General features: G+C 62.6%; 52 protein-coding genes (2 of these 52 running past the window's edge). 26 read left to right on the forward strand and 26 right to left on the reverse strand.

All coding sequences use genetic code 11. The annotated features are described in order from the left end of the window. Together ACTAQI_RS04080 and ACTAQI_RS04085 are read right to left on the reverse strand one after the other, a co-directional pair. On the reverse strand, window positions 1-411 hold the 5' end (the start) of the coding sequence (locus ACTAQI_RS04080) for an MFS transporter (RefSeq protein ID WP_457949742.1). It extends 981 nt beyond the left edge of the window; 411 of the gene's 1,392 nt are visible here — the first part of the coding sequence; the start codon lies at window positions 409-411; the stop codon falls past the left edge of the window. Window positions 412-584: 173 nt separating this feature from the next. After that, entirely contained in the window at window positions 585-1,376 is a 792-nt protein-coding gene (locus ACTAQI_RS04085; protein WP_457949743.1) for an IclR family transcriptional regulator, read from the reverse strand. Between the two features lie 55 nt (window positions 1,377-1,431). On the opposite strand from ACTAQI_RS04085, the gene ACTAQI_RS04090 reads away from it, so the two are divergent. The 5 genes from ACTAQI_RS04090 (at window position 1,432) to ACTAQI_RS04110 (ending at window position 7,427) form a co-directional block, all read left to right on the forward strand. After that, on the forward strand, window positions 1,432-2,481 hold the full coding sequence (locus ACTAQI_RS04090) for an Ldh family oxidoreductase (RefSeq protein ID WP_457949745.1): 1,050 nt from the start codon (window positions 1,432-1,434) through the stop codon (window positions 2,479-2,481). Then, complete coding sequence (locus tag ACTAQI_RS04095) at window positions 2,474-3,742, forward strand: iron-containing alcohol dehydrogenase (protein ID WP_457949746.1); 1,269 nt, start codon at window positions 2,474-2,476, stop codon at window positions 3,740-3,742. Before ACTAQI_RS04090 ends, ACTAQI_RS04095 begins: the two co-directional genes overlap by 8 nt. Continuing rightward, the gene (locus ACTAQI_RS04100) at window positions 3,739-5,166 is read left to right on the forward strand and encodes an NAD-dependent succinate-semialdehyde dehydrogenase (RefSeq protein WP_457949747.1); all 1,428 of its coding nucleotides are present in this window, start codon (window positions 3,739-3,741) and stop codon (window positions 5,164-5,166) included. Before ACTAQI_RS04095 ends, ACTAQI_RS04100 begins: the two co-directional genes overlap by 4 nt. 70 nt (window positions 5,167-5,236) lie before the next feature. After that, on the forward strand, window positions 5,237-6,433 hold the full coding sequence (locus ACTAQI_RS04105; protein ID WP_457949748.1) for an enolase C-terminal domain-like protein: 1,197 nt from the start codon (window positions 5,237-5,239) through the stop codon (window positions 6,431-6,433). 34 nt (window positions 6,434-6,467) lie between these two features. Next, window positions 6,468-7,427, forward strand: coding sequence for a DUF4862 family protein (locus tag ACTAQI_RS04110; RefSeq protein ID WP_457949749.1), 960 nt, complete (start codon window positions 6,468-6,470; stop codon window positions 7,425-7,427). Window positions 7,428-7,678: 251 nt separating this feature from the next. Here the strand turns inward: ACTAQI_RS04110 and ACTAQI_RS04115 are convergent, their stop codons facing one another. The 4 genes from ACTAQI_RS04115 to ACTAQI_RS04130 all read right to left on the reverse strand — a co-directional run bounded on the left by ACTAQI_RS04115 (window position 7,679) and on the right by ACTAQI_RS04130 (window position 11,138). After that, window positions 7,679-8,356, reverse strand: a complete 678-nt coding sequence (locus tag ACTAQI_RS04115; protein WP_457949750.1) for a 3-oxoacid CoA-transferase subunit B — start codon at window positions 8,354-8,356, stop codon at window positions 7,679-7,681. 1 nt (window position 8,357) lies between these two features. Beyond that, window positions 8,358-9,047 carry a 3-oxoacid CoA-transferase subunit A gene (locus ACTAQI_RS04120; protein ID WP_457949751.1) on the reverse strand — a complete coding sequence of 230 codons (690 nt, stop codon included), beginning with the start codon at window positions 9,045-9,047 and terminating at the stop codon, window positions 8,358-8,360. Beyond that, window positions 9,047-10,261: a thiolase family protein gene (locus tag ACTAQI_RS04125; protein ID WP_457949752.1), complete on the reverse strand. Its 1,215-nt coding sequence runs from the start codon at window positions 10,259-10,261 to the stop codon at window positions 9,047-9,049. Before ACTAQI_RS04125 ends, ACTAQI_RS04120 begins: the two co-directional genes overlap by 1 nt. Before the next feature lie 166 nt (window positions 10,262-10,427). Continuing rightward, window positions 10,428-11,138, reverse strand: a complete 711-nt coding sequence (locus ACTAQI_RS04130; protein WP_255175264.1) for an SDR family oxidoreductase — start codon at window positions 11,136-11,138, stop codon at window positions 10,428-10,430. Here ACTAQI_RS04130 and ACTAQI_RS04135 point away from each other — a divergent pair. The 8 genes from ACTAQI_RS04135 to ACTAQI_RS04170 all read left to right on the forward strand — a co-directional run bounded on the left by ACTAQI_RS04135 (window position 11,137) and on the right by ACTAQI_RS04170 (window position 19,649). Then, a complete protein-coding gene (locus tag ACTAQI_RS04135) occupies window positions 11,137-12,231 on the forward strand; it encodes a LysR substrate-binding domain-containing protein (protein WP_457949753.1) in 1,095 nt (364 codons plus the stop codon). The genes ACTAQI_RS04130 and ACTAQI_RS04135 overlap by 2 nt on opposite strands. A 204-nt stretch (window positions 12,232-12,435) precedes the next feature. Further along, window positions 12,436-13,542, forward strand: coding sequence for a zinc-dependent alcohol dehydrogenase (locus tag ACTAQI_RS04140; protein WP_457949754.1), 1,107 nt, complete (start codon window positions 12,436-12,438; stop codon window positions 13,540-13,542). Between the two features lie 293 nt (window positions 13,543-13,835). After that, window positions 13,836-15,197, forward strand: a complete 1,362-nt coding sequence (locus ACTAQI_RS04145) for an MFS transporter (protein WP_457949755.1) — start codon at window positions 13,836-13,838, stop codon at window positions 15,195-15,197. A gap of 24 nt (window positions 15,198-15,221) precedes the next feature. Beyond that, window positions 15,222-16,391 (forward strand): mandelate racemase/muconate lactonizing enzyme family protein, encoded by a 1,170-nt coding sequence (locus ACTAQI_RS04150; RefSeq protein WP_457949756.1) that lies wholly within the window; start codon window positions 15,222-15,224, stop codon window positions 16,389-16,391. A 53-nt stretch (window positions 16,392-16,444) separates the two neighbouring features. Next, a complete protein-coding gene (locus ACTAQI_RS04155; protein WP_255175269.1) occupies window positions 16,445-16,903 on the forward strand; it encodes a VOC family protein in 459 nt (152 codons plus the stop codon). Between the two features lie 7 nt (window positions 16,904-16,910). Then, window positions 16,911-17,927 (forward strand): cyclase family protein, encoded by a 1,017-nt coding sequence (locus ACTAQI_RS04160; RefSeq protein WP_457949757.1) that lies wholly within the window; start codon window positions 16,911-16,913, stop codon window positions 17,925-17,927. A gap of 25 nt (window positions 17,928-17,952) precedes the next feature. Beyond that, window positions 17,953-18,708, forward strand: coding sequence for an SDR family NAD(P)-dependent oxidoreductase (locus ACTAQI_RS04165; RefSeq protein ID WP_457949758.1), 756 nt, complete (start codon window positions 17,953-17,955; stop codon window positions 18,706-18,708). A 131-nt stretch (window positions 18,709-18,839) separates the two neighbouring features. Next, entirely contained in the window at window positions 18,840-19,649 is an 810-nt protein-coding gene (locus ACTAQI_RS04170; RefSeq protein ID WP_457949759.1) for an alpha/beta fold hydrolase, read from the forward strand. A 43-nt stretch (window positions 19,650-19,692) separates the two neighbouring features. Here the strand turns inward: ACTAQI_RS04170 and ACTAQI_RS04175 are convergent, their stop codons facing one another. Further along, the gene (locus ACTAQI_RS04175) at window positions 19,693-20,331 is read right to left on the reverse strand and encodes a TetR/AcrR family transcriptional regulator (RefSeq protein ID WP_331322381.1); all 639 of its coding nucleotides are present in this window, start codon (window positions 20,329-20,331) and stop codon (window positions 19,693-19,695) included. Between the two features lie 201 nt (window positions 20,332-20,532). On the opposite strand from ACTAQI_RS04175, the gene ACTAQI_RS04180 reads away from it, so the two are divergent. From ACTAQI_RS04180 to ACTAQI_RS04210, 7 genes are all read left to right on the forward strand, one after another. Beyond that, window positions 20,533-22,032 carry an ABC transporter substrate-binding protein gene (locus ACTAQI_RS04180; protein WP_457949760.1) on the forward strand — a complete coding sequence of 500 codons (1,500 nt, stop codon included), beginning with the start codon at window positions 20,533-20,535 and terminating at the stop codon, window positions 22,030-22,032. Window positions 22,033-22,101: 69 nt separating this feature from the next. Next, window positions 22,102-23,043, forward strand: coding sequence for an ABC transporter permease (locus ACTAQI_RS04185; protein ID WP_331322383.1), 942 nt, complete (start codon window positions 22,102-22,104; stop codon window positions 23,041-23,043). Continuing rightward, window positions 23,040-24,887 carry a dipeptide/oligopeptide/nickel ABC transporter permease/ATP-binding protein gene (locus ACTAQI_RS04190; RefSeq protein WP_457949761.1) on the forward strand — a complete coding sequence of 616 codons (1,848 nt, stop codon included), beginning with the start codon at window positions 23,040-23,042 and terminating at the stop codon, window positions 24,885-24,887. The genes ACTAQI_RS04185 and ACTAQI_RS04190 overlap by 4 nt, the downstream gene beginning before the upstream one ends. After that, entirely contained in the window at window positions 24,884-25,744 is an 861-nt protein-coding gene (locus ACTAQI_RS04195; RefSeq protein ID WP_457949762.1) for an ATP-binding cassette domain-containing protein, read from the forward strand. Before ACTAQI_RS04190 ends, ACTAQI_RS04195 begins: the two co-directional genes overlap by 4 nt. A 44-nt stretch (window positions 25,745-25,788) precedes the next feature. Beyond that, complete coding sequence (locus ACTAQI_RS04200; protein WP_457949763.1) at window positions 25,789-28,269, forward strand: beta-glucosidase; 2,481 nt, start codon at window positions 25,789-25,791, stop codon at window positions 28,267-28,269. A 29-nt stretch (window positions 28,270-28,298) separates the two neighbouring features. Continuing rightward, on the forward strand, window positions 28,299-29,285 hold the full coding sequence (locus ACTAQI_RS04205) for an alpha/beta hydrolase (RefSeq protein WP_457949764.1): 987 nt from the start codon (window positions 28,299-28,301) through the stop codon (window positions 29,283-29,285). A gap of 24 nt (window positions 29,286-29,309) precedes the next feature. Then, complete coding sequence (locus ACTAQI_RS04210) at window positions 29,310-30,476, forward strand: serine hydrolase domain-containing protein (RefSeq protein WP_457949765.1); 1,167 nt, start codon at window positions 29,310-29,312, stop codon at window positions 30,474-30,476. 45 nt (window positions 30,477-30,521) lie between these two features. Here the strand turns inward: ACTAQI_RS04210 and ACTAQI_RS04215 are convergent, their stop codons facing one another. The 3 genes from ACTAQI_RS04215 to ACTAQI_RS04225 all read right to left on the reverse strand — a co-directional run bounded on the left by ACTAQI_RS04215 (window position 30,522) and on the right by ACTAQI_RS04225 (window position 32,894). Further along, the gene (locus ACTAQI_RS04215; RefSeq protein WP_457949766.1) at window positions 30,522-31,685 is read right to left on the reverse strand and encodes a luciferase domain-containing protein; all 1,164 of its coding nucleotides are present in this window, start codon (window positions 31,683-31,685) and stop codon (window positions 30,522-30,524) included. Then, complete coding sequence (locus tag ACTAQI_RS04220) at window positions 31,682-32,206, reverse strand: VOC family protein (RefSeq protein ID WP_457949767.1); 525 nt, start codon at window positions 32,204-32,206, stop codon at window positions 31,682-31,684. Before ACTAQI_RS04220 ends, ACTAQI_RS04215 begins: the two co-directional genes overlap by 4 nt. A 112-nt stretch (window positions 32,207-32,318) precedes the next feature. After that, on the reverse strand, window positions 32,319-32,894 hold the full coding sequence (locus tag ACTAQI_RS04225; RefSeq protein ID WP_331322391.1) for an NADPH-dependent F420 reductase: 576 nt from the start codon (window positions 32,892-32,894) through the stop codon (window positions 32,319-32,321). Between the two features lie 101 nt (window positions 32,895-32,995). On the opposite strand from ACTAQI_RS04225, the gene ACTAQI_RS04230 reads away from it, so the two are divergent. Both ACTAQI_RS04230 and ACTAQI_RS04235 read left to right on the forward strand, forming a co-directional pair. Beyond that, window positions 32,996-33,493 (forward strand): MarR family winged helix-turn-helix transcriptional regulator, encoded by a 498-nt coding sequence (locus ACTAQI_RS04230; protein WP_457949768.1) that lies wholly within the window; start codon window positions 32,996-32,998, stop codon window positions 33,491-33,493. Between the two features lie 152 nt (window positions 33,494-33,645). Then, window positions 33,646-34,098: a DoxX family protein gene (locus tag ACTAQI_RS04235; protein ID WP_324644932.1), complete on the forward strand. Its 453-nt coding sequence runs from the start codon at window positions 33,646-33,648 to the stop codon at window positions 34,096-34,098. A 76-nt stretch (window positions 34,099-34,174) separates the two neighbouring features. On the opposite strand, the gene ACTAQI_RS04240 is transcribed toward ACTAQI_RS04235, so the two are convergent. The 8 genes from ACTAQI_RS04240 to ACTAQI_RS04275 all read right to left on the reverse strand — a co-directional run bounded on the left by ACTAQI_RS04240 (window position 34,175) and on the right by ACTAQI_RS04275 (window position 43,688). After that, window positions 34,175-34,744 (reverse strand): adenylate kinase, encoded by a 570-nt coding sequence (locus ACTAQI_RS04240; protein ID WP_457950983.1) that lies wholly within the window; start codon window positions 34,742-34,744, stop codon window positions 34,175-34,177. Between the two features lie 26 nt (window positions 34,745-34,770). Then, the gene (locus ACTAQI_RS04245; RefSeq protein ID WP_457949769.1) at window positions 34,771-35,520 is read right to left on the reverse strand and encodes a maleylpyruvate isomerase family mycothiol-dependent enzyme; all 750 of its coding nucleotides are present in this window, start codon (window positions 35,518-35,520) and stop codon (window positions 34,771-34,773) included. After that, complete coding sequence (locus ACTAQI_RS04250) at window positions 35,520-36,344, reverse strand: fumarylacetoacetate hydrolase family protein (RefSeq protein ID WP_457949770.1); 825 nt, start codon at window positions 36,342-36,344, stop codon at window positions 35,520-35,522. The genes ACTAQI_RS04245 and ACTAQI_RS04250 overlap by 1 nt, the downstream gene beginning before the upstream one ends. After that, window positions 36,344-37,465, reverse strand: a complete 1,122-nt coding sequence (locus ACTAQI_RS04255; protein ID WP_457949771.1) for a cupin domain-containing protein — start codon at window positions 37,463-37,465, stop codon at window positions 36,344-36,346. Before ACTAQI_RS04255 ends, ACTAQI_RS04250 begins: the two co-directional genes overlap by 1 nt. Window positions 37,466-37,474: 9 nt before the next feature. Next, on the reverse strand, window positions 37,475-39,148 hold the full coding sequence (locus ACTAQI_RS04260) for a (2,3-dihydroxybenzoyl)adenylate synthase (RefSeq protein ID WP_457949772.1): 1,674 nt from the start codon (window positions 39,146-39,148) through the stop codon (window positions 37,475-37,477). Continuing rightward, complete coding sequence (locus ACTAQI_RS04265) at window positions 39,145-41,181, reverse strand: acetate--CoA ligase family protein (protein ID WP_457949773.1); 2,037 nt, start codon at window positions 41,179-41,181, stop codon at window positions 39,145-39,147. Before ACTAQI_RS04265 ends, ACTAQI_RS04260 begins: the two co-directional genes overlap by 4 nt. Beyond that, window positions 41,174-42,748 carry an FAD-dependent monooxygenase gene (locus tag ACTAQI_RS04270; protein WP_457949774.1) on the reverse strand — a complete coding sequence of 525 codons (1,575 nt, stop codon included), beginning with the start codon at window positions 42,746-42,748 and terminating at the stop codon, window positions 41,174-41,176. The genes ACTAQI_RS04265 and ACTAQI_RS04270 overlap by 8 nt, the downstream gene beginning before the upstream one ends. A gap of 88 nt (window positions 42,749-42,836) precedes the next feature. Further along, a complete protein-coding gene (locus ACTAQI_RS04275; protein WP_457949775.1) occupies window positions 42,837-43,688 on the reverse strand; it encodes a PaaX family transcriptional regulator in 852 nt (283 codons plus the stop codon). Between the two features lie 250 nt (window positions 43,689-43,938). Here ACTAQI_RS04275 and ACTAQI_RS04280 point away from each other — a divergent pair, with 250 nt between their 5' ends. The 3 genes from ACTAQI_RS04280 to ACTAQI_RS04290 are packed head-to-tail and all read left to right on the forward strand — an operon-like array spanning window position 43,939 to window position 47,955. Continuing rightward, window positions 43,939-45,285, forward strand: a complete 1,347-nt coding sequence (locus ACTAQI_RS04280) for an MFS transporter (protein ID WP_457949776.1) — start codon at window positions 43,939-43,941, stop codon at window positions 45,283-45,285. 59 nt (window positions 45,286-45,344) lie between these two features. Next, window positions 45,345-46,796, forward strand: a complete 1,452-nt coding sequence (locus tag ACTAQI_RS04285; RefSeq protein ID WP_457949777.1) for an aldehyde dehydrogenase — start codon at window positions 45,345-45,347, stop codon at window positions 46,794-46,796. 46 nt (window positions 46,797-46,842) lie between these two features. Beyond that, complete coding sequence (locus ACTAQI_RS04290; RefSeq protein ID WP_457949778.1) at window positions 46,843-47,955, forward strand: NAD(P)-dependent alcohol dehydrogenase; 1,113 nt, start codon at window positions 46,843-46,845, stop codon at window positions 47,953-47,955. Between the two features lie 119 nt (window positions 47,956-48,074). On the opposite strand, the gene ACTAQI_RS04295 is transcribed toward ACTAQI_RS04290, so the two are convergent. Then, entirely contained in the window at window positions 48,075-48,653 is a 579-nt protein-coding gene (locus tag ACTAQI_RS04295; RefSeq protein ID WP_457949779.1) for a TetR/AcrR family transcriptional regulator, read from the reverse strand. Between the two features lie 447 nt (window positions 48,654-49,100). Here ACTAQI_RS04295 and ACTAQI_RS04300 point away from each other — a divergent pair, with 447 nt between their 5' ends. Then, window positions 49,101-50,201, forward strand: coding sequence for an NAD(P)-dependent alcohol dehydrogenase (locus ACTAQI_RS04300; protein ID WP_457949780.1), 1,101 nt, complete (start codon window positions 49,101-49,103; stop codon window positions 50,199-50,201). A 69-nt stretch (window positions 50,202-50,270) separates the two neighbouring features. On the opposite strand, the gene ACTAQI_RS04305 is transcribed toward ACTAQI_RS04300, so the two are convergent. The 7 genes from ACTAQI_RS04305 to ACTAQI_RS04335 form a co-directional block, all read right to left on the reverse strand. After that, entirely contained in the window at window positions 50,271-50,930 is a 660-nt protein-coding gene (locus ACTAQI_RS04305) for a TetR/AcrR family transcriptional regulator (protein WP_457949781.1), read from the reverse strand. A gap of 182 nt (window positions 50,931-51,112) precedes the next feature. Further along, a complete protein-coding gene (locus ACTAQI_RS04310; RefSeq protein WP_457949782.1) occupies window positions 51,113-52,324 on the reverse strand; it encodes an MFS transporter in 1,212 nt (403 codons plus the stop codon). 372 nt (window positions 52,325-52,696) lie between these two features. Then, window positions 52,697-53,311, reverse strand: a complete 615-nt coding sequence (locus tag ACTAQI_RS04315) for a cysteine hydrolase family protein (RefSeq protein WP_457949783.1) — start codon at window positions 53,309-53,311, stop codon at window positions 52,697-52,699. 151 nt (window positions 53,312-53,462) lie between these two features. Further along, on the reverse strand, window positions 53,463-53,738 hold the full coding sequence (locus ACTAQI_RS04320; RefSeq protein ID WP_457949784.1) for a hypothetical protein: 276 nt from the start codon (window positions 53,736-53,738) through the stop codon (window positions 53,463-53,465). Further along, a complete protein-coding gene (locus ACTAQI_RS04325) occupies window positions 53,672-54,511 on the reverse strand; it encodes a 2,3-butanediol dehydrogenase (protein WP_457949785.1) in 840 nt (279 codons plus the stop codon). Before ACTAQI_RS04325 ends, ACTAQI_RS04320 begins: the two co-directional genes overlap by 67 nt. Before the next feature lie 27 nt (window positions 54,512-54,538). Further along, window positions 54,539-55,909: an NAD-dependent succinate-semialdehyde dehydrogenase gene (locus ACTAQI_RS04330; protein ID WP_457949786.1), complete on the reverse strand. Its 1,371-nt coding sequence runs from the start codon at window positions 55,907-55,909 to the stop codon at window positions 54,539-54,541. Window positions 55,910-55,986: 77 nt separating this feature from the next. After that, window positions 55,987-56,652: the 3' end of a flavin-containing monooxygenase gene (locus ACTAQI_RS04335; RefSeq protein ID WP_457949787.1), read on the reverse strand. The gene runs 966 nt beyond the window's last position; 666 of the gene's 1,632 nt are visible here — the last part of the coding sequence; its start codon lies off the right edge, out of view; its stop codon occupies window positions 55,987-55,989.

A 56,652-nucleotide genomic window follows, 5' to 3' on the forward strand; every position in this document is an offset into this window, starting at 1 on the left:
GGCTTCTGCGACGCCCAGGAGAATGCGGAGGATGTAGAGGCTTGCTTCGCTGTTGACGAAGCCGGTCGCTGCGGCCACCGCGCCCCAGGTGATCATGATGCGGGCCAGCCATTTGCGTGCGCCCACCTTGTACTGGATGAGGTTGCTGGGGACTTCGAAGACGGCATAGCCGACGAACAGCAGTCCGGACGCCAGGCCGAAGGCGGCGGTGGTCAGTCCGAGGGCTTGGTTCATTTGCAACGCGGCAAGGCCGATGTTGGTCTTTTCCAGTGAGTTGAAAAAGTAGGCTACGGCGAGGATTGGCACCAGGCGCAAGGTGACTTTGCGGATGGTGGCGCGTTTCTCGGCGGCCGAAAAGTCGGATGGCAGCGACGCTTGGGCGCCGGTCGCCGTACTGCGTATGTCAGTCACGGTCACTCCTTTGTGTCGTGGCCCACAAAAGGGCCGGTAAGTAACTGAATACGCTCTTCCCGCACGGGACGGGAGCTCGCATCCCGGATAGCGGGACGTTTCATGCGGGCGTCCCGGTATCCGGGCCGACAGTACCGTCCGATCGGCCGTCCTGCTGCGCGAGGAGCTGAATGTCAGGCAACGGTTGAGCGTCGGGGCCGTTTGGCGGTTCCGATGGCGCTGCTGAGGGCCATTGCCGTGGCCAGTACGGCTGGCGCGTAGCGTTTGGCGATGGCCAGTTCGGTGGCGCCGGTGACTGAAATGGCTCCTGCTATGGGGCCGCCCTGGCCGTTGAAGACGGGGGCGCTGACGCAGAAGAGTCCCAAGCGGGATTCTTCGACGTCGTAGGCCACTCGCTCTGTGCGTACGCGGGCCAGTTCCCTGCGTAACTCCGCGGGATCGGTGACCGTTTTCTCGGTCTGCTGCAGCAGCGGACCGCCCAGGACTGACTCAACGAATTCCGGATCGCTGAAGGCAAGGATTGCCTTCCCCAGGGCGGTGGCGTGCATCCTGGCGCGGCCGCCGACGCGGGAGTGTGGAACTTTCAGGGTTCTGGTGGTGATTTTTTCGATGTAGAGCACCTCGTTGCCCTCGCGGATGGCGATGTTGCTGGTGAGCTTTGTGACTTCGTTGAGGTTGTGCGCAAAGGGAAGCGCAAGGTCCCTCAGGGTGCTGGACGAGGGAACCAGGGAGCCGAGCTCGAAAAGCCGGACGCCGAGGCTGACACCGTTGGTGCCGCGCTCCAGGGCTCCCCAACTGATCAGGTCCAGGATCAACCGGTGCGTCGTGGACTTGGGAACGCCGGAGCGGCGGGCGATTTCACTGATGCTGAGCTCCTGGTCCGGTGCGGTGAACAAATCGAGCAGCGCGAGGCCGCGCGACAGGGACGACGCGGAACCGGCGTCCTGCTCTGCGGGACGGGGCATGGGTAGCCGCCTTTCGTGTGTGGATGATCTTAGGAGTTATACAGAGGAGGGATCAGTGAAAACAAGCGCCAAGGAAAGCGCCTCCGAAGCAATTGTCGTACCGAGCGACGATCTCCGGAAGGTCATCAGCGATGCTTTGACGGCCAACGGGGCATCGAGGCCCAACGCCGACGTGCAGGCCGAAAATCTGGTCGAAGGTGAATTGCGTGGACACGCCTCCCACGGCGTCCGCCGGTTGGCCGTGCTGGTCGAACGGATGCGTCGCGGCCTTATCGTCGCCAACGCGGAGCCCCGTTTGGAGTGGGTGGCTCCCAGCGTCCTTCGGGTTGACGGGAACCGGGGTTTTGGGCCGGTCGTGGCCTATAGGGCCATCGATGAAGTCGTTGCCAGGGCCGACGAAACCGGGATAGCGATGGCTGCTATTTCAAACTCGAGCCACATCGGGATGCTGGCACCCTACGTGGAGTCGATCGCCCGCCTGGGGCAGGTGGCGGTGCTCCTGACCACCAGCGAAGCACTTGTGCACGCATGGGGTGGCAGGGGAGCGAGCGTCGGCACCAACCCCATTGGCATCGGGGTCCCGACCTCACGGGAACCCCTAGTGCTCGACATGTCAACAGCGTCAGTGTCAATGGGAAAGATCATCGATTACGCCGCTACCGGCCGGCCACTCCAGCCCGGGTGGGCAGTGGATGCCCTTGGGCGGCCAACCACCGACGCCCCCGCAGCAGTCCAAGGGGCGCTCTCACCCTTTGGCGGACCCAAGGGATATGCCCTGGGGATCGCCCTCGAAGCACTGGTGGGCACCGTGACGGCCACGGCGTTCGGCACCAATGTAGTGGGAACGTTGGACACCCAGTTCCCGGCTACGAAGGGCGACCTCCTGATCAGCGTGAGCCTGGAACGGCTCGGGCTGTTGGGGATGCTGCCGGCATTGACCGACTATTTGGACCGCGTAAGGGACAGTGGAGTTTCCGGCCCGGCAGATGTTCCCGGGGACCGGGCGCGGCGCACCCGTGAAGGACGCGCCACAACCGGGGTGCCGATTGACGACGAAGTATGGGCACTCGCCCTCAAATACGCGGAAGGACTTTCCCATGACTGACATTGCCGCTTCATTCGGCCTGCTGAGGCTGCCCGATTCCATAGTTTTCGGCGACGGCAGCCGGGCAAGTATCGCCCGAACCGTCGCAGCGCTGGGCCACCGGGCCCTGGTGGTCTGCGACCCGTTCCTATCCAAGACCGGGGCGTTCACAACGTTGCTGGCCGAACTCGAAGCCCTGAACGTGTCAGTGACCGTTGACACGCAGGTCGTCCCCGAACTTCCGGTCACCGTGGTCGAAGACGCCATCGAACGGGCCAAGACCACCGACCCGCAAGTCATTGTTGGGTTCGGTGGCGGCAGCGCCCTCGACCTGGCCAAGCTCATCGCCCTGGGCCTGGCCCACGGAACCCCGCTCAACAGGTTCTACGGTGAAAACCAGGTCCCCGGACCGGTGACTCCGCTCGTTGCCGTGCCCACGACGTCGGGCACCGGCAGCGAGGTCACCCCGGTAGCGGTACTCGCCGATCCGGACCGTGAACTGAAGGTCGGTATCTCCAGCCCGCACCTGATTCCGCGGGCCGCCATCGTGGACCCCAGGCTCATGGTCGGCGCCCCCGCCGCTGTCACGGCCAGTGCCGGCGCGGACGCACTGGTCCACGCCATCGAGGCCTACACCGCCAACAACCACTCACCGGAGTGGGCCAGTCAATTGCCGGTCTTCGTGGGAGAGAACTTGCTCAGTTCAACCGTTGCCCTGGAAGCGATCAGGCTGATCGGGCTTTCCCTTCGCGACGCGGTCAGGGACGGCGAAGATTTTGAAGCCCGCTCACGCATGGCATATGCAAGCCTGCTGGCCGGCATGGCATTCGGCGCCGCAGGCACCCACCTGTCCCACGCTGTCCAGTACCCGGTGGGCGCCCTGACTCACACCCCGCACGGGCTGGGCACGGGCATGCTGCTGCCCTATGTCATGCAGGCGCTGCTGCCCACGGATACCCGCCGCCTTGCCGGCGTCGCCGGTGCCCTCGGCGTCGCCGGAACCGGCATCGAAGAATCGGCACAGAACGCGGTCGACGAAGTCGCCGCCATCATGGCGGACATCGGCCTCCCCGTGGACCTTGCCGCCATCGGCGTCACCGAACCAGACCTTCCCCGAGTTGTGGAGCTGTCCCTGACGGTGCGGCGGCTCGTCACCAACTCTGTCATTGACCCTACGGAGGAGAACCTCCACCGGATCGTCCGGGCCGCGTTCAGCGGCGACCGCACCGAACTCAAACCCCTTCCAGCCACCGCCTCGAATGAAAGCGAAACGAGCAAGTGAACCACAAATCAGACCTCTTTATTGATGGCCGTTGGACCCCCGGATCTACCGGTAACAGATTCCCCGTTCTGGACCCTGCCACCGGTGCCGAGCTTGCCTCCTTCGCCATTGCAGATGAAACCGACTGTGACGCCGCGGTCCACGCCGCGGCCGCGGCTCTGCCCGCCTGGTCCGCCACGGCGCCCAGAGTACGTGGCGAGATTCTCCGGCGCGCCTTCGAAATCCTGACCGAGGAAAAGGAACAGTTGGCCGAAACGATCGTGCTGGAAAACGGCAAGTCCTACGCCGATGCCCTGGGGGAGGCCTCGTACGCGATCGAGTTTTTTCGCTGGTTCGCCGAGGAAGCGGTCCGCGTCCGCGGCGACTTTCGGCTCTCACCCAGCGGCGACAAGCACATCGTCGTCACACACCAGCCCATCGGCGTCGCCCTCCTCATCACCCCATGGAACTTTCCGGCCGCCATGGCTACCCGCAAAATCGCACCGGCTCTTGCCGCTGGCTGCACCGTGATCCTCAAGCCAGCCCGGGAAACACCGCTCACCGCGGCGTTCGTCGTCGACGCCCTCCGCCGCGCTGGCGTCCCGGACGGAGTCGTCAACCTCGTCACGCCCGTCCCGACCGGTCCCGCCGTCGCCCGGATGCTCCACCACCCCGATGTCCGCAAGGTCAGCTTCACCGGATCCACCGAGGTCGGCCGAGTCTTATTGCATGAGGCGGCCGACAACGTGGTGAGCGCCTCCATGGAACTGGGCGGCAACGCGCCCTTCGTGATCCTCCCCGGCGCAGACCTGAAAGCTGCCGTGGAAGGGGCCCTGATCGCCAAGATGCGCAACGGCGGCTCGGCCTGTACCGCGGCCAACCGCTTCTACGTCCACTCTTCACTGGCCACGGAATTCGCAGAACGCATGGCCACCGAACTCGCCACCTGGCGGGTAGGCCCTGGATCGGATAAAGCAAACCAACTGGGAGCCCTGGTCTCCGTCAACGAACGCGACAAAGTCGCCGAACTGGTCGCTGGTGCCATCAAGGCCGGCGCGACGATATTGACCGGAGGCGAATCATCCGAACAGGGAGCGTTCTACGCCCCGACCGTGCTTACCGGTGTAACCCACGACAGTGAGATCACCCAGACAGAAATCTTCGGACCAGTCATGTCCGTTATCGAATACGACGACGTCGACGACGCCGTGCGGATGGCCAACGACACCATTTACGGACTGATCGCCTACGTGTACGGCGAACAGGCACCGGCATTAGCTGTGGCACAGCGCATCGACGCAGGCATGGTCGCCGTCAACCGTGCCGTCCTCAGTGATCCCGCCGCCCCCTTCGGCGGAATGAAGCAAAGCGGACTCGGCAGGGAAGGCAGCTCCGAAGGAATCCTGGAATTCCTCGAAGAAAAATACATCGGAATCGACCTGTAGCTGCAAGCAAACGCCGTGCAGAATCGAATTCAAGAAATTCTGCTTCTGACCAGATTTGAAAGGCCTTTTCATGATCCATGCAAAAATTTCCTCGGTCCGGATGATCGAGCTGTCGGCCCTGCTCCCAGCAGAGACGAAGGACCGCGGATTCCCGCCGCAGTCACGACCCATCAGCGTCTACACCCAGTACCATCCTGCTGAGGGATGGCCGGCCCCCACGGATCCCCGCCGCAAGGCCTCGCTCTACCTCGAGATTGACACCACCTCAGGTGTCACTGGCCGCTACGGTCCCATTGACCAGGAAGCCGTCGCACCCCTGCAGGAGGGCATGGCGGCGTCCATCCTTGGCCTCGATGCCCTCGCTAACAATTTCGTCTGGGACATGCTCCAACGAGCAAACCGGCATTCCCGGCATGGCAACCGTAAGATCGCCATCAGCGCCATCGACAACGCCTTGTGGGACCTTCGGGGCCGCCTTCTTGGAGTACCTGTGTGGCAGCTGCTCGGCGGATCCGGCCGCACTCGCATCCCCGCTTACGCCAGCACCCTCGGAACGTTCCACGGGGAAGGCGAAGTCGAAGAAACGGCCGCCCGGCTCCTCGATGAGGGCTACACTGCCCAGAAGTGGTTCTTCGCCGACGGCCCCGCCCAAGGGGCAGAAGGACTTGAACGCAACGTGGCCCTCGTGGAACGTACACGTGCAACCGTCGGGTACCGGGCCGAGCTGATGTTCGACGCCTTCATGAGTTGGGACCCCACCTACGCCCGCCGATGGGCCTCCCGCGTCGAGCACCTCCACCCCGACTGGCTCGAGGAACCTTTCCCCACCGGCGCCATCGAGTCATTCGCCCAACTGCGCGCCGCCACCTCAATCCCACTTGCCACTGGCGAACACCTCTACGACCGCCACGACATCCTTCCCTTCCTTCAACGCGGACTCCTCAGCGTCCTGCAAGTCGACCCGGAATGGTGCGGAGGCGTGACAGACCTGGTCAAAATGTGCTCTCTGGCAGAAACATTCGGCGTCCACGTCATCCCGCACGGCCACGGAATCCACGCAGCCCTCCACGTCGTAGCAAGCCAATCACCGGAAACCTGCCCCCGCGTCGAATACCTCTTCCACCACATGCCCGAAAGGCACTACTTCGAAGAAGACACCCCGATACCGGTTGACGGATCCTTCGCCCTGCCGACGCGTCCCGGCTTCGGCATCGAATTCGCCCAGGACCGCGTCAAAGAATCCCGCGACGTCTTCGCGGCGGGATGAGCAGCGCAACCATTGACCTTTGCGAAAGGCCACGATGACAAGCATCATCTATTCCGCCTACAACGCAGCGCCCATCGGGCTCACAGAGGACACCGCGGCCGAAGACCTTTGGTACAAAGCCCTCCGGGCAGAGGAGCGCATCGACGGTCTGGAACTACCTCTCCTCCAGGGAGGCCTACACCCACAGGGGCTGGACCGGCTTGGGGTCCTACTTGACCCCGACTGGTCCAACACCATCAGTGCAATGCCCCTGACCCTCATATCCGCCATATCCGACCCGCACTACGGACTGGCGTCGGCCGATCATGCTGGCCGCCAACGTGCCCTCGAAGATGTCGCTTCCGCCCGGGAAGAAACGCGGCGGCTGCAGGGACAATTAGGGCCGCTGTCGGTGCGCGCATTTGCCCTCCAGTCTGCTCCACGAGCAGAGCGCTCCAGCCCCGAAGCCTTCACCGATTCCCTCCAGCAAATCGCAGGTTGGGATTGGGGCAACATCGAACTGCTCGTGGAACATTCGGACGCGCTCATTCCAGGCCAGGCACCGCAGAAAGGCTATCTCGCCCTGAACGACGAAATGGCCGCGGTGCAGTCAGCCGTGGACCTGAAGGCCCGGCGAATCCGTCACCTGCTCAACTGGGGCAGATCAGCCATCGAAGGACGCAGCTCAACCACCCCCGGCGCGCACATCGACACACTCGGGCCAGCGCTTGGCGCCTTCACCTTCTCCGGGGCGGCACCCACAGCTACCAGCCGCAGCACCGCATGGGAGGACGTGCACCTAGGCCTGGCCAAAGACGACCCGGCATCACTGCTCACGGCTGACGCATTACGGGCCGTACTCGCGAAGCTCCCCGAGCGCCTGTCATTCCTGGGGATCAAAGCGGGGTCGCCCGTCGGGTCCCGCGGCCTTGACCGCCTCCAACTGGGCCTTTCCATGGTCGATAACCTAGCGCGCGTCCGACCCGGGGGGCCAAAAACCTCTAGGCACGGGTAATGCGTTGACCTGCTGGCTCCCAAGATTCCGCCCACGCCGGGTTGCAAGGATCATGGAAGCACTTGCTGTCGTGGAAGCAAAATGGTCGCCAGTGTCGTTCTGGTGATGGGCCTCCCGCGGGGCTACGCGGCTGGAGGGCAACTCGGGCACAGGTCCCGTTGCACTGGGGCCCGGAGCGGACGCCCTGTGATCATGAGACATACAAGAACCACAAGCAGCTGTCCCCTGACAAGCCTGCCTTCGACTTTGTGTTAGGCGGCCGGTGCGGCTTTCAGCGGGACGGGGACCAGTTCCTGGAGTTCTTTGAGGGTGCAGCCGAAGGTTTCGCGGACGGTGACGCCGTCGGGGCCGGTGAGGAAGACGCCTTTGTCGGTGTAGACGCGGGTGACGCAGCCGACGCCGGTGACCGGGTAGGTGCAGGCCTCGACGATCTTGGAGGCCCCTTCGCGGGTGAGGAGGGTCATCATGACGAAGACGTCCTTGGCGCCGGTGGCAAGGTCCATGGCACCGCCGACGGCGGGAATGGCACCGGGTGCGCCGGTGTGCCAGTTGGCCAGGTCACCGGTGGCGGAGACCTGGAAGGCCCCCAGGACGCAGATGTCCAGGTGCCCGCCACGCATGATCGCGAACGAGTCCGCGTGGTGGAAGTAGGACGCACCCGGGAGTTCGGTGACGGGGATCTTGCCCGCGTTGATGAGGTCCTCGTCAATGTCGTCGCCCGTGGCTTCGGGGCCCATGCCCAGCATCCCGTTCTCCGTGTGGAGGGTGATGTTTTGTTCTTCGGTGAGGTAGTTCGATACCAGGGTGGGCTGGCCGATCCCCAGGTTCACGAACGAGCCCGGGGCGATGTCCTTTGCCACGAGGCGGGCGAGGTCGTCCCGGCCCAGGGGTGTCTCAGACGTTTTGGTGCTGGTTTCGGTGAGGCTCATCTCAGGCCGCCTTTTCTGCCGTGTTGCCGCTGCCGGCAACCTTGACGATGCTGTTGACGTAGATCCCCGGGGTGACAACATTCTCCGGGTCCAACGCTCCCGTAGGCACGATCTCGGCGACCTGGACGATGGTGTGCTTGGCGGCGGCAGCCATGATGGGGCCGAAGTTCCGGGCGGTTTTGCGGTAGACCAGGTTGCCCTTGCCGTCGGCTTTGAGGGCCTTGATCAGGGCGACGTCGGCGTGGATGGGGGTCTCGAACACCTGCCACTTTCCGTCCAGGAAGCGGGTTTCCTTGCCCTCGGCGAGCATGGTGCCGTAGCCGGTGGGGGTGAAGAACCCGCCGATCCCCGCGCCCGCGGCGCGGATCCGCTCGGCGAGGTTGCCCTGGGGCACCAGTTCCAGTTCGATCTGCCCGGCCTTGTACTTGGCGTCGAAGTGCCAGGAATCGGACTGCCGCGGGAAGGAGCAGATCATTTTCTTCACCCGGCCTTCCTTGATGAGCAGAGCCAGGCCCTGATCGCCTTGGCCGGCGTTGTTGTTCACCACGGTCAGGTCCGTGGCGCCGCATTCGAGCAGCGCATCGATCAGTTCGAACGGCTGGCCGGCGTTGCCGAACCCGCCGATCATCACGGTGGAGCCGTCCTTGATGCCGGCCACGGCCTCCTGGACGGAGTCAACAAAGTTCAGCATTACTGGTCCTTTCCAGCGGTGTTTACCGAGGCGGTGACGTTTTCGAGGACCACGGCGAGGCCTTGGCCGACGCCGATGCAGATCGCCGCGACGCCCCAGCGTTCGCCGGAGGCCTGCAGGGACCGGGCCAGGGTGCCCAGGATCCGGGTGCCCGAGGCGCCCAGTGGGTGGCCCATCGCGATCGCCCCGCCGTGGGCGTTCACAATTCCGGGGTCGATGCCCCAGGCGTTGATGCAGGCCAGGGACTGCGCGGCGAACGCTTCGTTGAGTTCGACGGCGCCCACCTGGTCCCAGCCGATGCCCGCCTTCGCGAGGGCCTTGTGCGCCGCCTCCACCGGGGCGTAGCCGAAGTACTGCGGGTCGTTGCCGTGCGCGCCGCGGCCGGCGATCCGGGCCAGCGGGTCCAGCCCGAGCAGCCCGGCACCGGCCTCGGACCCGATCCAGGCCGCGGAGGCGCCGTCGGACAGCGGCGACGCGTTACCGGCGGTGACCGTGCCGTCCTCGGTCCGGAACACGGTCTTCAGGCCGGCCAGTTTCTCCGCCGACGACCCGGCGCGGATGCCCTCGTCCCGGACCAGGTCCGTGCCGGGCACCGGGGCGACGAGGTTGTCGTAGAACCCCTCGTCCCAGGCCGCGGCAGAGAGGTTGTGCGAGGCGGCGGCGAACTCGTCCTGCTGCTCACGGGTCACCCCGTACTTCTCGCGCAGCCGCTCGGTGGCCTCGCCCAGGGAGATGGTCCATTCCTTCGGCATGGCCTTGTTCACGAGGCGCCAGCCCAGCGTGGTGGACGCCAGGGTCATGTCCCCCGCCGGGTAGGGCTTCTCGGTCTTGGGCAGCACCCACGGTGCACGCGACATCGACTCGGCCCCGCCCACCAGCATGAGGTCGGCGTCGCCGGCGTTGATCTGGCGTGAAGCGATGATCGCCGCGTCCAGCGACGAACCGCAGAGCCGGTTGACCGTGGTCCCCGGAATAGACACCGGCAGTCCCGCGAGCAGGGTGCCCATCCGGGCGATGTTCCGGTTTTCCTCACCGGCGCCGTTGGCGTTGCCGAACGCCACCTCATCGATCCGCTCGACATCGAGGCCGGGAGCGCGTTTCACCGATTCCTTGATCACGTGCGCGGCAAGGTCATCAGGCCGGACAGCCGCGAGGCCGGAACCGAACTTGCCAAACGGGGTGCGCACGGCGTCGTACACAAAAGCCTGGTTCATGGGGTTTTATCCATTTCAATCTGTTTCTGTCATTCGGCGCTGCGCGGTTTAAGGCAAGAGTCGGCACCGCGGTGCCTGCTACAAACTGGCCGTGTCCAATGCAGTCAACGCATGCACCATTTAGCGGGACTGCCCCGGCATGTGGCTGGGTTGCGCGAGGCGCGTGTTAGACAGGATTTGTTCCGACCGTGAGTCCACCGCATACGTAGAGAGTTTGCCCCGTGATGAATCCGGACCGCTCGTCCAGGAAGAACCCTGCAGCGTTGGCAATGTCTTCCGGCTGGCCGAGCCTTCCCACAGGAACGGAGGAAATGATGGCTTTTGTCCGCGGTGAGTCTTCCGGGTTTGCTTTCATGAAGAGTTCCGTGGCGATGGGCCCGGGTCCGATGGCATTAACTGTGATTCCCTCCCGACCCAGTTCCAAGGCCCAGGTGCGGGTCAGTCCGATAAGGCCCGCTTTGGCGGCCGCATAAGCAGTGCGCAGTTCCTTACCAAGTGCTGCTCGCGATGACATATTGACGATCCGGCCGAACCCGGCCTGCGTCATGCCGTCGAGAACAGCCTGGGTGCACTGCACGGCGCAACGGAGGTTAAGCGCATGTGACTGATCGAGCTGGGTCAGGGACTGTTCGCGGAGCGGGGCGGGGAAAACTGCGCCAACGTTGTTGACCAACCGTGTGATTGGACCCTCGGACAGGGCGGCTTCGAGGGCTTCCGCCGTACTGTCGACGTCCGACAAATCGGCTGTGATTGAACGGCCGAGGTCCGCGGGTTGCTTGTCGATGACCACGACCTCCCACCCCTGCTCCAGCCCGCGCGAGGCGATGGCACGACCGATTCCAGAGGCACCCCCGGTAACGAGGAGACGTTCTACCATGACAATTTTCCTTCCTCCACGCACGTCGGCATGCACGGAACTCCGTTGCGGCGGTGCAACACGTTCTTTTCAGTATGCCCGGAAAGAAGGACAGATAACGTGTCCATCCAATACCAATACCGAGTACACTGATCTGAAATTCAGAACAATGGAGCGGCTGCGTGAGGATGACGAAGTGGAAGTAAAGGATCTTGAGGCCTTTGCCGTAGTGGCCGAGGAACTGCATTTCGGCCGGGCGGCCGCGAGGCTGCATATGTCGCAACCGCCGCTAAGTGCACGCATCAAGCAACTTGAACAAAGTTTGGGCGTTCAGCTCTTCGAACGAAGCACCCGTACGGTTGCACTGACGGATGCAGGATCGAGGCTCCTGGTCCCGGCGCGAAAGGTACTCAGTCAAGTGTCTGCGGTCCAGAACCTGGCCGAGTCAATTGCTGCGGGGGAACAGGGGCGCGTCAGAATCGCTTTCGCCGGCGCCTCGAGTCAGCGCGCCCTACCGATTCTGACCCGAGCTGTGCGCGAGTCCCACCCGGGGATCGAGTTGCAGCTGGAGTCCCAGACCTACGTCTACACGGCATTGGACAAGCTCCTTGAGGGATCACTGGATCTCGCTTTCGCGCGACTTCCCACCCCCCAGAAGGAACTGGAGTCCCGCGTTGTCGAAGTCGAAAGAATTTTGTGCGCCCTGCCGGAAGGCCACCCTCGCGCGGCCCAGCCCAGTCTTTCCTTGGCGGATCTTCACGACGAAGAGTTTGTCAGCCTGCCCGCTGATACAGGTTCGATTCTCCAGGCCACCATGTTTGCGTTATGCATTACTGCCGGTTTCAGGCCGAAGATCGTCCAGGTGGCTCCTGACTCCTCTACTGCTCTTGCCCTCGTTGCCGCCGGCGCGGGCATCACCATCACACTTAGTTCGGTAACTCCGTCGCAGTCCGTCGGAATCGTCTACCGGGAATTGGACGACATTCACCCCAGCCACATGTTTGCCACTTTGACGTGGCGAAAGGATGACACATCTCCTGCACTTGCTGCCGTGCTCCAGGTCTCGGAAGTCGCATTGCCCACCCCCGACCTTTCCGGCTTCGCTATCAGATGAGCGTGAATCGGTATTTCTGCCGGGCTGACTCCCAAACTATCTTTGGAGGCGCACCAGTTGCCCTCCAATCCTGCCCAAGCCAATTCAACGCAAGCCGGTCCAGCCTCTCCGCCCTTGATCCCAGGTAGCGGGAGTTGCGGGCGGCAGTCGCACGGGCATCGACGAGATGCTGATTCTCTTGGGCGCGCAACAGATAGGTTCACAATGACGTCCCTTAGTGCTTCTGAACGAGAATCCGCTAATGCCCCCCGCACCATGCGTGCGATAGTCAAGGCCGGTCCTGAGCGGGGAGTCAAGTTCCACGCTTCGTATGCTGAGCCGCATGTTTCCGCGGACAAAGTGAAGATTCAGGTCGCCGCAGCCTCGGTTTGTGGAACTGACCGGGCCCTCTACGAGTACTCACCCATGGCGCAGGCGTTCAATCTCAAAATGCCGGTTGTTCTGGGCCATGAGTGCGCCGGCACCGTCATCGAAGTTGGTTCAGCTGTCGAGTCGCTCAAGGTGGGGGACCGGGTTGCCCTGGAATCCCATGTTGCCTGCTGGGATTGCTATCCCTGTCGAAACGGTGACGCCCACAATTGCCTGAACATGGAACTACTCGGGCTTCATCTCGATGGTGGTTTTGCCGAGCGGCTTGTTGCGCCGGCCACGGCATGTTTTAAATTGCCGGCGGACTTTCCGTTGGAACAGGGCGCCCTTCTCGAGCCAGCGGGGGTCGCCATGCACGCCATTCAACGGTCCAGGGTTGAGCTTTCAGGGGCTGACGTTGTGATAAGCGGTGGTGGTCCAGTCGGCCTGTTCATTGCTGCGATTACCCGGGCGATGGGTGCCCGTTGCGTGGTCGTCGTCGAACCCAACGCCTACCGGCAGGGCCTTATAAAGGCACTGGGAGCAATAGCCTTGTCTCCCGACGATGATGTCATCGCTGTTTGCCGGGAGCTCTCGGGGGAGAAGTTCGGCTTCGATGTAGCTTTTGAGGCTTCAGGGGTAGCGGCCGCACTGCCGCCGCTACTTGAAGCGGTCCGCCGGGAGGCGACGGTTGTGACCGTCGGAATCCCGGGTAAGCCAATCGAAATCGATGTCGCAGCGTACCTAATCAAGAAGGGTCTGACTCTCACGGGCAGCTTCGGGCGGGCCCTTTGGCAAACCTGGGATCGAATCGCTGCGCTCGTGGCGAGTGGCGAATTAGACCTCTCCAATTTCATCACCCACCGTCTTCCCCTGTCGGCTTTCGAGGAAGCCATCGAACTTCTTTCCCAAGACGCCTGCAAGGTACTGCTGGTTCCTGGCCTACCCGACCGTCGCCAGTAACGACGGACTGACGGGCGCCGTCGCGATCCGTCGCGCAGGTTTTGCGGAACCGACGACGGCGCCCATCCCAGGTACCCACGTTCGTGGAGCGATCTTCGACCCTGCCTGCTATCTACCGCGAGCTGATCTTGGGGCCGGCTGCGTATGGTCAGCCCACGGTTCTAAGGGCACCCGAGGATCTTTCTGTTTTACCTATCAAATGAAAGAGAATTGGTATTTCTCTTCGGAACAATCTCTCACTAACCTTTTTGAAGGCGGCACCAAATCCAGAGCCCCCTCAACGAAGAGAGGTCATGATGAAAACAAACACCACACCGATAGATCTGAGCGTTGAAGCTCGGGTCTTCCGCAAAGTGACCCTGAAGGTCCTTCCGATCCTCATGCTTGGCATGTTCATTGCCTATATCGATCGAGCCAACCTTGGGGTGATCGCAGGGCCCTTGTCCAAAGATTTGGGCCTTACGGCAGCGACATTCGGCCTCGCCGCCGGGTTCTTCTACATCGGTTACTTGCTGTTTGAGGTCCCCTCGAACATGTTCCTTGCCAAGGTAGGGGCGCGCATTTGGCTGGCCCGCATCATGATCACCTGGGGCCTGGTGACGATGGGTATGGCGTTCATGCAGGACGAAGTCAGCCTTCACGTCATGCGGTTCCTTCTCGGACTTGCCGAAGCCGGCTACTCGCCGGGGACCGCGCTCTTCCTGGCGCTTTGGTGTCCAGCCCGGCTGCTGCCCAAGGCGATGTCCTGGCTGAACCTCGCTGTTCCGGTCGCCTTGGCGGTGGGCTCCGTCGTGACCTCGTCGATCATGCTCATGAACGGCGTAGCTGGCCTTGCCGGATGGCGTTGGGTATTCCTGATTGAAGGTGTTCCGGCAATTATCCTTGCAGTTGTCATCTTCTTTGCTCTGCCCTCCACCCCGGCGAAGGCGGCCTGGCTCGATGACGAGGAAAAGGCGTACCTGGCGGAGAATGTCACCCAGCGCTCGGGCTCCGGAGCACACGAACTGAAGCAGCTTCCCGCCGCGCTCCGCCGGCCGTCGCTGTGGGCTTTCGCCATCACCTACTTCTTTATCCTGATCGGCTTCTGGTCGATCACGTACTTCCTTCCGACGATCGTCAAAGAGCAGTTCCACTTGGACGTCGTCGGGTCCGGCTACGTCTCGGCGATCCCGTGGGCATTCTCCGCCATCGTCATGTTTGTCATCGTCCGCAGCATCTCCCGAACCGGCGAACGGCGCTGGCACCTCACCCTGCCCATGGTTGCCGCAGCACTCGGACTCCTCATTGGAGTGCTCTCCGGAAACCCGTTCCTGTCACTTATCGGTATCAGCATCGCCGCTGCGGGCTTCTTCGCGACTCTGTCCACCTTCCAGGCGACCGTTGCCCAGGTGTATGCCGGGGCCCTCGCCGCAGTGTCCATCGCGCTCGTCAACTCTGTCGGAAACGTCAGCGGCCTCGTAGGCCCTTACATTCAGGGTTGGCTCACTGACCTCACCGGCTCAAGCTCCGCCGGCCTTCTGGTGATGTCGGGCTTCTTCGGCCTCGCTGCAGTGTTCGTCTACATCCTCATCGGGTGGGCTGACCGGAAGACTGGCGGGCTCCGTGGGACTACCAGTCTCGAAACAGATGTTGCCGGGGCACACGCCCGGGGATGACCTCCACCAAAGCCACACCAAAGGATGACCAAAATTTTGTTACTTCAACCAGCCACTCAAACAACACCCGCGGGTGAGCGTGCAGTTGCACCACGAATCGTCGAAGTACGGACCGTCCCGTACGCGATTCCTTACCGCAAGCCCCTGCGTTTTGCCAGCGGATCGATTGATGTAGCGGACAATGTGCTTGTGGAAGTGGTCACCAGCGATGGTGTGGTCGGGTTTGCCGAAGCCCCTCCGCGGCCTTACACCTATGGTGAGACGCAGGCATCGATTGTCGCCGTTATCGAGAAGATTTTCGCCCCTGCCATCATCGGGCTCTCCATCCTCGACCGCGAGGCGGTGCGGTCGCGCCTGGCTCGAACGGTAGGAAATCCCACTGCCAAAGCCGCCATCGACATGGCAATGTGGGACGCCTGGGGCAAGACGATCGGCACGTCGGTACATCGCCTTCTTGGAGGCTTCGCTGATGGCTTGCAGGTCAGCCACATGCTGGGGTTCGATGATCCGGACACAGTTGCCGCCGAGGCTGTCGAGCTAAGGGAGACGTTGGGCATTTCGAGTTTCAAGATCAAGGTCGGACGGCGCCCCGTCCACCTGGACGTGGAAGTGTGCAAGGCAGTCCGGGAAGCCCTTGGCCCTGACGCGGAACTGTACATCGATGGGAATCGGGGTTGGACGGCGGCGGAATCGGCCGGGGCACTTCGGGATCTCGAAGCTGTGGGACTAAGTCGCGTGGAAGAGCTCTGCCCCGCCGACGATGTGTTGAGCAGGCGCTGGCTTGTTTCCCAATGTCCTGTGCCGTTCGTCGCGGACGAAAGTGCGCCCACGCCGGCTGACGTTACCCGCGAAATCCTTGCAGGAGCAGCGACCGCTGTGAGCATCAAGACCGCCCGAACAGGGTTCTCAGGTTCGCTGCGCGTTTCCCACCTTGCCGAAGGGCTGGGCCTCGAAGCGGTCATCGGCAACCAGATCGATGCGCAAGTCGGAACCGTTTGTTCCCTCGTCTTCGGTGCGTCCCAGGAAATTACCTCGCGTTCGGCAGCTGAACTGTCCAACTACCTGGACATGGCCGATGATCTCCTGGATCAGCCGCTCATTATTGAGAATGGATACATGCGCGTTCCTGAGGGCCCCGGCCTCGGCATCCAGCTCGACCCGGAGAAAGTGGCCCGCTATCGGGTCGACCTCTGACTCCGGTCACTCTTGTCCGCAATAACCAACCCATCACATCAAAGGAAAAGTCAATGGCATACCTCCGACTCCACCACGTGAATGTCACTTCAGACAACATGTCGATCCTGACGGACTTTTACGGAAAGGCGCTGGGACTGAACCAGCTCCCCTCGCCCAAGATGATCGCCACGTCCAAAAATGCAGACAACGACATCGACGGCGACGCCGAGTGGGATACAGCCGCCAAGTTCTACGAAGCCGGCGACCCCAACGAACTGCAGATCCACGCCACCCAGCGCCAGCCGTACCTCGCAGCCCAGGAGGGACACTCGGTCAACCCGCTCATCGGAGGACACTTTGCGTTCCGGACCGATGACATCGAGGCCATCAAGGCACGCCTCACCGAGAACAACATCCCGTTCGACGACTGGGGCGTCTGGTCCGTCGAAGGCTGGCACCAGATCTTCCTCACTGACCCCGCCGGCAACATGATCGAGATCCACCAGGTCATGACGGACGGCGAAGCCTAATCACCCGATGACCACCCATCAAGCTTCACGCCGTTCCCCGGCCGGGGAATTTCCCCGGTATTACCAGCTGTTTGATCGCCCCGACCGGCTGCGGGGAACGGCCTGGGGCCTGTGGGGCCCGGCCGACCAGCTGGGCACCCTGAACCACCTCACACCGGCCCGTGTCCTTGAAGCCCGTGAGAGTATTTTGACGGGCGAAGTCATACCGCTCAACCTGCCGTTGACGGAATTCGAGCCGCCCATCATTGCCCACCGCGGTTCGATTCAACACACTGTGTTCGGCCTCAACGATTTCCACCGCGACGACCGGATCGATAATCTGTTCCTTCAGGCGTCGACGCAAATTGACGGGTTGCGACACTTCGGGCATCCGGACCACGGCTTCTACAATGACGCGGATCCCAACGGGCTGGTGGCGGGAAAACCCGGCCTCGGAATACAGGCCGTGGCCGAACGGGGGATCGCCGGCCGTGGCCTGCTCATCGACGTCGGTGCCTACCGGGACGCGGTCGGCCGCCCGATCGACCAGGCCACCAACGAACAAATTCCGGTGGCTGATCTGGATGCAACGCTTGAATGGCAGGGGAGCACCATCCGGCCGGGCGACATCATCATGATCCGCACAGGATGGCTCAAACACATCCGGACGGACGCCAACCGCTCGGACGGCGCCCTCCGCTCGCCGGGCCTAAGCCAAACCGAAGAATCGGCCGCGTGGCTTTGGGACCATCAAGTAGCGGTGGCGGCGTCCGACAACATCGCGCTGGAAGCCTGGCCGGCAACGGATTCCAAACTCACCGTCCAGGCGGAACTATCAGGTGCGATGCCTGCCTCCAGCCACACGGGGATGCTGCACCGTATCCTGATCCCGTTGCTTGGGCTGAGCATTGGCGAGCTTTGGGCGCTCGATGAGCTGGCAGCTGCCTGCGCCGCCCGACGCCGATATGACGTCTTCCTCACGGCCCAGCCGCTGAACCTGCTGGGCGGAGTTGGCAGCCCGGCCAACGCAATGGCGATCCTCTAAACATGAATCTTCAGGAGTAATTGACGTGAATGACCACGAATCCGGGACAGCTGAAGCTGTCCTCATAACCGGCGGTGCGTCCGGCATCGGCCTCACCTGTGCCCGCCAGGCTGCGGCCCGGGGCGCACGCGTAGCTATTGTCGACGTGAACCCGTCAGCCGCGGCAGATGCAGTGGCGACGTTGGACGGAGAAGGTCATGTCGCCGTGGCCGCTGATGTCACGGACGCTGGGGCCATGCGCCGCGCAGCCGACGAATTCGCGGCAGGTGGCGGACTGACCGGGGTTGTGGCCGCTGCCGGGATAGTCAGCCGGTCGGCGCTGCTGGACATCGATGCTGCCGAATTCCGGCGGGTACTCGACATCAATGTCATCGGAGTCCAGAACACAATCTCGGCCGCAGGGCCCCACCTTCTACGCGCAGGCCGGCTCGGGTCGGTGGTCGTCCTTGGCAGCGCCGCAGCTTTCACAGGAGGCGGGCTCATGGGTAACGGTGCGTACGCCACCTCAAAGGCCGCGCTCATCGGCTTGGTACGCGGATACGCCCGTGAGCTCGCGCCAAATCAGGTGCGCGTGAACATGGTTGCTCCCGGGGCGACTGAAACACCGATGACTGATGTTTTAAACGATGCAGATCGCGAGCGAATCGCCGGGATGTCCCTCCTCGGAAGGCTTTCCAAGCCTGAGGAGATTGCCTCAGCCATCGCGTTTCTCCTGGCGCCGGGCAACGGCACGATTACCGGACAAGTGCTCCACGTCAACGGCGGCGTGGTCTTCGGCTGAAACGCCACTTCCGGGCTGAAAGCGCCGGATGTTCCTGAGGCCGGGCTGCCCGCGAATCAGCCCGGCCTTTGGAGTCTCCTTTTTAGAGCTACAACCTCATCACTTTCGACCGATTGCCCAAGGAGGCAGCAATGACTGGTCAAACAAGGTCCTTTCGAACCTCAGACGGCGCACAACTGGTTTACGATGACTTCGGCTCCGGTCCGGCGGTGTTTCTTGTTCACGGATTCACCTGCCAGGCGGCACACTGGGCCTTCCAGCGCCAGGCTTTGGTCGCCGCAGGTTACAGGACCATTGCGCTCGACCTTAGGTTCCACGGCCGCTCAGACTTCCCGGGCAGCGGTCAACGTGTCTCCCGCCTGGGCAAGGACGTCGGGGAATTGCTCGAGCATCTGGAGCTTGGCGAGGTAGCCCTCGTTGGGCATTCCTTGGGCGTCTCCGTCTGTCTCGCATATTTCGACCTGTACGGAACGGACCGCGTTCGCGCGTTCGTAGCAATCGATCAGTCGCCAAAAATCGTTAACGACGAATCGTGGGCCTGGGGTGTCCGGTCCGTCGAATGGGCCAATGTGTGGGATTCCGTTAACGGGCGCTTTCAATGGGGCAATCCGGCACTTGAGCCTCCAGCGCCGCCCCACGTAGCGCAACTCTTTTCCGAGGTGGGCGGCCTCACGCAATTTCCCGATGGCGCTGTACTTCCGCTCCTGGTGGATCACTTCACAGCAGACTGGCGGGACGTTGCACCGACCGTGAATGTTCCGTCCTGGGTAGCCACGGGCCGCTTCTCGCCGTCTTTCCCGCTTGAAGGCATGCAGTGGCTGGCAGATACCATGCCCAAGTCTTCCCTCTCCGTTTTCGAAAACAGCGGCCACTGCCCCCATTGGAACGAGCCGGAAGAGTTCAACCGCGAGCTGCTCACCTTCTTGAGGGCAGCCCTGTAAAACGGTGTGGTTCCCCGGCAGGAATACGTTCCTGCCGGGGGCACTAAAACTCTTCGGTAGTGATGGAACCCAGGAAGTTCTTTAACTCACCGGCCATGTCCACAGAGTTGTTGTCCAGCAACCACTGCACCTGCAGCCCGTCCATGAGTGCCACCAGTTGCCGTGCGGCTGCGGTGGGTGATAGCCCGTGCCGCAACTTACCCCGCCGGTCCAAATCGGAAAATGCCTGTCCGCAAACTCCCAGCGCCCATTTGTAACGTCGCTGAAAGTATTCGTGGGCGGGATGCTCCGGGTCTGTTGCCTCGGCAGACAACACGCAGTAGAGCGACACCAACCCGGGAACGGACGTGTTGTACTGCATCAGCCGTACGATGCCATTCAGCGTTTCCATGCCGTTGTCGGTGACGATTCCGGCAGCCGCCCACGAATCTTCATCACGAAGGGTCAGGACAGCCTCAAGCAGGGCCTCTTTGCTGTGGAAATGGTGGAGGAGACCGGTCTTCGTCAGACCGATTTTGTCAGCAATGTCCTGGACCGACCCTGCCCGAAAGCCGGAAGCCGAAAAGACCTCGAAGGCAGCCGTCAGGATTTCTTGACGGCGTGCTTCCGTCTTGGCGTAGGTTCCGCGCGGCCGGCCGCGCCGCGGTTCACGTGCGGCGGCAGTGGTCGCTGTTTCAGTCATCTTGAAACTCTAACAACCTTGGACCAGGCACGCCGGGGCGGGCATCAGTGTCTGTGCGGCGCGTCACATTTAGCAAGATTTGGAAAGCTGCAGTGAAAACATACCGCATGGTCTGTTTTCGTGTTAAGGTCTCTTTCAATGGCTGTCCATGGTGGACGCCACTGACCGTGAAAGGGACCAATGATGTTCCGACCTACACGCATGGCCGCACTTGCTGCCGCCGTTGCCCTGAGCCTCACCGGCTGCGGTGGAGGTGGGGAAAGCACTGCGGAGCACTCCTCGCAAACGCTGACGCTGGGCACCCTCATGGCGCCGAAATCTTTTGCTGCTGCCGACTCCGACTTTGCTAACGTTTCGCCTTTCTACCAGGCCGTGTACGACACCCTGCTCCGCATGGAACCGGGCGGAAAGCTGGTACCCATGCTGGCAACCGAGTGGAAGTACAACGACGACAAAACCGTCCTGACCCTGAAGCTCCGCGACGACGTCAAATTCACCGACGGCACCCCTTTCAACGCGGACGCAGCAAAACAAAACCTGGAGCGATTCAAAGCAGGAACGTCGGCAGACGCCCAGTTCCTGGCAGCACTCAAGACAGCCACTGCTGTGGACAGCACGACCCTGGAACTGACCCTCTCGGCCCCAGACCCCGCATTCCTCGGCTACCTGTCCAAGGATGCATCGTTCATGCAGAGCCCGGCATCATTCGGGAACGCGGATATCGCCACCAAACCTGTCGGATCCGGCCCCTACATCCTGGATACCGCAGCCACAGTCACCGGGACCTCATACTCGTACAAGAGCAATCCTGACTACTGGAACAAAGGCCTGGTCCATTACGACAACATGGTGCTGAACGTCTACCCGGAACAGACGTCACTCCTCAATGCCGTCAAGGCCGGAACGCTCAACGGCTCCCTCATTGACATTTCGATGATCCAGGAGGCCGAAGCGGCGGGCTACAAGAACAACACTTTCGAGGGCAACTGGACTGGACTGATCTTGTTCGACCGCGCCGGCAAGACCAACGCCGCCCTCAAGGACGTCCGGGTCCGGCAGGCGTTGAACTACGCCTTCGATACAAAGGCGCTGCTGGATGCTGTCAACCAAGGCCGCGGAACAACCACGACCCAGGTCTTCCCGCCATCCTCGGACGCTTACGACGCTTCCCTGGACTCCCGCTATGCCTATGACCCTGCCAAGGCCAAAAAGCTTCTGGCCGACGCGGGCTACGCGAACGGCTTCACGCTGCAAATGCCGTCCACCCCGCTCGTCAACAGCTCAATCTTCACCTTGATCACCCAGCAGCTCAAGGAAGTGGGAGTCACAGTGGAGACGGTCGACGCAGGCAACAACTTCATTGCCGATCTCCTGGCAGCAAAGTACGCCGCGAGCTACATGATCCTGGAGCAACAGTCGGACTGGCAGCTCATCAACATGAAGATCGCCCCGAATTCAGCGTGGAATCCCTACAAGTATGAGGACCCGACGGTTGACGGCTTGATCAACAAGATCCACCTGGGTGCGGCGGACGAGCAGAAATCGGCCGCGAAGGAACTGAACAAGTACATCGTGGAGCAGGCTTGGTTTGCCCCGTGGTACCGCCCACAGAACAGTTTCGTAACTGACGCAAAGACCAAGGTCGAGCTTCAGACGGGCAACGTTTACCCCTACATCTGGTCCTTTACGCCCGCTTCGTAGCGAACGGTTGCCGGACCGGCGACATTGCCCGGTCCGGCAACCTCAGGAACCTTTTCAAAGGATTTTCAAATGTACCGATTCGTGCTTCGGCGCCTAATCGCCGGTGTTCTCCTGCTGTTCGTCATCACCACTGTGGCTTACCTCCTGCTGTACGCAGGCAGCGGAGACATCGCCCGCCGTATCGTGGGTCCCACCGCCACGGATGCCCAGGTTGCCATGAAGGCAAGCCAACTGGGTCTCGATCGTCCCCTCGTTGTCCAGTACTGGGACTGGATCACCCGCGCCGTCACGGGCGACCTCGGCCGCTCCTGGTTCAATGGACAGCTCGTGAGCACCGGTGTCAGCAGCAGGGTTTGGGTCACGCTTTCCCTCGTCCTCGGCGCCACCATCGTCGCTGCCGGTATCTCGGTAGTCGTGGCTGTTTGGGCAGCAGTGCGCCGGGGCTGGATCGACCGCGTGGTCCAGTTCGTGGGCGTCCTTGGCTTCGCTATCCCCGGATTCCTGATCGCGCTGGGTCTGGTCTCCCTGTTCGCGCTCAACCTCAAGTGGTTCAAGGCCACAGGGTATGTACCCATTACGACGTCGTTTGGCGGCTGGGCGGCGACGGTCACCCTGCCGATCATCGCCCTCTCCATCGGATGCATCGCCGCCGTGGTGCAGCAGGTCCGCGGTTCACTGATTGATGCGCTCCGAAAGGACTACGTTCGCACGCTGCGCGCCCGCGGATTGTCCTTCAACCGCGTTGTCTATAAGCACGTGCTGCGCAACGCGGGCGGACCGGCCCTGGCTGTACTTGCCGTGCAGTTCATTGGACTGCTGGGCGGCGCCGTCATCGTGGAACAGATTTTTGCCCTGCCCGGCCTCGGGCAGATCACCGTTGCCGCTACCGGCCAGGGTGACATCCCGGTCGTGATGGGGGTCGTGCTTGCGACCGCTGCCATCGTGGTGACCGTCAACCTCATCATCGACCTGGCCCAGGGCTGGCTCAACCCGAAAGTTCGGCTGTCATGATCGACGCTCCTCCCGCACTGCCCACCACGGCAGCCAAGATTTCCCTCTTCCGCAAGCTCGTAACACACCCGACAGGTGCGGCATCGCTGCTTGTCCTGTTCCTGGTGGCACTGGCATCCCTCCTGGCCCCAGTGCTGGCAACGCACGATCCCAACGAGGCCACCCTCAAGGATGTGCTGGCCAAGGCCGGATCCGGGCATCTGCTGGGGGCCGACAGCGCCGGACGCGATGTCTTCAGCCGCCTGCTCTTCGCCGGCCAGTTCAGCCTCGCCGGCGCCGTGGTGGCTCTCGCCGTGGCGCTGGTCATCGGCGTCACGGCTGGGCTCATCGCCGGGTACTACGGCGGCTGGTTCGATGCGGTCTCCTCATGGCTCACCGGACTGTTGATGGCCCTGCCGGGCATGGTGGTCCTGCTGGCGGCCCGCGCAGTAATTGGCCCCTCCATGTGGTTGTCCATGATGATCTTCGGTGTGCTGCTGTCGCCGGCTTTCTTCCGGCTTGTCTATGCGTCCGTCACCGCAGTCCGCAACGAACTTTACGTGGACGCGGCACGGGTCTCCGGCTTAAGCGACTTCAGGATCATCGGCCGCCACATCCTCACCGTGGTCCGGGCACCGGTCATCATACAGTCAGCCATGGTTCTCGGCATCGCCATCGCCATCCAGGCCGGACTGGAATTCCTGGGGCTGGGCGATCGGAGCATCCCCACTTGGGGCAGCATGCTCAATGACGGCTTCATCAACATCTTCAAAGCACCCGCGCTGGTGCTGTGGCCGGCCCTGGTCATCGGTCTTGTCTGCATCGCCCTGACGTTGCTGGCCAACGCCATGCGCGACGAGCTGGAGCGCAGCAGCGGTCCGGTGAAGAAGGGCCGCAAGGCCGCGGCAGCGACTGCAGCAGCCGACGCCGAAGGTGCCGCCGGGAAGCGCGGGGACGCCGCCGTCGTCCATCCCGAAGAGCCGGGCACAGACACGGGCGAATTGCTGCTGGAAGTCACGGACCTCGGAGTCGGCTACGACCAGCCCGACGGGTCCACCACCCACGTGGTGAACCACGTGGGCCTGACAGTCCGGCGCGGTGAGGTGCACGGCCTGGTCGGCGAATCTGGTTCCGGCAAGACACAGACGGCGTTCTCCATCCTCCGGCTCCTGCCCCAGGACGGGCGCATCACAGGTGGTTCCATTTTCTTTGAGGGCAAGGATCTGGCGCACCTCTCCGAGAAGGAGATGACCAAGGTCCGCGGGAAGCGCATCGCGTACATCCCGCAGGAACCCATGTCCAACCTGGACGGCGCATTCACCATCGGCAGCCAGTTAATGGAACCCATGCGGGTGTGCCTGGGCATCTCCAAGGCTGAAGCCCGCAAACGTGCCCTGGTGCTGCTGGCGAAGGTGGGCATCCCCAACCCGGAACGGACCTTCAACTCCTACCCGCACCAGATCTCCGGCGGCATGGCCCAGCGCGTCCTGATCGCCGGCGCCGTGTCCTGCAATCCGGACCTGCTGATCGCCGACGAACCCACCACCGCCCTGGACGTCACGGTGCAGGCCGAAGTGCTGAACCTGCTTCGCGAGCTCCAGGATGAACTGAACATGGGCGTCATCCTGGTGACCCACAACTTCGGGGTGGTTGCCGACCTCTGCGACTTCGTCTCCGTGATGCAGACCGGCCGCGTCGTGGAAACCGGTCCTGTCCGGGCCATCTTCAACGATGCCCAGCACCCGTACACCCGCCAGCTGCTCGACGCGATCCTCGAAGACACCGCCCCCCGCGGGCAGTACATCCCGGCCACCGGCACAGCGCAGTTAGCCAAGCCCCAGGAATTGAAAGGAGTGACGTCATGACCGACACCCTGCTCGACGTCAAGGACGTCGTCGTCGAATATCCGCTCAAGGGCTTCCGGAAGGAACCGTTCAAGGCGCTCAAGGGCGTTTCCCTTGACATCCGGCCGGGTGAGACTGTGGGCCTCGTAGGGGAGTCCGGCTCGGGCAAGACCACCTTGGGCCGCGCCGTGCTGGGGCTGGCGCCCGTTACCGGCGGCAGCATCAAATACCGCGGCGAGGAGATCTCCAAGGCCACCCGCGCGCAGCGCAAGGAACTCAGCAACGAGATCCAGGTGGTTTTCCAGGACCCGTACACGTCGCTGAACCCCTCCATGACCATCGAGCAGATCCTCACCGAACCGCTCACCGTCCGCAAAGTGGACCGCAAGGCGGCCAACCAGCGCGTGGCCGAACTGCTGGACCAGGTCCGGCTGCCGCACGGCGCCGCGCAACGGCTGCCGCGGGAATTCTCCGGCGGACAGCGCCAGCGCGTCGCCATCGCCAGGGCCCTCGCCCTGGATCCAAAGCTCATGGTCTGCGACGAGCCCGTTTCCGCCCTGGACCTCTCCACGCAGGCCCGCGTCATGGAACTCTTCATCGAGATCCAGGAACGCACTGGCGTCGCCTACCTCTTCGTCTCCCACGACCTCGCCGTGGTGCGGCACCTCAGCCACCGCGTTGCCGTGATGTACCACGGCGAGATCGTCGAATGGGGCAACGGCGATCAGGTCACCGGAGCACCTGAACACCCCTACACGCAGCGGCTGTTCATGGCCGCTCCGATTCCCGATCCCGACCGGCAGGCCAAACACCGGGCCGACAGGGTACGCCTCCTGGAACTCCAGCACCAGCAGGACCTCCAGGCCGGCGTAGCCTGAAAAACAGCAAGAACATCAACGCAAGAACAGCCAAGAAAGCCACCATGGAACTCCTCACCGACGCAGCAAAAACCGACCACAGCACCGACGCACGACTGAAGTCCCTGATGGCTGAACTGACACTTGCGGAAAAGATCCAGCTGCTGACGGGACGTGATTTCTGGACTACCTGGCCCCTCGAGAAGATCGGGCTGCGGCGCATGCTCTTCTCAGATGGTCCGACGGGCGTCCGCGGTGAAGTCTGGGACGAGCGTGAGCCGTCCATGAACTTTCCATCAGCTGCCGCCATCAGCTCCTCGTGGGATCCGGCCATCGCCGACCGGCTTGGGGCGGCGTCGGCTGTTGAAGCCCGGCGCAAGGGAGTGGACGTGGTCCTGGGACCGACGATCAACCTGCACCGTTCCCCGCTGGGGGGAAGACACTTCGAAGCATTCAGTGAAGACCCGGTGCTGACAGCCGAGCTGGCGGCCGCTTACGTGTCAGGTGTGCAGCGCAATGGTGTGGGCGCCACCCCCAAGCACTACGTGGCCAACGATTCTGAAACCGAACGGTTCACCGTCGACGTCAAGGTGGGGGACCGGCCACTGCGGGAGCTTTATCTTCTCGCATTCGAAAAGGCCATCGTTGAGTCGAAAGCGTGGCTGGTGATGAGTGCGTACAACTCTATTAACGGCGTTACCGCGACCGAAAACGACCTTCTGGAAACCCCTTTGAACGGCGAATGGGGTTTCGACGGCGTGGTCATCAGCGACTGGACTGCAGTCCGCAGCATCGACAGTGCCGCCGCTTCCCAGGACCTCGTCATGCCGGGGCCGGATGGCCCCTGGGGTGAAGCCCTTGTCGCGGCGGTGGAAGCCGGCCGGATTCCGGAATCCGCGATCGAGCGGAAGGTGTTGCGGATCCTGCAGCTCGCCGCCCGGGTGGGTGCCCTCGAAGGCTTCGAGGCCGTCCGGCCCGAACCCGCGGACCGGGAGGACCTTGTCGCGTTCGCCCGGGAAGCCTCTATTGCCGGTACCGTGATGGTGAAAAACGACGGCCTGCTTCCACTGGATCCAACCGTGGCCCGAAAGGTCTCGGTCATCGGACACAACGCCCGCTACGCCCGCACGCAGGGCGGCGGCTCCGCCACGGTGGTTCCCGAAAGAATAGTCACGCCCCTGGACGGGATCCGCGCTGCTTTCGGTCCAGACAACGTCAGTTACACAGTGGGAGCGGTAGTGCAGGAAGGGATCGCGGAATTCCCCCTGGAACAAATCACCAATCCGGTCACTGGAGCCCCCGGCATCAGAGTCAGCTTTTTGGACGCCAACGGTCACGAGCTCTTCGCCGAGGACCGACGCTCTACAGCGCTGGTCTGGTTCGGAGGAGACGCACCCATCTCGACAGCATCGACGGTTCAGTTCCACACCATCTACACACCGCACGAGACCGGCACCATTCGGCTCGGCTTCTCCAGCGTGGGGCATGGCCGTATTTTCGTGAATGGCGTACTTGTCCATGACGCCACGGTTGAAGCTGTTGGAACGGACCTGGGGGCCGCATTGCTCGCGCCGCCAGCAGCCTCGGTTCCGGTGGACGTGGCCGAGGGCACCCCACTCAACATACGGGTAGAACTCACCAGCAAGACGGCAGGGGCACTATCGAACACGCTCGGAATCACGATTGGTACCGAAGCCGACAATGCGGACCCCGACGGCCTCATTACCGCAGCGGTGGAAGCTGCGCGCGCTGCCGACGTTGCGGTCGTCGTAGTGGGCACCAATTCCCGCGTTGAGTCCGAGGGATACGACCGTTCCTCCCTCGAACTCCCCGGCACGCAGGACCGTTTGGTCCACGCCGTGGCGGCTGCCAACCCCCGCACTGTCGTCATCGTGAACTCCGGGTCTCCTGTCCTGATGCCTTGGCGCGACGAAGTAGCGGCGACCTTGATCGGCTACTTCGGCGGTCAAGAGTTCGGCCATGCACTTGCCGACATCCTGACGGGGGAAGCCGAGCCCGGCGGCCGACTACCCACCACATGGCCCGCACGCCAGGAGGACGTGCCCGTCATCAATGTCACGCCCGAGGCCGACGGGACCCTCACCTACGACGAAGGGATCCATATCGGCTACCGTGCCTGGCTCAAGGCCGAAAGGACTCCGGCATACGAATTCGGGTACGGGCTTGGCTACACGCACTGGAACCTGGATTCCGTGGATGCCCGGGCCACAGCCACGGCGGATACAGCTCTTCCAGTCACCATCGCACTTACGAATGGCGGCGCCCGCGCCGGCAAGAACGTCGTGCAGGTATACGCGGAAAGGCCAGACTCCGCCGTCGACCGCCCTATCCGATGGCTTGTCGCCTCCGTTCCTGTATGGGCAGAAGCCGGCGAAACCGTTACAGCCAGTGTGGACGTCCCCACCCGGCTCCTTGCGTACTGGGACAACGGCTGGACCTACGAGCCGGGCATGTACACCCTCCGCATCGGCACCTCCGTCAACGAACTCCCGCTGCAGGCAACGCTGGAACTTGTCCAGGACTAGGGCCCCTCAAGAAAAGGAACGACAAAGACATGGCCGATACAGGCACGCAAATCCCGAGTACATCAATGGCCGGCCAGCTGATCCGCGGCCTGGAGCTGAACGGGCCCTTCCCGGACCCCAGAACTGACACAGACCACCAGTCACTTGTGTCCATCTATCCGGAGTTGGCCGCTGTATCTGCAGTCGACATTGATGTCCCGACCCCCGAGGGCCGGGTCCCCGGACGCCTGTACTGTTGTCCCGGCGAAGCCCTGGCTGGCCTCGTCTGGGTCCACGGTGGGGCCTTCATTGCCGGCGACCTGGACATGCCCGAGGCGCACTGGGTCAGCCTCTACCTTGCCTCGCACGGAATTTCAGTGCTGTCACTGGACTATCGCAAGGCCCTTCACGGCGTGAAGTATCCGGCCCCGTCAAACGACGTACTCGCCGGTTGGCGCTGGGCAAGTGAGAATCTTGAATCTCTGGGGTTGCGGACTGTGGGAGACCTTCACCTTGGCGGGGCAAGCGCCGGCGCCGCGCTGACTGCCGCGCTGACGGGACGGCTGAGGGACGAATCCGGGCAGATGCCTGCTTCCTTGCTGCTCGCATACCCTCTCGTCCACGCCGAGCTTCCCCCGCTCAACGAGGATCTACGCGGGAAGATGGCCGGCGTTCCCGCTGAGCTTGCCTTCGGGCCGGACTTCATCCGGGACATCAACCTGAATTTCGCCGGCAGTGAGGACACGTTCAAGGACGGGCATGCGTTCGCCGGGGAGGGCGACGTCAAGGGTTTTCCCCCCGTCTACATCATCAATTCCGAATCTGACACGCTGCGCGCCTCAGGGGAACTCTTCGCAGCCCAACTGGAAGCCGCAGGAGTGCCAGTCCGCATGGAGATGGAACCGGACAGCATGCACGGACACCTGGACCATCCCCACACAGGACCAGCCAAACACTCCGTTGAGCAAATGCTCGCCTGGCTCCGCGGTACCGCCGGGACGGCAGCACCGGGCAGCCAGTCGCCGGCCCACCACTAGTTTCCAAGGAAAGGTCCGAACCATATGTCAGCCGTCACGGCTCCTGCCAAAAGCCAGTCCACAGGCACCGTCGCACCCGGGTTCGAGGACGTACGGGCCCAGTTTGATGCCTATCTCGCCGAGGACCCCAACTACAGCGCCCAGCTGGCCGTGTACTGGAAGGACCACCTCGTGGTTGATCTGGTCGGTGGAGATGGCCTGGAACGCGACACGTTGACGGGAACGTTCTCGGCGACAAAAGGCGTCGCCGCAATAGCCCTGGCGACGCTGGTCAGCTCAGGGCAGCTGGACCTTGATCAAACGGTGGTTCACTATTGGCCGGAATTTGGCGCCAACGGAAAAGAACGGGTGCTTGTCCGCGAGCTCTTGTCGCACCAGGCTGGACTGATCAACGTGGACGCGGGGCTGGAAACCGCGGACATACTGGACTCCCGCCGCGCGGCCCCCAAACTCGCGGCGCAACGGCCGTACTGGCGCCCGGGATCAAGCTTCGGTTATCACGGCCTGACCATCGGATCCGTCATCGAGGAACTGGTGCGGCGGATTACGGGCCTGACCTTGCAGGAACTCTACGAGAACACCGTCCGCGCACCCCGGGACATTGACTTTTGGCTCGGCCTGCCGGAATCAGAAGAGGATCGGTTCGAAGCAGTACGTCCCGCGCACCCTACGACCGAACAGCTTGAAATCATGTCCGCAAGCCAGATGTCGCCGGATGGTCTTGGCGCCCTGATGTTCAACGGTGTCAACAGCCTTGTACCGCCAAACCTGGGTCCCTACTCACCCAATCGCCGCGAAGTGCGGGCGGCTGGCCCTGCCGCAGTTGGCGGTATCGGATCGGCAAGGGGGCTGGCGCAGGTTTACGCAGCAGCCATTGGCCTGACGGGGGATGCCCTCGTAGACTCCGATACTGTTGCGGCAATGGGGCAGCAGCAGGTGTGGGGAGTGGACAGGGTCCTGAATTTCCCGGCGTCGTTCGGTGTTGTTTTCATGAAGCCCCACCCAGGCTCTGATTTTGGCAGCTACCAGGCGTTTGGCCACGATGGTGCCGGTGGGGCGCTCGGGTACGCTGACCCGCTGTACGGCATCAGCTTTGGCTATATCCCGCTCCAGATGCAACTGCCAGGCGGCGCGGATGCGAGGGCGATCCACCTCTCGCAAACCGTGAGGGCTGCTGTCCGCCAGAGCTAGGCGCAAGGGAGCCATGGCCGTCTCTGGCCATGGCTCCGCGGAATGTCAGGCGTTCCCGCTGCCTGAGGGGAGCGTGGCGTAGGCGTGGCTTGTCTGCAGGATTCCGGTGACGACATCAAGCTCAGCGTCGTTCCGTGGTCCATAGATCATGACCATTCCCCGGGCAAGCCGGATCCCGGCCAGGGGATGAGCCACGCCCCAACCTTTGGCTATGGCATCGCGGGCAAGAGCCGGAGGCAGGGCCGTATGCAGTGATCCATCGTACTCGGGGTGGAGGTGCGCAAACTCTCCGGCCTGTGGAACGAGGAATGCGTCAAGCGGCGCCCGTGCGTCGCGTTCGACCATGAACCCGGATGCACCGGGCACGGAGATGGCTGACTGGCGTGCAGTTACCCCGGGCAAGGCGAGGACACGGTCCAGGAGCCGCTCCCGGACGTGGCGCGGGCTATTGTCGGAGCGCTGCTCCTGCGGTATCGACCAGGAAACATCGGGGCGGGCGCCGGAACGAACCGGGAGCGCGCCGTCGGGAAAGGCGCTCCAGGTGCCATTGTCGGACGGCAGAGTGCCGCGGGAGGCGAGGAAGTGCAAACGCTCCGCGATCCAGCCGCCAAGCTCCGCAACGGTGGCATTGGTGAGGCCGTGGCCGCCGGGATCGCGGCGGGCGTAGCTGGGTGCGCCGGAACCACCGAGCAGGTAGGTCCACGTTCGGTCGAGGAGCTCGCGGGGGATGACAGTGTCTGCTTCGCCTTGGGCAACGAAGACCGGCACCCCGGCCAGGCGGGCAGGTGACGTGGGGACGCCGGCGTCGAACGGTAATGTTCCGTAGAGGATGGCAGCGCCTGCGAAACGCTGTGGATCGGACAGGAGCAGTCCTCCGGCAAATGCTGCGCCGCCGCTGAAGCCGACGAGTATTACCTGGCGACCCGGAGGTGCGACATTATCGAGCCACTTGCGGAACCAAGCCATCGTCTGATTGAGGGACTCCGCCACCGGACGGCCGATTCCACGGTTGGCAAACCAGGCGTAGCCGCCTCCGGCCGGAATCGGTGCGCGGACAGCGGCGTACGACGGGCCCGCTGGCAGGTGTCCGGCCAAACCGATGATGCCCGTCTCGTCCGCGCCGCGTCCATGCAGCAGCACCACCAGGGGACGGTCGGTGGTGTCAGGGGTGTGCCAGACAACCGTGGGTTCGTCGAAGGCGTTATTCATTGGTTGTCCTCATCAGGATTAGTTTCTGTGATTCGGCCAGCGGTGGGTACACCGGACCATCTGCGCAGTTCGTCGTCGAGCTCCAGCGGCTCAACGGGCGCGGTGTTCGCGTACTCGCCCCAATGCTGGCGGGGAAGCATCCACATAAGTTCGAACTCGTTGCCGTCCGGATCCGCCCCGTAGACGCTTTTCGTGGCCCCGTGGCTGGATTGACCTGTGTACGCGCCGGCTTCTTCCAAGGTCCTTCGGGCTTCCGCCAGCTCTTCGATGGTGTCCAGCTGCCAGGCAAGGTGGTAGAGCCCGACGCCGCCACGCACCTTGGGCGGCGCGGTGTCGCCTACCCCGAAGAGGCCGAGGTCGTGGTGGTTGCCGGAGCACGGAAGCCTCAGGAAGGACGCGTTGGCGCGCGGTTCGCGGACGACGACTTCCATTCCGAAGAGCTGGGTGTAAAAGCGCTCGGCCCTGGCAAGGTCGGTGACGAAGAGTACGGCATGGTTCAGCCGGACGGGTGAGACTGGCATCGGAACGTGGTTCTTTCTCGGTACGGAAGCCGCGCCCGTGGCCCGGGAGCCGGCCTATTAGCCGGCCGGTTCCCGGAAAGTACGATGGTGCGGAGTCGGGTTGACTGCCTGTTTAGGCCTTGACGGCGAAGCCGCCGGTCCAAGCGATCTTTTCACCGGCGGCAAGGGCGATCTGCAGGAAGCCCGTTGCCTCCAGCTCACGTGCCCGGCGCAGCGATCCGGCGTCGATGGCGCGCAGCCCGGCGGCGGAGATGAGCCCGGCGAGCCGTGTCTTCGCGTCCGCGTCGTCCCCGGCGATCAGCACTGTAGTGGGCTGCCCGGCGATTTCGCCCGAGGCCAGAGTGGCCGCGAAGGTGGTGTTGAATGCCTTCACTACGCTGGAGTTGGGAAGCGCGGCCTGGATCTGGGCGGTGGCTGAGGAATCGGCCGGCACGGTCAGGGAGTCGAAGGTTTCGAAGTTCAGCGGATTCGTGATGTCAACAATGATCTTGCCGGCGAGCTGCTCGGCACGCTGGGCCAGGATCTCCTGCACGGCCGGGTAGGGAACAGCCAGAACGACAATCTCTCCGGTAATGGTCTTGTCGGTGTCCCCGCTGCCGAGGACCTGCACGGTATTGCCGCCCTTCTCTGCGATGCCGGCGATAGCCGAGCCCATGTTGCCTTGTCCGAGGATGCTTACTGCAGTCATAACGGTCTCCTTTGTGTGCAGCCCCATTGGTTGAGGCTTCAACTAAATAGTAGGGCCCGAGGTTAGTTGTTGCAACAACCAATCTGGGGAAGAATGAAAGCATGGAGACACAATGGCTTACAAGGGAAGAATTGGCTGCCTGGGTACGGCTGTATACGGTGGTCGAACTGCTGCCGAACGCGCTCGACTCCCAGCTCCGCCGCGACGCGGACCTGACGAACTTTGAGTACTACGTGCTCGCCATGCTTTCGGAAGCTCCCCGTCGGACGCTGAGGATGACGGATCTGGCAGCGCAGACGAGCGCCACGCTGGCGCGCCTGTCCCACGTCGTAAAGCGTCTTGAAGCACGCGGCCTGGTGGAGCGCATTCCGTGCCCCGAAGATCGACGTGCAACCAACGCCCGCCTCACCGACGGGGGGCAGCGCAAGATTGTCGAAACCGCGCCCGGCCATGTGGAAAACGTGCGGCGGAACGTTATCGACCCGCTCACGCCGGAGCAGCTCGGTCAGTTGCGGGGGATTGCCGATGCCCTATTGGGGAAGCTCGACCCTGACGCGGCGATGGCCCCTCTGTACCGCCGGCATGACGGACCTGAGTGAGTTTGGCTATAGGAGGGGCGGCGCCAAAGTGGGCCCGTGAAAATAGTTGACGCGACAAGTAATGTGCCATAGGCTATTACTTGAAACATCAACTTATTCCTTTTGAAGACCGCTACTGCAGGCTTCAGAAGGCGAGAAAAGAGGACCGCACCATGACTTCTCCGATTCAGCCCGCTGCCACCCAGTCCAACATCGCCCGCACAGTCCTGCGCCTCGTAGTGGGTGTTATCTTCTTCGCCCATGGCTGGCAGAAGATCTTCGACTACACCATCCCCGGCACCCAGGCAGCGTTCGCACAGATGGGGGTACCGGCCGCGCAGCTGGTTGCTCCGGCGATCGGCTTCCTGGAACTCCTTGGGGGCGCCGCCATCATTGTCGGCGTGCTGGTTCGTCCCGTGGCCATCCTCCTGGCACTGGACATGCTTGGCGCCCTCTTCCTGGTGCACGCCCCGGCCGGAATCTTCGCTGACAAAGGTGGTTACGAACTCGTACTCGTCCTGGCGGCCGGCGCCGCAGCCCTCGCCATCGTCGGGGCAGGCCGTTTCTCCGTCGACGCTTTGCTCTTTGGCCGTAACGGTAACCGTACCCTGGCAGCCCTGGCCTAAGCGGCAGCCAAACTCATAAACGACGAATGGCGCCGGCACCCGCATAAGCGGATGCCGGCGCCATTTCGCTTAAAGGCTAGATGGCCTGTACTGCCTTGATGGCCGGCATGACGCGATCCGTGACCTCATCGATGCCGCCGACGCCGTCGACTTGGGCGAGGATGCCGCGCTGGGCGTACTTTGCCACCACGGGTTCGGTCTGTTCGTGGTATAGGTCCAGGCGGTGGCGGATGACGGTTTCGTTGTCGTCGCTCCGGCCGGTTTCCTTGGCCCGGCCCAGGAGGCGGTGCACCAGCTCTTTGTCGTCGGCGGTGAGCTGCAGGACTACGTCGAGCTTCTCGTCAGCGTCAGCGAGGATCTCGTCCAGGTAGTCCACCTGCGCGGTGGTGCGCGGGTAGCCGTCCAGCAGGAAGCCATTTTCGACGTCGGGTTCGCCCAGGCGGCCGCGGACCATCATGTTGGTTACGCTGTCCGGGACGAAGTCGCCGCTGTCCATGAAATTCTTTGCCTTGACGCCCAGCGGGGTGCCACTCTTCACGTTGGCACGGAAGATGTCGCCGGTGGAGATGGCCACAACGCCGAGGCGCTCTGAAATCCGCTCCGCCTGCGTTCCTTTTCCTGAACCGGGAGGTCCAATAATCAGCATTCTCGTCATCGCAAAAGCCCCTCGCCCTAGATCCATTTCGGTGCTGCGGGGGTGCCTTCGGTGGTGCCCGGGCCGGTGGCGGTGACGCCGCTGTTGCCGCGTCCGGCGGCCCATTCGACGACGGCGGGCAGCGGCCCGGTGATGATCGTTGGGTCAGCGGTGCCCGCATCGCCAAACGCCAGGTCCGTACCGTCCACCTTGACGAGGAGTCCGGTGTCGGTGCCGCGGGTGTGCCAGGCGCCGGTGATGTCCTTGAGCAGGCGTTCCAGGACCGGTGCGGGAATGTCACTGAAGCTGGCTCCGTTGTCCAGGTCCACGGCGTGCATCCAAACTTCGCGGGTGCGCATCCAGACGGTTTCTTCGGCGGGGACGGTTCGGCCCTGGGCGGTCTTGACCTTGTGGTGCCAGGAGTCGGCGGGCAGGTCGCGCCACTCGACGTTCAGGTGCACGGCGGAGTGGTCGAACAGGTTCCGCAGCGCGATCGGAGAGAGCGTGGCTCCGAAGTCGATTTCATGGTTGCGGGCCTCGGGGGAGGGGTACATGGGTGTTTCCACGCCGGTGGCTGCCCATTCGACCAGCCGCGCGATGGCCCGGGCGTTGTAGCCCACGTGCGCTACGACGTGCCGGCGCGTCCACCCCGGAAGGCGGGTGCCGCCGTCGAGCTCTGGATCGGTGAGCTCGTTGAGCTTGCGGGCGAAGAACGCGGTGCCACGCCGCGCCTGCAGGAGGTCTTCCTGCAGGCGCGGGTCTGTGGTTTGGTCGTGGCGGGCGACCATCAGGCTTCCTTGACCACGCGGTTGGTCAGCTGGCCCAGGCCTTCGATGGTGGTGACCAGGACCTGGCCTTCCTGCAGGTAGCGCTTGGGGTCCTGGGCGTGGCCCACGCCGCCGGGGGTGCCGGTGGCGATCACGTCGCCCGGGTTCAGGGTGATGATGGTGGAGATGTAGGAGACCAGGAACTCCGGGGTAAACACGAGGTCCGAGGTGGGGGTGCTCTGCTGGACTTCGCCGTCCACCGCGGAGGTCATCAGCGGGCCGGGGGTGAATTCGTCCTTGGTGACCAGGGCCGGGCCGAACGGGGTGGACTTCTCCCAGGTCTTGCCCTGCAGCCACTGGATGGTGCGGAACTGGTAGTCGCGCATGCTGATGTCGTTCAGTACGGCGTACCCGGCGATGTGGTCCGCGGCCTGCGCTTCGGGGATGCGGCGGCCGGTCTTGCCGATGACGACGGCGAGTTCGGCTTCCCAGTCCACGGTGTCCGATTCCTGCGGCAGGGCCAGGTCGTCGTTGGGCCCGATCAGGGATTCGGCGTACTTGGCGAACAGGGTGGGGTACTCCGGGACCTCGCGGCCCATCTCCTTGATGTGGTTGCGGTAGTTGTGGCCCACGCAGATGATCTTGCCGGGGGAGGGCACGACGGCGGCGAGGTCGGCGCCCTTGAAGGGGTGGGTTGCGCCGTGGGCTTCTTTGGCGGTGGTTTCCCAGGCGGGGTCCTGCAGCAGGGCCCCGACGTCGGTGAAGCCCGGGATCTCGGTGAGGGTATCGCCGTCCTGGCGAACCGCCTTGGTTCCGTCACTGGTGCGGAGGGTGAGGAGTTTCATTACTTGGTGCGTCCTTCGATATAGGTGCGGTTGAAGTTCAGGCGCTCAAAGATGGGGGCGTCGCTGAACCGGAACAGATCAAACTCAGTCTCGGCCTGCAGGGACCAGGCGGCCCAGGACGGGACCACGAAGAGGTCGCCCTTGGCCAGGACCCGGGTGTCCCCGTTGAGGGTAACCGTGCCGGTGCCCTCGAAGACCTGCCACACGCTGGACCCCACCTCGCGGACGGACTCGGTCCAGGCGCCGGCACGGAGCCGGTGGAACTCGGCGCGGATGGTGGGCATGACGTCCCCGCCGGTGGTGGGGTTGGTGTATCGGATGGCGGCGTGGCCCTGGGAGACGGTGGCGGGGTGGCCCTCGTCCTCGAGGAGCAGCTGTTCGCGCAGGGCGGCGTCGGTGTACTTCCAGCGGTAGGCGGCGATGGGGGAGTTGGTGGTGTTCTCCAGGCCGGAGAGGGGGCGCAGGCCGGGGTGGGCCCAGAGCCGCTCGGAGCGGGAGATGTCCGGGGTTGCCTCGTCGGTGACGCGTTCGGTGCCGAATTCGAAGAACCCGGCGTCGGCGTAGTGCACGAACGGGATGTCCAGCCCGTCGATCCACGCCATGGGCTCGTCGGTGTCGTTGTGGTGGCCGTGGAAGTTCCAGCCCGGGGTGAGCAGGAAGTCGCCGCGGGACATCCTGACGGGGTCACCGTTCACCACGGTCCAGACGCCTTCGCCTTCGACGACGAAGCGGAACGCGTTCTGGGAGTGCCGGTGCTCAGGAGCGGTTTCCCGGCCGCCCAGGTACTGGATCGCTGCCCACAGCGTGGGGGTGGCGTAGGGGGTTCCGGCCAGGCCGGGGTTGGCCAGGGCGATGGCGCGGCGTTCCCCGCCGCGACCCACCGGCACCAGGTCCCCGGCCCGGGCGGCCAGCGGGTACAGGTCATCCCACCGCCACACATGCGGCACTGCCTTGGGGGACGGGACCATCGGCATCAGGTCCCCGATCTCCGTCCACAACGGAATCAGGTTCTCTTTATCGAAGTCCCGGTACAGCTGCTCAAGCTGGGCAGCCTCCTCGGGAGTTGGCTCCGGCAATGCGTGGCTGGCAGCAACTGATTCATGGGTGATGTTTTCAGTCATGGCAATCCTCTACTTTGAGTTGGCGCTGGCGGTGGCAAGCCGTTCTGCTATATCCGCGCGGAGTTCCTTCTTATTGATCTTGCCGACCTTTGTGGCCGGCAGTTCGTCTACGACCACCAGGCGTTCGGGGATCTTAAACGCAGCGATGCCAGTTTCGCGGAGCATCTGCTGGATCTGTTCAAGCGTTACCTCCGTGCCCGGTTTCACCGTGATGTAGAGACAGAGCTTTTCTCCCAGCACCGGATCGGGCATCGCGACCGCCGCCGCCATGGTGATGTCCTCGATTCGATAAACGAGGCTTTCGATTTCCTCAGCCGAGATCTTTTCCCCGCCGCGGTTAATCATGTCCTTGTCGCGGCCCTGGACAATGAGGTTTCCGTCAGGCCGGCGCTCCACGATGTCCCCGCTCGCATACCAACCGTCCGGGGTGAAGGCACGGGCATTTGCTTCCGGAGCCTTGTAATAGCCCCTTGGCGTGTAAGGACCGCGGGTCAAGATGGACCCTGCCACACCGTCGGGAAGGTCATTCCCAGCTTCGTCCACGATTCGGATTTCGTCGGCTTCGGACACGGGGCGGCCCTGCGTAGTGCAGATAACGTCTTCCGGATCATCCAATCGTGTTGTGTTGATCAGCCCTTCAGCCATCCCGAAAACCTGCTGCAGCGTTGCGCCGAGGACTGGCTTGACCTTTCGGGCAATCTCATCCGGGAGCCTGGAACCGCCGACCTGAATCACTTCAAGGCTGGCCAGCTGGGCGCCGCCTGTTTCCTCCTGATACTCGATCCAGCGTTGGGCCACCGCCGGAACAGCCGTTGAAAGCGTAACCTTCTCCCGTTCGATCGCGGCGAAAGCCTTCCGCGGTTCCGGGCTGGGAAGCATAACAACGCGGCCGCCGGCGAAAAGGATCCCAAGTATGCCGGGGCAGGCAAGCGGGAAGTTATGGCTCGCTGGCAGGGTCCCCAGGTAGACGGTGTCTTCAGTGACGCCTGTCGGCACGGACGTCGCCTTGATGTTGTAGGCATAGTCGTTGTGGGTCCTGGTAATCAGTTTTGGCAGGCCGGTTGTGCCACCTGAAAGCAGGAACAACGCAGGAGAATCAGGCGAGGGTGCGTTTTTATCAAGTCTTGCGCGGGCAGCCTGTGGATCTTTGCCAGGTGCCAGGATTTCCTCAAGCCGGACATTCATGGGATTGGCAGCACCAGAAACGAGGATCGTCTCCAGCGATGGAATTGCAGCCACCAGATCCTCTGCCAACGCCTGGTGGTCAAAGTCCTTGATCTTGTCCGGGACGGCGATGGCCCGCGATTCGGAAAGCTCCGACAGGAAGGAGAGCTCGTACTGCCTGTGTGCCGGCAGTGCCATTACCGGGATGATGCCGGCACGGAAACACGCCAGGGTCAGCAACGCGAATTGCCAGCCGTTGGGCAACTGGACCATCACACGGTCATCCGGCCGAAGGCCGAGCTGCAGAAGCCGCTCCGCGCCGGCATCCATCCGGTTGGCCAGGTCGGCGTAGGTGAGCCGGACGTCGCCATCGACGATCGCGACCTTGTCAGGCAAGCGGTCGGCCGTTTCGAGAATGTAGCTTCCCAGGGCGCGGTCCTCCCAGTAGCCCTTGGCGCGGAATTCGGCCGCAAGGTCTGCCGGCCAGGGGGTCGTTCCCTCACTGGTATGGCTTGTCATTTCATGTCCTCCTCGACATTGATCACTACGGCATCCAGCGCCACGAGTCCTTCGTGTGTCAGGCGCAGGGGATTGATTTCGATCTCGGCGATTGCGTCGTTGGATACAAGTGCATCCCCCATCTTGACCAACACGCCAGCGAGTTCGGCTATATTCAGCATGGGTCCGGACCGGAAGCCGTAGAGGAGCTCACGAGCCAGCAATTCGTTGGGCATAGCTTCCGCTGCACGATCTGACAGGGGAGCGGAACGGATGGCAACGTCGGCGTAGACTTCGGCCGCAGTGCCACCCAGGCCAAGAACGACAATTGGACCGAAGACAGGATCCCGACGGACGCCTGCGACTAAATCAATCCCGGATGGGGCCATGGATTCAATCAGGAATTCGTGTGCACCGGCGGCCTCCAAGGCATCCAATGCCCGCTCCAAGTCTTCACTGGATTTCACTCCCAGATGCACGCCGCCAATCTCGGTTTTGTGCAGGACTGCGGCGTCGAGCAGCTTGACCGCTACTGGACTGCCGAGCTCCAACAAGGCTTCATGCGCTGCGGCGCGGCTGGCGCAGGTCCGCCGTGCAGGCGTCCTGATGCCAAGCGCGCCGACCAGGTCCTTTGCGCGATTCTCATCCCATGGACCGTGGATATCCGGCCAGGTGAAGCTTCTGGTTTCGGCTCCAGACCGGATGAACTGTCCCCGTGAATCGTTAACCAAGGCGATGAGGCCGTGGGCCAGCGACGTTGGTCCGGAGATCAAAGGCACATCATGCTGCTGGGCTGATTTCCGCGCGCGTTCCAGATCGCTTTCAGGTCCGTCCACGCCAATTACAAACGGCATTGAACCTGCAGCGCCGGACTCCACGACGGAAAGGGGGAGATCGGCTACCGGTTCGGTCAGCCCGTACAGGGCTACGACGTCGACTGCGGGGTCAGCAGCGACCGCAGCAACAATCTTCTCGTAGCCAGGCCCGGGCCGGCCCGTATCGACAGGGTTGGCCTGGAAGGTCAGGGGCGGTAAGAGCGTGCCGATGAGGTCCTGAGTCGGCTGGGCAAGCCGTGGCACGGACACGCCGGCGCCGTGAAGGGCATCTGCAATCAGCAGACCCGGACCCGCTTGCCCGGTGATGAGTCCAACTCCTGGATCGGCAGCCGGAGCAAGCCGCCTGCCAGCCAGGGCGGTGACGGCGGCGACCAGCTGGTTCTCGTCGTCGACAATTACTGCTCCGGCCTGTTTGAGGACTGAACGTGTAGTCCGCCACGATGTGGCCAAAGCGCCGGTATGCGACTGTGCGAATTCAGACACATCGTTCCGGCCCACAACAAGCGCAACGACGGGCTTCACTGCGGTTAGGCGGGAAACGGCGTCTACGAGGGCAGGCCCATCGGAGACGGTTTCCAAGTGAAGGGCAACCGCCTTCGTCTGCTCATCGCTGATGAGGTAGTCCAGTACGTCGGGTGCGGTGATGTCCGTTCCCGCCCCGATACCGACGGCGAGGCTGACGCCTGCACCGGAACGCTGCAGGTGGAACGCGAGGACGTGATTGACGCCGCCGCTGGCGGCCACAACTGCCACTGCGCCAGGTTCCAGGTCAGCAACACCTGGAACGAAGCTGGCCCGCAGGTTGCGCCCAGGCACGAAGAAGCCCGAGGTGTTCGGGCCGAGCAGCCGGATGCCGGTGTCACGAACGGCGTCCTCCACCTGAACCGAGTATTCGACACCCGGACCGCCTGCTTCAGCAAAACCGCCTGCGCACACCAAGGCAGCTTTGGCGCCATGCGCGGCGCTGTCGCGCAATGCCTGGGCCGTAACGCCGGCCGGGACGCAGAGCACCGCGAGATCGGGGCCGCCGGGAATCGCCGCAGCAGCCTCGGCGATGCTGGTGTGCATGCCGTTCTCGCCCCTGCTGTTCACCAGCTCAACGGGTGCGCTGTAGCTTGAGAGGGATTGCGCCATGACAGCGCCTAGCTTCTCGGGGCTGGACGATGCACCGACTACGATGATGCCCCGGGGAGCGAAGAGGGCAGACAGGTTATGCATCGGTGGCCCCCACGTTTGCCGTAGCAACGGCGTCAGCACGGCCTGAGAGCACCAAAGTCAGGTTGGATACCGGCCCCCGATCATCAACGATGATACTGGTCAGGCCGCGTCCGAGGCGTGCCTCCTCTGACAGGAGGATCCGGGTGAATGCGTTGCCGCCCTGGATTACAACAGCCGCAGCTTCTGCAGGCAACTTCGCGAAGGCGGCGTTGAGCCCGGATTCCGTTTCCGGCGCGGTGATCAGCAGGGCAGTGTTGATGTTGGCCTGATCCGGATCAGTAGCCAGTGCGATGCTTCCGCCCGGTCCGGACAGCGCCATATCCGTGCCCTCGGTGGAGAGGGTCAACGAGCGGCCGGCAAACTGCGTCGTTCCCGCGCGAAGCGGAGTTTCAAGGGGCGCATGCCCGTGCCTGTCCAGCCAGTCCTGTTCCGCGGAGGCAACGAGCTCCGGATCCCGCATGCGGATCTTGTCGATGTCGATGCTGCGGGAGAAGAAATGGAAGGTGAACTGGGTGGGGTCGAAGGAGTTGTAGTACCTGGCGAAGTGTTCCCACCAGCTGAGGCCACCGCGGGCCTGGTTTTGGATCTTGGCAACTTGAGGCTGGCGTTCTGCCTCGTAATTGGTGAAGGCCTGCTCAAGGTCATCCTGGTGGGCGGCCACTTCGCGGACCAGGGTGATGGCGTCTTCCATTGCCATCTTCGTGCCGGAGCCCACGGAGAAGTGTGCCGTGTGGACGGCATCCCCCAGAAGGACGACGTTGTCTTTGTGCCAAGTCCGCGTCCGCCGGGTCCGGAAGTTGGCCCACCGGGAGTTGTTGGCTACCAGCGGCTCCCCGGCGATGTCTTCGGCGAACAGCTTTTCAAGGAATCGCTGCGTCTTCAGGTCCGAGGGCCCCGGAGGCTGGCTCGCATCGAATTCGTCCAAGCCTGCCTTCCGCCACGTGTCTTCGTCCGTTTCAACAATGAAAGTGCTGAGGTCCTCGCTGATTGGGTAACCGTGCACAGCGAAGTTGCCAAATTCGCTCTGCCGATGGACGAAGGTAAGTCCTTTGAACTTGTACGTGGTACCGAACCAGATGAACTTGGCGGTTGCTGTTTCGGTGGTGTGGCCCAGGCTCTCACCCAATTGTTCGCGAGTGGATGAATTGGCGCCATCTGCACCAACGATGAGGTCGAAGTCCGCCAGTTTCTGCAGGTCGGGAACGTACTGGCCAAAACGCATGTCAACACCAACTTCGGCGGCGCGTTCCTGCATCAGCTTCAGCAGCGTCTTGCGGTAGATGGCGGCCATGCCGTTGCCGCCGAAGGATTTCTGTTCACCTTTGAGCCAGACTTCGATGTCGTCCCAGTGGGTGCCGTAGTCGCGGAGTCCGTCCCGAACCACAGGGTCCGCATCGTTAATGCGGTTCAGCGTGGCATCGGAAAAAACCACACCGAAACCGAAGGCGTCGGTGGCCTGATTGCGTTCAAAGAGTACGACCTCGGCGTCCGGGACGGTCTGCTTGAACAGGGTTGAGAAGAACAGTCCGCCGGGACCGCCGCCAATGCAGGCTACGCGAAGTGCCATCGATGCCACCTTCTAAGGATTGGGAATTCGGTGAGAGAGGTCTCGGCAACAAGTATGTAACTAATCGACGCGCACCGTCAAGTATTTGTTACATGTCAGCAGCTGCCATCTCCGTGACTTCCTGACCGGGGCCGACTGACTGCCCGAGTATGCGCGAAACGTATTCGGTGGCGGCGGGTCCCAATTGCTTGTGGGCAGCTCCGAAGAGCCGGTAGGCATCACTACTTGGCCAGTTTTCGGGTTGGAGCTCGGCGGGCAGGTATGGGTCCCGGAAGAGGAAGCGGCGAAAATCTCCGATGATGCGCATCCGGTCGATAAGGGCCGTGCGGCCGTCTTTTGCAGTATTGCCAGCCTCGTCGTTGAGGGACGCGTAGGTCCTCAGGAACTGCCCATAGTCCCTTCCGAGCTGGTCCAAGTCCCAGCAGCGCGCGGCAAGCTCGCGGTCTTTGGCGGGATCTCCGGTTCCGCACCAGAGGGCGTCGACTTTCGCGGAGGGGTTTTCGTCGGCAATTTCCCGGACCTCGGCCATCAGGTCGTGAGGGCTGAGCCATGTGGAAGGTGAAAGCTGACCGAAGCCATGCCAGGCGAGCTGCTTCCGCAGTTGCTCCCGGACTGAGCGGTCTGACTCAGGAACCTGGTAGATGGCCATCGTCCACCGACCATTCCAGCTGTCATCCCGGCGGCGGAAGATCCGCTCGCGCCCCTCATCGAGGATGTCGAGCATGTGGGGCGTGAGTGCATAGACGGTCTCCCTGCCTACGCGCCGGGTGGTGAACCAGCCTTCCTTCCGCAGGCGGGAAAGGTTGACCCGCACGGTCGCAGGCTCGATGTCGAAAACTGCCAGTAACGCCGTGATGTCAGCAAGCTTTACCTCACTCCCTGCATACCGTAGGTAATCCCCGAAAAGGTCCAGGATCAGTGCTCTGGGTTTCCACTGCACGGAACCCTCCATATCTAAGCGCCGCGCTGTTCGGGCGGCTCGAGCCAATGTGCAACAAGTATAGGAAGGGATGGTGGCGCATCAGCCGCACAGGATCCCGACCCTTCCTGTTGGTGGGCCTACCAGGATTTATGCAACTCCATCTTGACGCCCAACGGTTTAATGTTACATTTATTTGTGGGTCAGGTCACAGCTGGCCCCCACATTCTCTGGAACCACCACAACGTCGTGTATTTCACCTGGAGTCCTCATGGCTTTTCAATCGCCAGCCCCATCCTCGGTTCGCCCGCGCAAATCTGCGGCTGTAGTCATTTTCCTTTGTTTCCTGGCCATCGTTTTCGACGGCTACGACCTGGTCGTCTACGGCGCCATCGTTCCCAAGCTTCTGGCCTACAAGCCTTGGGGGCTCACCCCTGTCGAGACGGGAGCAATCGGCAGTTACGCTCTGGCCGGAATGTTCATCGGCGCCATTCTCATCGGTTACCTCACTGACATCGTTGGCCGCCGCAAGGTCATGATGGCTTCAATCGCGGCCTTCTCACTCCTGATGCTGCTGACCGCCTGGGCTCCGACCCCGGAACTGTTCGGCGTTTTCCGCTTCCTGGCAGGCCTGGGCCTGGGCGGCGTCATTCCCACCGCAATCGCGTTGACAGTCGAGTTCTCCCAGTCCCACCGCCGCAACTTCAATAATGCCCTGATGTTCTCGGGGTACGCCGTGGGCGGCATCCTGGCTGCCCTGCTTTCTCTTGCTTTCCTGTCGTCACTGGGCTTCCAGGGCATGCTGGCCCTCGGCGGTATCCCCTTGGTCGTGGTTGTTCCCCTGCTTTTCAAGCTACTCCCGGAGTCGCCGGCCTACCTTGCAGCCAAAGGTGACAGGGCGCGGGCCGAGCAAATCATTTCCGACTATGGCCTTGAGCCACTGCCGCCAGTCCGGGCTGCGGGAGCCGCACCTGAGAAGGGCAGGTTCCGCACCCTCTTGACGGGTAAGCTCCTCGTCGGAACGATCCTTTTCTCATTGGCCGGTATCTGCGGGCAGACCCTCGTATACGGCTTGAATACCTGGCTTCCGCAGCTCATGGTCATCGCCAAGTACTCACTGGCTTCGTCCTTGACCTTCCTTCTCACGGTCAACATCGGTGCCGTGGTGGGCGTTCTTGTGTCCTCCCGGATGGCAGACAAGTTCGGCCCCCGCAACGTCACCGCGATTTCTTTTGCCTGCTCCGGTGTTGCATTGGTTCTTATGGGTACAGGGATCATGCCCCTGTTCGCCATGTACTTCCTGGTCGCAGTGGTGGGCTTCGGTTCAGTTGGCGCGCAGATCCTCGTCAACGGCTTCGTGGCCACGTATTTCTCGGCTGCCACCCGGGCCACCGCCCTCGGGATCACGTTGGGCGTCGGGCGTATCGGCGCCGTGCTGGCCATCTCCGGTGGTGGGGTGCTGGTGGCGGCCGCCCTGGGCAACTTCATCAATTTCTCCATCTGGGCAGTGGCCGCAGCCATCGGCGTCGTTGCCATCCTGGCCGTGCCGCGCCGTTCAGCAACTGCGGATGAAAACGCGTCCGCTCCGGCTGCCGCTTCCAACACCATTCCTCACTGACCACCGTCATTCAGGCGGCCCCGCCGCTCGTGCCGAATTACATCTATTAAGGAGTCACCTTGCAGACGCAACTCATCATTGACAATGAGCCCCGGAGCGGCCGCGAAGGCAGGACGTTTGAACGTCGTCACCCTGTCACGGGTGCTCTCGTGACGGAGAGTGCAGCAGCTGACGTGAACGACGCACTCGACGCGGTGGAATCGGCCGCCAAGGCATTCACCACCTGGTCCACCTCGGGCCCCAGCGAGCGGCGGGCAGTGATGCTCAAGGCCGCCGAAATAATGGAACGTCGCGGCCCGGAATTCATTGAGACCATGATGTCCGAAGTTGGTGCAGCCCAGCTCTGGGCCGGTTTCAACGTCTTCCTCACGGCCCAACTGTTCCGGGAGGCAGCCGGCCTTGCTACCCAGATCCAGGGCGAGACGCTTCCAACCGACAAGCCCGGCACCCTGTCAATGACCGTTCGGCAGCCTGCCGGCGTGGTGCTCAGCATGGCGCCGTGGAACGGAGCAGGCGTGCTTGCCGCCCGGGCCATCGCTTACCCCATTGTCTGCGGCAACACGGTGGTCTTCCGCGCGTCGGAAACGAGCCCACGTACCCACGCCATCATCGCCGAGGTGCTGCATGAGGCCGGAGTCCCCGCTGGTGTCCTCAACTTCATCACCAGCACCGCAGAAGACTCGGATGCGGTGGTTGAGGCCATCATCGCCCACCCGTCAGTTCGCCGCATCAACTTCACCGGGTCGACATCAGTCGGCCGCATCATCGCCGAAAAGGCAGCCCGCCACCTCAAGCCGGTTCTGCTTGAACTGGGCGGCAAGGCACCTTTCGTAGTCCTTGACGACGCTGACATTGATGGCGCGGTCAATGCAGCGGTCTTTGGATCTTTCCTCTACCAGGGCCAAATCTGCATGTCCACCGAACGCTTCGTGGTCGATGACAAGGTTGCGGACGAGTTCGTTGCAAAGTTCGCAGCACGTGCAGCGGAGTTGGGTGCGGGGGACCCCTTGACGGACGAAGCCTGCATTGTGGGTCCGATGATCCGGGAAGAGTCCGGGACGCGAATCAACGGGCTCATCGAGGACGCCCTGGCCAAGGGCGCTGAACTCGTAGTCGGTGACCGTGCAAACGGTGCCTCCATGCCTGCCACCATTGTGGACAGGGTCCGGCCGGAGATGTCGATCTACGATCAGGAAACATTCGGTCCAATAACCACCGTAGTCCGCGTATCCGGCGTGGAAGAGGCGGTCCAGGTGGCCAACGATACCGAGTACGGCCTGGCAGCCGCAGTCTTTGGGGCCGACAGCACCCGGGCTCTGCAGGTGGCCATGCGGATCCAGGCCGGCCACGTCCACGTCAACGGTGCCACCGTCCAAAATGAGGCGCAGGCCCCCTACGGCGGCATGAAAAACAGCGGCTACGGCCGGTTCGACGGCCGGGCGGTCATCAACGAATTCACAGAACTCAAGTGGATCACCATAGAGCAGTCTGATCAGCAGTACCCCTTCTAGGCCCAAATCACCCTGGCAACGAATCAGAACAATATCCAAGGAAGTCATGACCATGCAGGTAACCGCAGCAGTGGCACGCGAGCCCAGGCAGCCGCTCACGATTGAAGAACTTGAGCTTGATGAACTCCGGCCAGGTGAAGTGCTCGTAAAGATGGTGGCCACCGGTGTGTGCCATACGGACGCCATTGTCCGCGACCAGGTGTATCCGACCCCATTGCCGGCAGTTCTTGGGCATGAAGGAGCCGGAATTGTCGAAAAAGTAGGGGCTTCAGTCACGACGGTTCAGCCGGGAGACCATGTGCTGCTCGCTGCTGCGTATTGCGGAAAATGCGACCGCTGCCGTTCTGGTCAAATGGCGTACTGCGAAAATCTCTTCGCCGCTGACTTCGGAGGCCGGCGGGCGGACGGAACTACTGCGTTGAGCAAGGACGGGGAGGTCATTTCCTCCCATTTCTTCGGCCAGTCGTCCTTCGCAACGTACGCGAATGTCGTCGAGGAAAGCGTCGTCCGGATTGGCGCGGACGTCCCGCTGGAGATCGTGGCACCACTCGGTTGCGGTATCCAAACGGGAGCCGGAGCGGTCCTCAACGAGTTGAAGCCGGCGTTGAACAGCACTCTTGTTGTCATTGGTACTGGTGCGGTCGGGTCCGGCGCCATTATGGCCGGGAGGGTAGCAGGCTGCGCCCGCATTATTGCCGTGGACATCCACACCTCGCGGCTTGATCTCGCAAAGGAGCTCGGTGCGACGGACGCGATCAACACCAAGGAACTCGACCTTACGGACGAGATCCTTCGACTGACGGACGGCCGTGGCGCCGATTATGTGGTTGACACGACGGCGCGGCCGGAGTTGCTCCGCAAAGCGGCCGACGCCCTGGCCTTACGGGGCACCCTTGCCCTGGTCGGGGCAGCGAAGCCGGGAACCGAGGTTACTTTCGAGATCGGCCTGTCACTCGTGAAGGGCTGGACGTTCAAAACCATCATTCAAGGCAGCTCCGTGCCCCAGGTGTTCATTCCCAAGCTCATCGAACTGTGGAAGGAAGGACGCTTCCCGATGGACAAGCTCATGCGCAACTACGGCCTTGAGGAGATTAACCAGGGCTTCGAGGACTCGGCCAAGGGAACGGTCATCAAACCGGTCATTGTGTTCCAGCAGTGATCAGCAGTCCTACTGCATGAGGTTCGTCACCTCGCATAGGAGAGGTCGACGGCGGTTTTCCACCCGCCGTCGACCTCTTCTGTGTTCAGCCCTGCCAGCCAGCAGGACTTATGCGATCCCTAGCTCACGCCCGAGGCGTCACGTGCGAGGAGTTCTGTGGTCCGCATGATCGCTGAGCGCCGCCGGGTTTGATCAGGCGTGCCCGTGATGACGACATGAACGTTCTGGCTCGTCATCCACGCGTGGCACAAGGTGATGATAGTGAGCAGGAGATCCTCTGCGTAAGACTCGCTTATGCCGGAAAGTGCGGCGCGGATCTCCGTTACCTTGCCGGCCGCATGTATGGCCCGTTTCTCTGCACCGACCGGCTTGTCCCGCTCCAGGCCCTCCCAGGCGGCAAGGCGCGCCAGGCATGGATGGCTCGTAACAAAGTCGAAGTACCGTCCTGCGAACTCGGCAACGGCCACTGGTCCAGACTCATGTATGGGTAGATCGCCCAGTGCTGAACCGAGCTCCCGTGTAAGTGCGGCCTCAAAGAGTTTTGCCTTGTTCCCAAAGTAGAAATAGATCCGCTCTTTGTTGCATCCCGCCCTTTTGGCTATGTCGTCCACACGTGCACCCGAAAAGCCGCGTTCGGAAAACTCGGATACAGCTGCGTCGAGGAGCTTCGCCTTTGTTGCGTCCGTGTCCCATGCCATACGTCAATCGTAACTCCAACTGACCGTTTGCAATTTCATGGGGGTAGGCCTACGGTTAGTCCAACCGAACGTTTGGAGACTGGATGGAACACGAGGGCAGGGCTCTTGCCGCCGATGAAACGGACATGCATCACCGTCACGCAACCGGCATTGCATCCGTGCATGTCCGTGCGGTCGTAACGTGGCTGGCCATATTTCCGATGGCCGCAGCAGGCATGTGCGCCCTGGGGGCGCTGGCTCCGCAACTGCACCCTGTGCTGCGCGCGTTCGTTCTAACCCTGGTGGTGGTCCCCATCGCGGTGTACTTCGCGGTGCCCCGGCTCCTCCTGCTTCAAACACAACTCGGAAGGGCGAGGCGCACCAGAGTGCAGCGCCGTGCGAAACGCATATAGCGGTTCCGCAACCGGGGATGCTTGCCATCCCCGTGACCATGACAAGGAGATTGCAGTGCAGATAACTGCTGCTGTAGCACGTGAGAACGGCGCTCCATTCACGATTGAACAGCTCGAGCTGGACGATCTGCGCCACAATGAAGTCCGGGTCCGCATGGTGGCGACCGGAATATGCCATACCGATACCCTTGTCCGAGACGGCGTCTACCCCACCCCGCTGCCAGCCGTCCTGGGCCACGAAGGTGCGGGGGTCGTCGAGGCCGTCGGTGACTCGGTCCTTTCGGTGGTGCCTGGCGACCACGTGGTCCTGGCGGCTGCGTACTGCGGCCACTGCAAACGGTGCCGCAATGGCCAGATGGCCTACTGCGAAAATTTGATGGCCGCGGACTTCGGTGGGCGTCGCGCCGACGGTGCTACGTCGCTAACCAAGGATGACGAAGTCATCTCGTCCCACTTCTTCGGACAGTCATCCTTTGCCACCTATGCAAACGTCGTCGAAGAGTCGGTTGTCTGTGTTGATAAGGACATCCCCCTGGAGCATCTCGGCCCGCTTGGCTGTGGCATTAACACCGGTGCCGGCACCGTCCTGAATGAACTCAAACCGGAAATCGGATCCTCGCTCGTTGTCTTCGGCACGGGGGCAGTAGGTTGCGCGGCAGTCATGGCAGCGCAAGTGGCGGACTGTGCCACCATTGTCGCCGTGGACATCCACGACTCACGCTTGGAACTCGCCCGGGAACTTGGGGCAACGCACGTCATCAACTCCAAGACGGAGGACGTGGCAGAGCGGCTGCGTGAGATTACAGACCGTGCCGGGGTCGACTACGTTGTGGATACCACTGGAATTCCTGCACTGCTTCGTCAGGCGGCCGATGCTTTGGGCGTCCGCGGAACAGTCGCGCTCGTCGGCGCGGCGAAGCCCGGTACTGAAGTCGCCTTCGAAGTAGGCGCGTCGCTGGTGAAAGGCTGGACCTTCAAGACCGTGGTTCAGGGCAGTTCCGTGCCCCAGGTCTTCATTCCGCGGCTCATCCAGTTGTGGAAGGCAGGACGGTTTCCTTTTGAAAAGCTGGTGGGCGACTACAGGCTTGAGGACATCAACCAGGGCTTCGAGGACTCGAAGAGCGGCAAGACGATCAAACCGGTCATCATCTTCTGATCCGGATCGTGCCGGGTGGGTGGCGGCGGTCTCGATCCCGTCGTCACCCACTTCCCTTTGCTACCAAAGCTAGGCGTCCGGGGTGTGCCGCAGTCCCCAGCGGTGGCGAATTGTGGACACCAACATCTCAAAGTCCTCGGCCATGTCCGGGTAAACCGGATCAGACAACCACTGAATCTGCAGCCCATCCATGGCAGCTATGAGGCTGCGGGCAATTGAATCGACGGGCGCGTCCTCAGCCAGGGTCCCGTCCTCGGCGGCTTCGCCAAGCGCCTGCCGGATTCGCTGGGCCGAGCTTTGATGATGGCTCCGCAGCCAGGCGTTTGCTGGATGCTGGGGGTCCACTGCCTCAGCCGCGACCGTGGTGAACAGCCGGACAATTCCTTGCTGTTGCTGGTTGAGCCGTACGAGTTCGACGAGGGATTCCAGGTACGCCCATCCCCGAGGGTGGGCCTGCCCAGGTTGCGCAATGCGGGCCTGGTCCACTTCATCGCGGCGGTCCATGGTGGCCTGCAAAAGGAGATCCTTGGTGGGGAAGTAGTGCACCAAGCCGGAGAGACTCATTCCGCACCCCCGGGCAATTGCGCTCATTGTTAGTCCCCTGAAGCCTTCAACCGAGAACAACTGGGTGGCCGCCGCGAGGATCTCCTCACGGCGAATGGTGCCATCAGCTCCCTTCGGACGGCCGCTCGGGCGGCGTGGCGGACGGGCAGCGGTGGCAGCCTGCATGATGTCTCCTGGATGTGCCGCAACGGTGACGGGCCGCTGCTTCAGCGGACCGCCACCGTCTCTGGAATGGACTTGAGGATTGCCGCGCGGGAGGCGCCGGAAAAACTCTCAAAGAAAGTCCGGTACGCGTGCAATCCATAACAGCCTACGGCCGGAAGGATGCCGTGGCGTACAGGGCGGTGCTACCTAACACCCTTGATGGGCAGGATGACGAGAGCTCCAGCGAGCGCTGCTGCTGCAGCAGCACCCAACAGCAGGCCATAGTTGGGTGTTGCCGCTGCCCCAACGGTCAGGAGCCAGGCGCCCGCAAAAGGCGCCAGGGACTGCGGCGCTGCATTGGCCATGTTGAAGACGCCCAGATCCTTTGCGGTGCTGTTGGCGTTAGGGAGGACTTCCAGTACCAATGCCATATCCACGCTTGCGTAAATTCCGAAGGCGACACCCAGCAAAGCCTCGACGAGGTAGAACTGTTCAACGCTTTCCACGTGGACGAGGACATACGTACCGACGGCGAAAAGGGCGGTAGCCACGGCGACCGGGAGCTTTCGGTGGCCGGTGCGGTCGGACAACCATCCGGCCAGATAGCTCGCCGGCACCAGGGCCACCGTATACACGAGCACTCCCATGAACACTGCGCCGGCTGCCTGGGCTGTTTCAAGGTGCAGCCGATCCACGATGAAGGGAAGGCGGAATGAAGTGAACATGAAGCTGGACAGGAAGATCAGGAACCTTGACCACCAGGCAAAACCGTAATCGCGGTGCTTAATCGGGTTGACCCAAAAGGACTGTACGAGCTCCTTCGCAGTGAATTTTGCCGGGCGTGTTTCCAGAACGGGGTCTGGCAGGACGAGTGCGTAGATCACCATGCCGACGACGCCAACGGCAGCAGGTGCCATGAAGAGCAGCAGCATGTCGGTCGCGAAGAGGGACGCGAACCACGTGGCCGCCAGGATGCCGACGTTCTGCATCACGCCGATAGTGGCAGAAACACTGGCATACTGCTTTTCGGGCAACTGATCTGCCAAGGTGGCTACAAACGGACTGATGGCTGCGTTGGCTCCGAGCTGTGCGACGAACCAGCCGATCATGAGTACCTCGGGGCTGGTGGCCTGGCTGATCACCAGCAGCGCTGCAGCCATGACAAGGGTGCCGCCGATCAACCACGGCCGGCGGCGGCCGAAGCGGGAAGTCGTTCGGTCGGAGAGTCGTCCGAACACAGCATTGCCGATGACGGCCGCGAGGGCACCTATACCCAGGACGGAACCGACGATGCTTGTCCGCGACGTGGGATCTTCGGTAAGCGTTGAGACTTTCAAGGCCATCGAGACCATGACGGGTCCCAGGAGGGCAATGAACAGGGTCAGTTGGGCAAGGGCCAGGGCCGCTATGAACAACGGTCCTTTGGGTTCTGTAGGCCTTTCTCCGCATGCTAGGCCGGTGGGACGCTGCCCCCTCGTGCGGGGGGCAAGGACGTTGTGGTTTCCGATGGACATCTATGTCTCCGAGATTTTGGCGCCGGGAGGCGAAGTGCAAGGTTTGCCGTAGCTAAATAGCTAATAGTGACTATTCATTATTACGGTACTGTGCGCTTCGCCACAAGCCTGTAGTCGGTGACTTTTTGTGACGAACTCCTGGAGGCGCGAAGAAGCGTGGCCCGCCCTTGGTTGGCCACGCTTCTTGTTCCGCGGCAATGCGGTCGTAAGCCCGGCACCAGAGGTCTTGCCCCCTGGCCCGGAAGTCCGCTGTACTTGCTGAGGGGCCAGGCCCTATACGTGGAGCATTGCCCCGGTAATCTCCGCGGTCGTCTGGAACTCGGCGATGTTCGTCAAGGCATAGGACAGTGCCGCCCCGTGCCAGTCTGCGTTGATGCTTGATGTTGCGTCCGTCGCGAGGACCGCTCGATAGCCGTGGTCCGCCGCGTCACGTACCGTGTGTTCCACGGCCATGTTGGTCCAGACTCCTGCCACGACAACCGTATTTACTCCCGCGTTCCGCAGCAGCACATCCAGGCCGGTGCCGTTGAAGCTGCTCATTCGGTTGCGGATCAAGACGGGCTCGTGCGGAAGCGCCTCCAAACCTTCCAAGGCATCTGCGCCCCAGGACCCGAGCTTCAGTGACTCCGGGCCGATCATCTGGAAGATAGGGGCATTGGTGCCGCCATACTTGCCGCCAGGGTAGAACACAATGCGGTTGTGGATGACCGGCATTGAATTGCTTCGCGCCCACTCGAGCAACTGCCGCACGTGGGGGACCAAGCCCTGCTCGCGGGCGTGGTCGGCTGCCCCGAAGGAGGCGAAAGCGCCCTCCGGATGGGCATTGTCATTTTGAAGATCTACCAGCAGTAGCGCTGTATTGCCGGCAGTAAGGGGAACGTTGGCCATGGAGTCTCCTGTTTCGTATGGCTAGGGGATCGGTTGGATCACCATAAGCTGAAACCCTCGATTCGAGGTATTCTATTCCCGCGCAGAGGAAAAGCTAGGCCCGCAGTGGCGGGCCCAGCCTTGGTAATCAACGCAAGGCGTGGCGCTGGGTTCAGCTCGTGGGATCCACGAGCAGTTTCATCTTCCTGCCCGCGCGGAGTTGCTCGAAGCCGTCTTCGATGACTCCGGTGAGGGGGATGTCTTCGACCCATCCTGTGGTGTTGTAGTGGTCCATTGCCATGAGGTCGATGACGGCGGAGTAGTCGGCGCTGGTGTAGCAGATGGTGCCTTGGATGCGGCGTTCCCTGAGGACAAGGTTGATCAGGGGGTTGGCAGCGGCTTTTCGTAGATGGCCACGCTGATGAGGGGGCGGCGTTCCCCGAGGCATTCGAGGGCTGACTGAACAGCGGGGGCGACTCCTGCAGCGTCAAAGGCGGCGTCTACTCCGTCTCCGTTGGTCCGGTCGGCTATGAGGGCCGTGACGTCTTCCTTTGTTGGGTCCAGGGTGCGGGCACCGAGGGCCTCGATGGACTTGCGGCGGGTCTCAGAGGGTTCGACGACGTCAATTTCTGTGAGTCCCATTCCGCGCAGGGCAAACCAGAGGCCGATGCCGATGGGGCCGGCTCCGTAGATCAGCGCCCTGCTTTGGTCGCTGACTTCTCCCAGGGTGGCTGCGTGGTAGGCAACGGACATCGGTTCGACGAGTGCCCCCATCTCCAGCGAGACGCTGTCGGGCAGCTTATGGACTTGGTTGACGGGGACCACGGTGTATTCAGCCATGCCACCATCTGCCATCAGCCCATGGAAACCGATCACGTTGCACAGGTTGTAAAGGCCCGTCCTGCAGGGCCGACACTCGCCGCACCGGTAGATGGGCTCCACGACAACGCGGTCACCTTGCCGGATCTTGGTGACACCCCGGCCGACTTCCGTGACCACCCCGGAGAATTCGTGGCCCAGTGTCAGGGGCAGGCATTTGCCTGTGAGCGGGTGCGGCTCGCTGGGCGGGATGAAGATGGGGCCGTCGTAATACTCGTGGAGGTCCGTCCCACAGATGCCGTTGCGGCTGACTTTGATCTTTACCTGGCCCTCGCCCGGGCTGGGTTCCGGGACGTCTTCAATTTCGACTTTGTTTTTGCCGTAGTACACCGCTGCGCGCATTGCGCCTCCTCGAATGTGTGTCCAGTTTTAGATGGTGCGGACAAGCTTCTTGTTGGCGAACTCGTTCAGGCCGTACTTGCCCAGTTCCCGGCCGATGCCCGAGCTCTTGACGCCACCGAAGGGCAAGTCGGGAGCACTCTTGATGGTGGTGTTGATTCCCACCATGCCCACTTCCAGGCGGTCGGTGACGTAGGCGGCCTGCTTCTCGTCGTTCGTGAATACGGCGCTGCCAAGGCCGTAGGGCGAGTCGTTGGCCAGCGTGATCGCTTCATCGACGGAGTTCACCCGGTGGACTACGGCTACTGGTCCGAACAGTTCTTCCCGGTACGCGCGCATGTCCGGAGTGACGCCGGACAGGACGGTAGCCGGGTAGTAGGAACCGCGGCCTTCGGGGATATACCCGCCAAGGTGGACGGTGGCCCCCTTGGCTACCGCATCGTCGACCTGTTCGGCGAGTTCTGCCCTCGCTTGGGCGGAAGACATCGGACCAAGACGGGTGTCCTCGCTCATGGGGTCACCGATTTGCCATTCCGCTGCGTTTGCCAGGAACGCGTCAAGGAATGAATCCCAATTGGCGGAGTCGACGATCAGCCTCTTCGAGGATGTGCACGCCTGGCCGGCATTCCCGAACCGGCCTGCGGCAGCCGCGGCGGCAGCCTTTTCCACGTCGGCTGAGGGAAGCACCAGGAACGGGTCTGACCCTCCGAGTTCCAGGACGCATTTCTTCAGGTGCTGTCCCGCCAGTGCGCCGATGGCGCTGCCTGCCTTTTCGGAACCGGTGAGGGATACGCCCTGCAGTTCCGGACTGGCGATGAGGTCCGCCACCTGTCCCGACGTGGCGAATATGTTCTGGTAGACCCCGTCAGGCGCACCGGCGGCACGGATGATGTCCTCGATCCGCAATGCCTGCTGCGGGCAGTTGCTCGCATGCTTGAGCAGAATCGTGTTTCCCAGCAGCAAATTAGGGGCGATGAACCGTGCTGCCTGGTAATAAGGGAAGTTCCACGGCATGACGCCAAGGAGCGGCCCAATGGGCGCTGTTCGAACCAGGGCCCGGCCGGCTCCCGCAATATCGAGTTCCTCGTCTGCGAGGAGTTGTTCTCCAGAGGTGGCGTAGTACTCAAAAATGGCGGCGGACAATTCGACTTCGGTTCTTGCCTGCGAGATGGGCTTGCCCATCTCCAGCGCCATTAGCTTGGCAAGGTCGATGGAGTGCTGCCGGTGCAGGTCCGCTATCCGTTGCAGGAGGGCGCAGCGTTCGGCGAGGTCCTTCGCATGCCAGGACTGATAGGCCTTGTAGGAGCGCTTCAGGGAAGCCGCCACCTCCGAGTCGGTCATGGTGTCAAATTCCTGGACTACGTTGCCACTGGTGGGATCAACAGTTGCATATTTCTTCATTGAAAGACTTTCATCATGTTGGGGCAGCCCGGGAAGGATGGATGGCCTTGTCCTTCCCGGGCGGCCGGGAGCCTTCTTCAGGCAGGAGTCAGGATGTCCGCATCGGTTGCGAAGTTCGGGTACTTGTTCGAAGCTTCGTCGGAGAGGATGGACCGGTACTGCTTGATCCCGCCGAGGTAGAACATGACGGCCCGCTTCTTGCCCGGAATGTTAGCGCCGAAAATCCACGATGCCGCCTGGGGGAAGAGCGTCTGGTGGGCAATGTCGGAGCAGGTTTCAGTCCAGTCGGACTCCGTCTGGGCCTTGGCCTCAATCCATCCCGTTCCCGAGGTCGAGATGTGATCGATGGTTTCGCTGATCCACTCGACCTGCGCCTCGATTGACGGCGGCAGGTTGGTGAAGGGGCCGTTCGGTCCCAGGATCATGAACATGTTGGGGAAGCCGTTGGTTGCCATGCCGAGGTAGCTGGTCGGTCCGTCAGCCCAATGTTCCTTCAGGGTTTCGCCCCCACGTCCCCGGATATTGACGCGCACGTAGTTGCCGTCCACGGCGTCGAAGCCCGTCGCACAGATGAGTACGTCCAGTTCGTGAAGGACGCCATCAGCTGTGACGATGCCCTCTTCGGTTACCCGCTCGATGGGGTTTTCCTTGACGTTGACAAGGGATACGTTCGGCCGATTGAACGTTTCGTAGTATCCGGAATCGCACAATGGCCTGCGGGCGTAGAGATCGGTGGGCGTCAG

This window comes from Pseudarthrobacter sp. alpha12b (assembly GCF_054130495.1).

Bases quoted from the DNA above. Each gene is read 5' to 3' on its own strand.
- ACTAQI_RS04105 (WP_457949748.1), top strand. From the start codon at position 5,237: ATGATCCATGCAAAAATTTCCTCGGTCCGGATGATCGAGCTGTCGGCC.
- ACTAQI_RS04130 (WP_255175264.1), bottom strand. From the start codon at position 11,138: ATGGTAGAACGTCTCCTCGTTACCGGGGGTGCCTCTGGAATCGGTCGT.
- ACTAQI_RS04255 (WP_457949771.1), bottom strand. From the start codon at position 37,465: ATGACTGAAAACATCACCCATGAATCAGTTGCTGCCAGCCACGCATTG.
- ACTAQI_RS04320 (WP_457949784.1), bottom strand. From the start codon at position 53,738: ATGCCTCGGGGAACGCCGCCCCCTCATCAGCGTGGCCATCTACGAAAA.
- ACTAQI_RS04170 (WP_457949759.1), top strand. From the start codon at position 18,840: ATGACTGGTCAAACAAGGTCCTTTCGAACCTCAGACGGCGCACAACTG.
- ACTAQI_RS04305 (WP_457949781.1), bottom strand. From the start codon at position 50,930: ATGCAGGCTGCCACCGCTGCCCGTCCGCCACGCCGCCCGAGCGGCCGT.
- ACTAQI_RS04095 (WP_457949746.1), top strand. From the start codon at position 2,474: ATGACTGACATTGCCGCTTCATTCGGCCTGCTGAGGCTGCCCGATTCC.
- ACTAQI_RS04280 (WP_457949776.1), top strand. From the start codon at position 43,939: ATGGCTTTTCAATCGCCAGCCCCATCCTCGGTTCGCCCGCGCAAATCT.
- ACTAQI_RS04245 (WP_457949769.1), bottom strand. From the start codon at position 35,520: ATGGTCGCCCGCCACGACCAAACCACAGACCCGCGCCTGCAGGAAGAC.
- ACTAQI_RS04190 (WP_457949761.1), top strand. From the start codon at position 23,040: ATGATCGACGCTCCTCCCGCACTGCCCACCACGGCAGCCAAGATTTCC.
- ACTAQI_RS04140 (WP_457949754.1), top strand. From the start codon at position 12,436: ATGACGTCCCTTAGTGCTTCTGAACGAGAATCCGCTAATGCCCCCCGC.
- ACTAQI_RS04235 (WP_324644932.1), top strand. From the start codon at position 33,646: ATGACTTCTCCGATTCAGCCCGCTGCCACCCAGTCCAACATCGCCCGC.
- ACTAQI_RS04295 (WP_457949779.1), bottom strand. From the start codon at position 48,653: ATGGCATGGGACACGGACGCAACAAAGGCGAAGCTCCTCGACGCAGCT.
- ACTAQI_RS04205 (WP_457949764.1), top strand. From the start codon at position 28,299: ATGGCCGATACAGGCACGCAAATCCCGAGTACATCAATGGCCGGCCAG.
- ACTAQI_RS04145 (WP_457949755.1), top strand. From the start codon at position 13,836: ATGATGAAAACAAACACCACACCGATAGATCTGAGCGTTGAAGCTCGG.
- ACTAQI_RS04330 (WP_457949786.1), bottom strand. From the start codon at position 55,909: ATGAAGAAATATGCAACTGTTGATCCCACCAGTGGCAACGTAGTCCAG.
- ACTAQI_RS04195 (WP_457949762.1), top strand. From the start codon at position 24,884: ATGACCGACACCCTGCTCGACGTCAAGGACGTCGTCGTCGAATATCCG.
- ACTAQI_RS04290 (WP_457949778.1), top strand. From the start codon at position 46,843: ATGACCATGCAGGTAACCGCAGCAGTGGCACGCGAGCCCAGGCAGCCG.
- ACTAQI_RS04175 (WP_331322381.1), bottom strand. From the start codon at position 20,331: ATGACTGAAACAGCGACCACTGCCGCCGCACGTGAACCGCGGCGCGGC.
- ACTAQI_RS04135 (WP_457949753.1), top strand. From the start codon at position 11,137: ATGACAATTTTCCTTCCTCCACGCACGTCGGCATGCACGGAACTCCGT.
- ACTAQI_RS04315 (WP_457949783.1), bottom strand. From the start codon at position 53,311: ATGGCCAACGTTCCCCTTACTGCCGGCAATACAGCGCTACTGCTGGTA.
- ACTAQI_RS04180 (WP_457949760.1), top strand. From the start codon at position 20,533: ATGGCCGCACTTGCTGCCGCCGTTGCCCTGAGCCTCACCGGCTGCGGT.
- ACTAQI_RS04125 (WP_457949752.1), bottom strand. From the start codon at position 10,261: ATGAACCAGGCTTTTGTGTACGACGCCGTGCGCACCCCGTTTGGCAAG.
- ACTAQI_RS04230 (WP_457949768.1), top strand. From the start codon at position 32,996: ATGGAGACACAATGGCTTACAAGGGAAGAATTGGCTGCCTGGGTACGG.
- ACTAQI_RS04215 (WP_457949766.1), bottom strand. From the start codon at position 31,685: ATGAATAACGCCTTCGACGAACCCACGGTTGTCTGGCACACCCCTGAC.
- ACTAQI_RS04240 (WP_457950983.1), bottom strand. From the start codon at position 34,744: ATGCTGATTATTGGACCTCCCGGTTCAGGAAAAGGAACGCAGGCGGAG.
- ACTAQI_RS04260 (WP_457949772.1), bottom strand. From the start codon at position 39,148: ATGACAAGCCATACCAGTGAGGGAACGACCCCCTGGCCGGCAGACCTT.
- ACTAQI_RS04115 (WP_457949750.1), bottom strand. From the start codon at position 8,356: ATGAGCCTCACCGAAACCAGCACCAAAACGTCTGAGACACCCCTGGGC.
- ACTAQI_RS04210 (WP_457949765.1), top strand. From the start codon at position 29,310: ATGTCAGCCGTCACGGCTCCTGCCAAAAGCCAGTCCACAGGCACCGTC.
- ACTAQI_RS04250 (WP_457949770.1), bottom strand. From the start codon at position 36,344: ATGAAACTCCTCACCCTCCGCACCAGTGACGGAACCAAGGCGGTTCGC.
- ACTAQI_RS04220 (WP_457949767.1), bottom strand. From the start codon at position 32,206: ATGCCAGTCTCACCCGTCCGGCTGAACCATGCCGTACTCTTCGTCACC.
- ACTAQI_RS04270 (WP_457949774.1), bottom strand. From the start codon at position 42,748: ATGGCACTTCGCGTAGCCTGCATTGGCGGCGGTCCCGGCGGACTGTTC.
- ACTAQI_RS04265 (WP_457949773.1), bottom strand. From the start codon at position 41,181: ATGCATAACCTGTCTGCCCTCTTCGCTCCCCGGGGCATCATCGTAGTC.
- ACTAQI_RS04110 (WP_457949749.1), top strand. From the start codon at position 6,468: ATGACAAGCATCATCTATTCCGCCTACAACGCAGCGCCCATCGGGCTC.
- ACTAQI_RS04085 (WP_457949743.1), bottom strand. From the start codon at position 1,376: ATGCCCCGTCCCGCAGAGCAGGACGCCGGTTCCGCGTCGTCCCTGTCG.
- ACTAQI_RS04160 (WP_457949757.1), top strand. From the start codon at position 16,911: ATGACCACCCATCAAGCTTCACGCCGTTCCCCGGCCGGGGAATTTCCC.
- ACTAQI_RS04155 (WP_255175269.1), top strand. From the start codon at position 16,445: ATGGCATACCTCCGACTCCACCACGTGAATGTCACTTCAGACAACATG.
- ACTAQI_RS04150 (WP_457949756.1), top strand. From the start codon at position 15,222: ATGACCAAAATTTTGTTACTTCAACCAGCCACTCAAACAACACCCGCG.
- ACTAQI_RS04325 (WP_457949785.1), bottom strand. From the start codon at position 54,511: ATGCGCGCAGCGGTGTACTACGGCAAAAACAAAGTCGAAATTGAAGAC.
- ACTAQI_RS04225 (WP_331322391.1), bottom strand. From the start codon at position 32,894: ATGACTGCAGTAAGCATCCTCGGACAAGGCAACATGGGCTCGGCTATC.
- ACTAQI_RS04120 (WP_457949751.1), bottom strand. From the start codon at position 9,047: ATGCTGAACTTTGTTGACTCCGTCCAGGAGGCCGTGGCCGGCATCAAG.
- ACTAQI_RS04200 (WP_457949763.1), top strand. From the start codon at position 25,789: ATGGAACTCCTCACCGACGCAGCAAAAACCGACCACAGCACCGACGCA.
- ACTAQI_RS04185 (WP_331322383.1), top strand. From the start codon at position 22,102: ATGTACCGATTCGTGCTTCGGCGCCTAATCGCCGGTGTTCTCCTGCTG.